This window comes from Streptomyces sp. NPDC091371 (assembly GCF_040684275.1).
GTDB lineage: Bacteria > Actinomycetota > Actinomycetes > Streptomycetales > Streptomycetaceae > Streptomyces.
In genome coordinates this window covers 54,956-110,837 of the sequence record NZ_JBFBFP010000005.1, presented here as the reverse complement: position 1 = coordinate 110,837, position 55,882 = coordinate 54,956, and the positions used below count along the sequence as shown (strand labels likewise).

At 72.9% G+C, this 55,882-nt stretch carries 50 protein-coding genes and 1 pseudogene (2 of these 51 cut by a window edge); 32 read left to right on the top strand and 19 right to left on the bottom strand.

Annotated elements, in window-relative coordinates:
* Positions 1-495: the 3' portion of a helix-turn-helix domain-containing protein gene (locus AB0O21_RS08805; protein ID WP_365168006.1), read on the top strand. It extends 393 nt beyond the left edge of the window; only the last 495 of its 888 coding nucleotides appear in the window; its start codon lies beyond the left edge, outside the window; it ends in the stop codon at positions 493-495.
* Between the two features lie 77 nt (positions 496-572).
* Positions 573-762: pseudogene (locus AB0O21_RS08800) on the top strand (transposase); the annotation flags it as partial.
* A gap of 8 nt (positions 763-770) precedes the next feature.
* Here the strand turns inward: AB0O21_RS08800 and AB0O21_RS08795 are convergent.
* Positions 771-3,041 carry an MMPL family transporter gene (locus AB0O21_RS08795; RefSeq protein WP_365168003.1) on the bottom strand — a complete coding sequence of 757 codons (2,271 nt, stop codon included), beginning with the start codon at positions 3,039-3,041 and terminating at the stop codon, positions 771-773.
* 175 nt (positions 3,042-3,216) lie between these two features.
* Here AB0O21_RS08795 and AB0O21_RS08790 point away from each other — a divergent pair, with 175 nt between their 5' ends.
* Both AB0O21_RS08790 and AB0O21_RS08785 read left to right on the top strand, forming a co-directional pair.
* Positions 3,217-4,389, top strand: a complete 1,173-nt coding sequence (locus AB0O21_RS08790) for a histidine kinase (RefSeq protein WP_365168000.1) — start codon at positions 3,217-3,219, stop codon at positions 4,387-4,389.
* The gene (locus AB0O21_RS08785; RefSeq protein ID WP_189935713.1) at positions 4,364-5,026 is read left to right on the top strand and encodes a response regulator transcription factor; all 663 of its coding nucleotides are present in this window, start codon (positions 4,364-4,366) and stop codon (positions 5,024-5,026) included. The genes AB0O21_RS08790 and AB0O21_RS08785 overlap by 26 nt, the downstream gene beginning before the upstream one ends.
* Before the next feature lie 143 nt (positions 5,027-5,169).
* Here the strand turns inward: AB0O21_RS08785 and AB0O21_RS08780 are convergent, their stop codons facing one another.
* Positions 5,170-5,703 carry a DinB family protein gene (locus AB0O21_RS08780; RefSeq protein WP_365167997.1) on the bottom strand — a complete coding sequence of 178 codons (534 nt, stop codon included), beginning with the start codon at positions 5,701-5,703 and terminating at the stop codon, positions 5,170-5,172.
* A 209-nt stretch (positions 5,704-5,912) separates the two neighbouring features.
* Between AB0O21_RS08780 and AB0O21_RS08775 the strand changes: the two genes are divergently transcribed.
* Positions 5,913-6,461, top strand: a complete 549-nt coding sequence (locus AB0O21_RS08775; protein WP_365167995.1) for a DUF1062 domain-containing protein — start codon at positions 5,913-5,915, stop codon at positions 6,459-6,461.
* A 433-nt stretch (positions 6,462-6,894) separates the two neighbouring features.
* Entirely contained in the window at positions 6,895-7,650 is a 756-nt protein-coding gene (locus AB0O21_RS08770; RefSeq protein ID WP_365167993.1) for a CAP domain-containing protein, read from the top strand.
* Positions 7,651-7,653: 3 nt separating this feature from the next.
* Here the strand turns inward: AB0O21_RS08770 and AB0O21_RS08765 are convergent, their stop codons facing one another.
* Both AB0O21_RS08765 and AB0O21_RS08760 read right to left on the bottom strand, forming a co-directional pair.
* Positions 7,654-9,228: an amidohydrolase gene (locus tag AB0O21_RS08765; protein WP_365167991.1), complete on the bottom strand. Its 1,575-nt coding sequence runs from the start codon at positions 9,226-9,228 to the stop codon at positions 7,654-7,656.
* Positions 9,150-10,649, bottom strand: a complete 1,500-nt coding sequence (locus AB0O21_RS08760; protein WP_365168307.1) for an APC family permease — start codon at positions 10,647-10,649, stop codon at positions 9,150-9,152. The genes AB0O21_RS08765 and AB0O21_RS08760 overlap by 79 nt, the downstream gene beginning before the upstream one ends.
* 166 nt (positions 10,650-10,815) lie before the next feature.
* On the opposite strand from AB0O21_RS08760, the gene AB0O21_RS08755 reads away from it, so the two are divergent.
* From AB0O21_RS08755 to AB0O21_RS08745, 3 genes are read left to right on the top strand one after another with little or no spacing between them, the layout of a single operon-like run.
* Positions 10,816-11,433 (top strand): TetR/AcrR family transcriptional regulator C-terminal domain-containing protein, encoded by a 618-nt coding sequence (locus tag AB0O21_RS08755; protein ID WP_365167989.1) that lies wholly within the window; start codon positions 10,816-10,818, stop codon positions 11,431-11,433.
* A 36-nt stretch (positions 11,434-11,469) separates the two neighbouring features.
* Entirely contained in the window at positions 11,470-12,075 is a 606-nt protein-coding gene (locus AB0O21_RS08750; protein ID WP_365167986.1) for a 1,4-alpha-glucan branching protein, read from the top strand.
* Between the two features lie 43 nt (positions 12,076-12,118).
* Positions 12,119-12,673, top strand: a complete 555-nt coding sequence (locus AB0O21_RS08745; protein ID WP_365167984.1) for a DinB family protein — start codon at positions 12,119-12,121, stop codon at positions 12,671-12,673.
* A gap of 43 nt (positions 12,674-12,716) precedes the next feature.
* On the opposite strand, the gene AB0O21_RS08740 is transcribed toward AB0O21_RS08745, so the two are convergent.
* A complete protein-coding gene (locus AB0O21_RS08740; RefSeq protein WP_365167981.1) occupies positions 12,717-13,931 on the bottom strand; it encodes a glycosyltransferase in 1,215 nt (404 codons plus the stop codon).
* Positions 13,932-14,158: 227 nt separating this feature from the next.
* On the opposite strand from AB0O21_RS08740, the gene AB0O21_RS08735 reads away from it, so the two are divergent.
* Entirely contained in the window at positions 14,159-14,836 is a 678-nt protein-coding gene (locus AB0O21_RS08735; RefSeq protein ID WP_365167979.1) for a DUF998 domain-containing protein, read from the top strand.
* 145 nt (positions 14,837-14,981) lie between these two features.
* On the opposite strand, the gene AB0O21_RS08730 is transcribed toward AB0O21_RS08735, so the two are convergent.
* Together AB0O21_RS08730 and AB0O21_RS08725 are read right to left on the bottom strand one after the other, a co-directional pair.
* Positions 14,982-15,713 carry a sporulation protein gene (locus AB0O21_RS08730; protein ID WP_365167977.1) on the bottom strand — a complete coding sequence of 244 codons (732 nt, stop codon included), beginning with the start codon at positions 15,711-15,713 and terminating at the stop codon, positions 14,982-14,984.
* Between the two features lie 50 nt (positions 15,714-15,763).
* Positions 15,764-16,579 carry a hypothetical protein gene (locus AB0O21_RS08725; protein WP_365167975.1) on the bottom strand — a complete coding sequence of 272 codons (816 nt, stop codon included), beginning with the start codon at positions 16,577-16,579 and terminating at the stop codon, positions 15,764-15,766.
* Positions 16,580-16,726: 147 nt separating this feature from the next.
* Between AB0O21_RS08725 and AB0O21_RS08720 the strand changes: the two genes are divergently transcribed.
* The gene (locus AB0O21_RS08720) at positions 16,727-17,275 is read left to right on the top strand and encodes a SigE family RNA polymerase sigma factor (RefSeq protein ID WP_365167972.1); all 549 of its coding nucleotides are present in this window, start codon (positions 16,727-16,729) and stop codon (positions 17,273-17,275) included.
* Positions 17,272-18,207 (top strand): hypothetical protein, encoded by a 936-nt coding sequence (locus AB0O21_RS08715; RefSeq protein ID WP_365167969.1) that lies wholly within the window; start codon positions 17,272-17,274, stop codon positions 18,205-18,207. The genes AB0O21_RS08720 and AB0O21_RS08715 overlap by 4 nt, the downstream gene beginning before the upstream one ends.
* 86 nt (positions 18,208-18,293) lie before the next feature.
* Here AB0O21_RS08715 and AB0O21_RS08710 read toward each other — a convergent pair whose 3' ends face one another.
* Complete coding sequence (locus AB0O21_RS08710) at positions 18,294-21,290, bottom strand: bifunctional [glutamine synthetase] adenylyltransferase/[glutamine synthetase]-adenylyl-L-tyrosine phosphorylase (protein WP_365167967.1); 2,997 nt, start codon at positions 21,288-21,290, stop codon at positions 18,294-18,296.
* Between the two features lie 221 nt (positions 21,291-21,511).
* On the opposite strand from AB0O21_RS08710, the gene AB0O21_RS08705 reads away from it, so the two are divergent.
* Positions 21,512-24,226, top strand: coding sequence for a PIG-L family deacetylase (locus AB0O21_RS08705; RefSeq protein ID WP_365167964.1), 2,715 nt, complete (start codon positions 21,512-21,514; stop codon positions 24,224-24,226).
* Between the two features lie 283 nt (positions 24,227-24,509).
* A complete protein-coding gene (locus AB0O21_RS08700; protein WP_365167961.1) occupies positions 24,510-26,564 on the top strand; it encodes a PIG-L family deacetylase in 2,055 nt (684 codons plus the stop codon).
* A 72-nt stretch (positions 26,565-26,636) separates the two neighbouring features.
* Here AB0O21_RS08700 and AB0O21_RS08695 read toward each other — a convergent pair whose 3' ends face one another.
* Positions 26,637-27,998, bottom strand: coding sequence for a glutamine synthetase family protein (locus AB0O21_RS08695; protein ID WP_365167959.1), 1,362 nt, complete (start codon positions 27,996-27,998; stop codon positions 26,637-26,639).
* A 172-nt stretch (positions 27,999-28,170) separates the two neighbouring features.
* Here AB0O21_RS08695 and AB0O21_RS08690 point away from each other — a divergent pair, with 172 nt between their 5' ends.
* The 4 genes from AB0O21_RS08690 (at position 28,171) to AB0O21_RS08675 (ending at position 30,545) form a co-directional block, all read left to right on the top strand.
* Positions 28,171-28,545 carry a hypothetical protein gene (locus tag AB0O21_RS08690; protein WP_365167957.1) on the top strand — a complete coding sequence of 125 codons (375 nt, stop codon included), beginning with the start codon at positions 28,171-28,173 and terminating at the stop codon, positions 28,543-28,545.
* Positions 28,546-28,599: 54 nt separating this feature from the next.
* On the top strand, positions 28,600-29,289 hold the full coding sequence (locus tag AB0O21_RS08685) for a DUF3105 domain-containing protein (RefSeq protein ID WP_365167955.1): 690 nt from the start codon (positions 28,600-28,602) through the stop codon (positions 29,287-29,289).
* A gap of 74 nt (positions 29,290-29,363) precedes the next feature.
* A complete protein-coding gene (locus AB0O21_RS08680; protein WP_365168304.1) occupies positions 29,364-29,966 on the top strand; it encodes a DUF305 domain-containing protein in 603 nt (200 codons plus the stop codon).
* Positions 29,967-30,125: 159 nt separating this feature from the next.
* Positions 30,126-30,545 (top strand): CBS domain-containing protein, encoded by a 420-nt coding sequence (locus AB0O21_RS08675; RefSeq protein ID WP_365167953.1) that lies wholly within the window; start codon positions 30,126-30,128, stop codon positions 30,543-30,545.
* Here the strand turns inward: AB0O21_RS08675 and AB0O21_RS08670 are convergent.
* A complete protein-coding gene (locus AB0O21_RS08670) occupies positions 30,530-31,408 on the bottom strand; it encodes an alpha/beta hydrolase (RefSeq protein WP_365167951.1) in 879 nt (292 codons plus the stop codon). The genes AB0O21_RS08675 and AB0O21_RS08670 overlap by 16 nt on opposite strands.
* Complete coding sequence (locus AB0O21_RS08665) at positions 31,405-32,154, bottom strand: DUF998 domain-containing protein (RefSeq protein WP_365167948.1); 750 nt, start codon at positions 32,152-32,154, stop codon at positions 31,405-31,407. The genes AB0O21_RS08670 and AB0O21_RS08665 overlap by 4 nt, the downstream gene beginning before the upstream one ends.
* A 73-nt stretch (positions 32,155-32,227) precedes the next feature.
* Between AB0O21_RS08665 and AB0O21_RS08660 the strand changes: the two genes are divergently transcribed.
* The 4 genes from AB0O21_RS08660 (at position 32,228) to AB0O21_RS08645 (ending at position 37,386) form a co-directional block, all read left to right on the top strand.
* A complete protein-coding gene (locus AB0O21_RS08660; RefSeq protein ID WP_365167946.1) occupies positions 32,228-32,590 on the top strand; it encodes a hypothetical protein in 363 nt (120 codons plus the stop codon).
* Between the two features lie 132 nt (positions 32,591-32,722).
* Positions 32,723-34,315, top strand: a complete 1,593-nt coding sequence (locus AB0O21_RS08655) for a multicopper oxidase family protein (protein WP_365167944.1) — start codon at positions 32,723-32,725, stop codon at positions 34,313-34,315.
* A 96-nt stretch (positions 34,316-34,411) separates the two neighbouring features.
* Positions 34,412-35,581, top strand: coding sequence for a DUF4352 domain-containing protein (locus AB0O21_RS08650; RefSeq protein WP_365167941.1), 1,170 nt, complete (start codon positions 34,412-34,414; stop codon positions 35,579-35,581).
* Between the two features lie 50 nt (positions 35,582-35,631).
* On the top strand, positions 35,632-37,386 hold the full coding sequence (locus AB0O21_RS08645; RefSeq protein ID WP_365167939.1) for an NAD+ synthase: 1,755 nt from the start codon (positions 35,632-35,634) through the stop codon (positions 37,384-37,386).
* Positions 37,387-37,448: 62 nt separating this feature from the next.
* On the opposite strand, the gene AB0O21_RS08640 is transcribed toward AB0O21_RS08645, so the two are convergent.
* The gene (locus tag AB0O21_RS08640) at positions 37,449-38,471 is read right to left on the bottom strand and encodes an endonuclease/exonuclease/phosphatase family protein (RefSeq protein WP_365167936.1); all 1,023 of its coding nucleotides are present in this window, start codon (positions 38,469-38,471) and stop codon (positions 37,449-37,451) included.
* 298 nt (positions 38,472-38,769) lie between these two features.
* On the opposite strand from AB0O21_RS08640, the gene panB reads away from it, so the two are divergent.
* The 3 genes from panB (at position 38,770) to AB0O21_RS08625 (ending at position 41,602) form a co-directional block, all read left to right on the top strand.
* Positions 38,770-39,648, top strand: coding sequence for a 3-methyl-2-oxobutanoate hydroxymethyltransferase (gene panB, locus AB0O21_RS08635; RefSeq protein ID WP_365167933.1), 879 nt, complete (start codon positions 38,770-38,772; stop codon positions 39,646-39,648).
* Positions 39,649-39,746: 98 nt separating this feature from the next.
* Complete coding sequence (locus AB0O21_RS08630; protein WP_365167931.1) at positions 39,747-40,751, top strand: ATP-binding cassette domain-containing protein; 1,005 nt, start codon at positions 39,747-39,749, stop codon at positions 40,749-40,751.
* Positions 40,748-41,602, top strand: a complete 855-nt coding sequence (locus AB0O21_RS08625; RefSeq protein ID WP_365167928.1) for an ABC transporter permease — start codon at positions 40,748-40,750, stop codon at positions 41,600-41,602. Before AB0O21_RS08630 ends, AB0O21_RS08625 begins: the two co-directional genes overlap by 4 nt.
* Positions 41,603-41,661: 59 nt before the next feature.
* Here the strand turns inward: AB0O21_RS08625 and AB0O21_RS08620 are convergent, their stop codons facing one another.
* Positions 41,662-45,144 (bottom strand): BTAD domain-containing putative transcriptional regulator, encoded by a 3,483-nt coding sequence (locus AB0O21_RS08620; RefSeq protein ID WP_365168302.1) that lies wholly within the window; start codon positions 45,142-45,144, stop codon positions 41,662-41,664.
* A gap of 82 nt (positions 45,145-45,226) precedes the next feature.
* Here AB0O21_RS08620 and AB0O21_RS08615 point away from each other — a divergent pair, with 82 nt between their 5' ends.
* On the top strand, positions 45,227-46,030 hold the full coding sequence (locus AB0O21_RS08615) for a site-2 protease family protein (RefSeq protein ID WP_365167926.1): 804 nt from the start codon (positions 45,227-45,229) through the stop codon (positions 46,028-46,030).
* 17 nt (positions 46,031-46,047) lie between these two features.
* Here the strand turns inward: AB0O21_RS08615 and AB0O21_RS08610 are convergent, their stop codons facing one another.
* Positions 46,048-46,233, bottom strand: a complete 186-nt coding sequence (locus AB0O21_RS08610) for a hypothetical protein (RefSeq protein WP_365167924.1) — start codon at positions 46,231-46,233, stop codon at positions 46,048-46,050.
* Between the two features lie 105 nt (positions 46,234-46,338).
* Entirely contained in the window at positions 46,339-47,052 is a 714-nt protein-coding gene (npdG, locus tag AB0O21_RS08605) for an NADPH-dependent F420 reductase (protein WP_365167922.1), read from the bottom strand.
* Between the two features lie 106 nt (positions 47,053-47,158).
* Between npdG and AB0O21_RS08600 the strand changes: the two genes are divergently transcribed.
* Positions 47,159-47,764 (top strand): hypothetical protein, encoded by a 606-nt coding sequence (locus AB0O21_RS08600; RefSeq protein ID WP_365167919.1) that lies wholly within the window; start codon positions 47,159-47,161, stop codon positions 47,762-47,764.
* Between the two features lie 173 nt (positions 47,765-47,937).
* Here AB0O21_RS08600 and AB0O21_RS08595 read toward each other — a convergent pair whose 3' ends face one another.
* A complete protein-coding gene (locus tag AB0O21_RS08595; RefSeq protein ID WP_365167917.1) occupies positions 47,938-48,177 on the bottom strand; it encodes a hypothetical protein in 240 nt (79 codons plus the stop codon).
* Positions 48,178-48,235: 58 nt separating this feature from the next.
* Here AB0O21_RS08595 and map point away from each other — a divergent pair, with 58 nt between their 5' ends.
* Both map and AB0O21_RS08585 read left to right on the top strand, forming a co-directional pair.
* Positions 48,236-49,093 carry a type I methionyl aminopeptidase gene (gene map, locus AB0O21_RS08590; protein ID WP_365167914.1) on the top strand — a complete coding sequence of 286 codons (858 nt, stop codon included), beginning with the start codon at positions 48,236-48,238 and terminating at the stop codon, positions 49,091-49,093.
* A 115-nt stretch (positions 49,094-49,208) separates the two neighbouring features.
* Positions 49,209-49,856: a biliverdin-producing heme oxygenase gene (locus tag AB0O21_RS08585; protein WP_365167912.1), complete on the top strand. Its 648-nt coding sequence runs from the start codon at positions 49,209-49,211 to the stop codon at positions 49,854-49,856.
* Here AB0O21_RS08585 and AB0O21_RS08580 read toward each other — a convergent pair.
* Both AB0O21_RS08580 and AB0O21_RS08575 read right to left on the bottom strand, forming a co-directional pair.
* The gene (locus tag AB0O21_RS08580) at positions 49,846-50,547 is read right to left on the bottom strand and encodes a hypothetical protein (RefSeq protein WP_365167909.1); all 702 of its coding nucleotides are present in this window, start codon (positions 50,545-50,547) and stop codon (positions 49,846-49,848) included. The genes AB0O21_RS08585 and AB0O21_RS08580 overlap by 11 nt on opposite strands.
* Positions 50,548-50,867: 320 nt before the next feature.
* Entirely contained in the window at positions 50,868-51,524 is a 657-nt protein-coding gene (locus tag AB0O21_RS08575) for a PhzF family phenazine biosynthesis protein (protein ID WP_365167906.1), read from the bottom strand.
* 361 nt (positions 51,525-51,885) lie between these two features.
* Here AB0O21_RS08575 and efeO point away from each other — a divergent pair, with 361 nt between their 5' ends.
* Genes efeO through efeU form a run of 3 tightly spaced genes read left to right on the top strand, consistent with a single transcriptional unit; the run spans position 51,886 to position 55,266 of the window.
* Positions 51,886-53,040, top strand: coding sequence for an iron uptake system protein EfeO (gene efeO, locus AB0O21_RS08570; RefSeq protein WP_365167904.1), 1,155 nt, complete (start codon positions 51,886-51,888; stop codon positions 53,038-53,040).
* Between the two features lie 35 nt (positions 53,041-53,075).
* Positions 53,076-54,365, top strand: coding sequence for an iron uptake transporter deferrochelatase/peroxidase subunit (gene efeB, locus AB0O21_RS08565; protein WP_365167901.1), 1,290 nt, complete (start codon positions 53,076-53,078; stop codon positions 54,363-54,365).
* Positions 54,366-54,408: 43 nt separating this feature from the next.
* Complete coding sequence (efeU, locus tag AB0O21_RS08560) at positions 54,409-55,266, top strand: iron uptake transporter permease EfeU (RefSeq protein ID WP_365167898.1); 858 nt, start codon at positions 54,409-54,411, stop codon at positions 55,264-55,266.
* A gap of 17 nt (positions 55,267-55,283) precedes the next feature.
* Here the strand turns inward: efeU and AB0O21_RS08555 are convergent, their stop codons facing one another.
* On the bottom strand, positions 55,284-55,882 hold the 3' portion of the coding sequence (locus AB0O21_RS08555; protein ID WP_365167896.1) for a PhzF family phenazine biosynthesis isomerase. 271 nt of this gene lie beyond the right edge of the window; only the last 599 of its 870 coding nucleotides appear in the window; the start codon falls outside the window, past its right edge; its stop codon occupies positions 55,284-55,286.

The following is a 55,882-nucleotide window of genomic DNA, read 5'->3' as shown; positions in this document are numbered from 1 at the left end:
TCGGCGCCGACCCCGGAAGCGGACCCCGAGGCGGACCCCGACCCGGAGCCCGCACCCGTCCCCGTACTGGAGCAGGAGCAGGCGCAGGAGCCGGACGCGGAGCGGGACGTCGTACCGGAAGTCGAGCTACAGGCACGGGAGTTGCTGGCCCGGCTGCGGTTGCGCGATCCCCGGCTGGTGCTGTCCGAGCGCGACACGGTGCGGCTGGCGCCCGCCGCGGCCGTCTGGCTGGAGCGCGGGCTCGTCCCGAGCGCCGTCGCCGCCGCGCTCACGAACCGGCTGCCGCTGACGCCGATCCACTCCCCGGCGGCGCTGCTCGCCCACCGCCTACGGGAACTCGTACCGCCCCGCCTGCCGGACTCCCGGGCTGGGGCCGCCGCGCCCCCGGACCGCACGATCCTCCCGCTCCGCGCGTGCGAGGGCTGCGGCCGCGGCATCCGCTCCGCCACCCCGGCCCACTGCGCCGACTGCGCCTCCGGGGCCGCCGTCGCTTAGGGCGCGTATCGAGTCGTGATCAATTTGCGGGATGTGCCTTCGTGGCACGGTCCGGTCCGATCCACCGCCCGAGCCCACCAGGCATTCATCCTGACCACAGGCCAGGCAGCGGACAGCCCGCAGTTCATCCCCGTCCTGAAGAAGGTACGGGTACGCGGGCCCATCGGCCGACCCCGCATCCGGCCGGACGCGGTCGCCGGGGACAAGGCGTACTCGTCCCGCGGAAACCGCGCCCACCTGCGCAAACGCCGTATCAAGGCGGTCATCGAGTTGAGTCAGCGGTCAACCAGCCGTGGACGCGGGGCTTCACCCGTGGATTCCGCGTCGGTGTCGTCGGTGCCGACCGGGCCGCGGGGAAGCATCCGGTCCAGCCACTTCGGCAGCCACCAGTTGGTCCGGCCGAGGAGTGTCATGGTCGCCGGTACCAGCACCATGCGTACGACCGTGGCGTCGATGAAGATCGCGGTGGCCAGGCCGAGCCCGAACATCTTGGCGGAGGGGTCGTCGGCGACGGCGAAGGACAGGAAGACCGCCACCATGATGAGGGCGGCCGAGGTGATGATCCGGGCGGTGCGCGAGATGCCCTCAACGATCGCCGTGCCGTTGTCGCCGGTGCGCAGGTACTCCTCGCGCACGCGGGAGAGGAGGAACACCTCGTAGTCCATCGACAGGCCGAACAGGATGGCGAAGAGGAACATCGGGATGAACGACACGATCGGAACCGTCGCTTCCAGCCCGATGAGTGCGCCTCCCCAGCCCCACTGGAAGACCGCGACCATGATGCCGTAGGCCGCGCCGATGCTCAGCAGGTTCAGCAGTACCGCCTTGAGCGGTACGAGTACCGAGCGGAAGACCAGCACCAGCAGCAGGAACGACATCGCCAGCACGGCGGCGACGAACACCGGCAGGCGTTGGCTGGTGCGTTGGCCCACATCGGACAGGCTCGCGGCGGCGCCGCCGACGTGGGCCCTGGCCGGGCCGTGCCCGATCGCCGTGGGCAGCACGTCGGTGCGCAGCCGGGCGATGGTGTCGGCCGTGGCCTTGTCCTGAGGGCTGGTGGTCGGGAACACCACGAGGGTCGCGATGCCGGTGGCCCCATCGATGTGCGTCGGCGCGACGGATGCGATGCCCGGATCCGCCGCGACCGCCCCGACGAGTCGGTCCAGCACTCCCGGATCACCGGTGGGGTCCGCGGCGATGACGACGGGACCGTTGGTGCCCGGGCCGAACCCCTCGGCGACGAGGTCGTAGGCGCGGCGCTCGGTACGGCTGTGGGGCAGTGAGCCGTCGTCGGGCAGGCCGACGCGCAGGCCGAGCACGGGCAGCGTCGCGGTCAGCAGCAGCCCCGCCGCGCCGATCGCGTACGGCACCGGGTGCCGGCTGACGTGCCCGATCCAGCGACGCCACCCGGCGGCGTGGGCGGCGCCTGCCTCCGGGTCCTGCCGCCGTGCGAGTCGGCCCGGCTTCCTGGTCTGCAGAGCCCGGCCGATCCGGCCGGCCCGGGCCAGGCGTGGGCCGGCGGCGCCGAGGAAGGCCGGCAGAAGCGTCACCGACGCGAGCACCATCGTCAGGACGACGATCGAGACGGCAACCCCGCCCACCGTCATGAACGGCACGTTCGCGACCGCCAGGCCGAGGATCGACACGACGACGGTGCCGCCGGCGAAGACCACCGGCCGCCCCGCCGTTGCCACCGCCCGTCCGGCCGCCGCCTGCGGATCGAGCCCGCGCGCGAGGTACTCCCGGTGCCTGGCGAGCACGAACAGCGCGTAGTCGATGCCCACTCCGAGCCCGACCATGCTGCCCAGGACCGGTACGAAGGTGGGGACGTCTGTCACCCCCGCCAGTACCGTCATCGTGGCGACTCCGATGGTCAGCCCGAAGACCGCCATGCCGATCGGCAGCGCGGCGGCGACCAGCGAACCGAACGCCAGGAACAGGATCGCGGCCGCGGCGAGGAGGCCGATCAACTCGCTCGCGCCGCCGTCGGGGTCGGAGAAGGCGTAGAAGAGGCTCCCGCCCATCTCGATGCGCAGCGGCAGTTCGGCGCGCAGCCGGTCGCCGAGATCAACGAGGGCGTCGAGGTCTTCGGCCGACAGCCGGCTCTGGTCGGGGTACTGCACCCGGACGACCGCGATCCGCCCGTCGGCCGAAACGAGGCCGCCGCGCACGGCGGTGTCCCCGCCCGCGTCGAGCGCCGCCGCCGGGTCGCTCGTGCCGAGCACGTGCGGCAGCCGCTGCACCTCGGCCCGCAGCCGCGTGAGAGCGGTGCGCGCGCCGTCGTCGTCGAAGAACGTGGCACCGTCGTCGAGGGGGGTGACGACCACTTGGGCGGTCATCCCCTCCTGGCCGGTGCCGGCCCGCTCGATCAGTTCCGCGGCCCGCTGGGAGTCCAGTCCCGGAGCGGTCATCGAGTCCGCGGTCCGCCCGCCGAAGGCGACGGCGGCGAGGACGGCGAGCGTGGCGGCAATCAGCCATGCCGCGATCACCCGCCAGGGATGGCGGGCGGCGCTTGCGCCCAGGCGCAACAGGGCTTTCGAGAGCATCGGGTCCTCCAACCACCTCGTCGGCCGTCCTTGTACGGCCGACGATGCCGAGGATCGTCGCCACGGTGCTCCGGGGCATCGGCCCGCGGGCCGCGGATCCGTCGGCCCCGGGGCGGAGTGACGACCCGTCCTTTCGGCCGATGCGCGGCACGCCGCGGTCCCTAGGCTGAGAACCGTGCTCCGAGACGACCTGCGAACCCTGTGGACCGAACCCCGGCCGCCCGACGCGCCCGCCCGCGTGTGGCGGGACTGGACGCTGCTCGCCGCGGGCCTTGCCGGTGTGGCGCTGGAGGCCACCCTGCGCGAGAACGTCGTGTGGCGGCCGGTGGCGGTGGTGTTCGCCGTATGGCTGTGCCTGCTGCTCCTGTGGCGCCGGACCCGCCCGCTGGCGATGGTGACGCTGGCGTTCGGCTCGGTGATCCTGCTTCCGGTGGCCTCGCTCGTCGCCGCAGGGCGCGAGCCCGTCGGCCTGGACACCGGCGCGGTCGTGCTCGTGCTGGTGTACGCGCTGCCCCGGTGGGGATCGGGACGCGAGATCGTGCTGGGCGGCGCGGTGATCCTCGCGGCCGGCGCGCTGTGTGTCGTCACGTACGAGACCCCGGTCGTCGAAAAGGTCGGGGGCTTCGTCTTCCTGCTGCTGCCCGGCGTGGTCGGGGCTGCCGTGCGGTTCCGGGTGACCGCTCGCGAGCGGCAGTTGGACCAGGTGCGCTCCCGCGAGCGCGAGCAGCTCGCCCGGGAACTGCACGACACGGTGGCCCACCACGTGTCGGCCATGGTGATCATCGCCCAGGCGGGCCGGGTGCTCGCGGGCACCGACCCGTCCGCCGCCGTCGAGGCGCTGGAGGGGGTCGAGGAGGAAGGGGCGCGCACGCTGGAGGAAATGCGCGCCATGGTCGCCGCGCTGCGCGACCGCGGGGTCGGCGCCGAGCTGGCGCCCCCTGCCGGAGTCGCGGATCTGGAGCGCCTGGTGCGCACCCCGGGTGGTCGCCTCAGGGTCGACCTGGGGCTCGACGGCGAACTGGACGCGCTGCCCCCGGCCGTGGACGCGGCCGTCTACCGGATCGTGCAGGAGTCGGTGACCAATGCGCTGCGCCATGCGGTCGACGCGACCGAGCTCGTCGTCCGGGTCGCCGCGGAACGGCACACGGTACGGGTGAGCGTGCGCGACAACGGCCGGCGCACCGGCCGGGGTCGCGACGGATACGGACTTACCGGACTGCGCGAGCGCGCGACCCTGCTCGGCGGCAGACTACGAGCCGGCCCGGGTACTGACCGGGGCTGGCATGTCGAAGCCGAACTGCCGAGAGCGAGGAGCGAGAGCGGTGTCCATTCGCGTCCTCGTCGCTGACGACCAGACGATCATCCGCACCGGGTTGCGGATCATGCTGAACGCCCAGCCCGGCATCGAGGTGGTCGGCGAGGCCGCCGACGGGCGGGAAGCGGTACGCCTGGCCCGCGAACTACGCCCCGACGTCTGCCTGTTCGACATCCGCATGCCCGTACTCGACGGGCTCGAGGCCACCCGGCTGGTCGCCGGCCCGGGCGTCGCCGACCCGCTGGCCGTGGTCGTCATCACCACGTTCGACCTCGACGAGTACGTCTACGGCTCACTGCGTGCGGGCGCCCGCGGATTCCTCCTCAAGGACACGGGACCGGACCTTCTGGCGCAGGCCGTACGGTCGGCGTCCGACGGTGAGGCGCTCATCGCGCCCAGCGTCACCGTCCGTCTGCTCCAGGCATTCGCGGACCTGCCCGCCGGCCGGCCCGTGGCCCAGCCGGTCTCCCCCGTCACCGCCCGCGAGGAGCAGGTGCTCGTCGCCGTCGCTCGCGGGCTGACCAACACCGAGATCGCCGATGCACTGCACATCAGCCTCAGCACGGTGAAGACGCATCTGGCCAGCCTGATGGCCAAACTCGGCGCCCGCAACCGGGTCGAGATCGCGATGTGGGCCTACGAAACGCGCCGCATCCTCCCCGGAACCTGAGCCGGGTGCCGGGCCATGTCCCATGAGTCCCCGCCCGGACATCAGTGCACCGGTCGGCTCACGTCGGACACCGCACCACTGACCCTCCGGAGCCGACCACTCAGAGGCCGCGCAGACAGGTGGCGTGCGGGGGTGTCCGCCGCTCATTCGCCGCGCGTGCCGTCGGCCATCTCGCGGAGCAGGTCCATGTGGCCGACGTGCCGGGCCGTCTCCTGGATGACGTGGCTGAGCAGCCACCGCACGGTGTACTCATCACCGTCGACGCTCCGCGTCGCGCGATCGTCGGCGGTCTTGTGCGCGAGTGCCCGCTCCGAGCGGGACCACTCTGCCGTGTAGGCGGCGACGATGCCGGACGGGGTGTCGCTCTCGTGCACCTGCCACTCCGCGTTGGCGTCCTGTGCGTCCCACAGCGGCGGCAGGTCGGATCCGCCGCCGACGATCGACAGCCAGAACCGCTCCACCGCCGTGAGGTGTTTGACCACGCCGGCCAGGCTCATGAACGGCGATGTCGGAAGCGGGGTGGCGGCCGCCCGGCCGGTGTCCAGGCCGGCGATCTTGTTGACGACGGTGGTGCGCAGGAAAGAGAGGAACTCCCACTGCAGGCGCAGTTCGTCATCTGCCGACGTGGACGGCCATCGGCGCTCCAGCGAACCAGCGATCGGGCCCGTGCTCGACATGTCGGCAGTCTATTTGCGACGAGGCCGGGTCGAAAACCAGTGGAACGGCGCCGCTTTGCGCCCTAACGTGCTGCCGGACCGAGTCGTCTAGGCAAGGACGTTCCGTTGTACACCGTGTGAGACCCCCCGAGCGCTGATCGGTCGCGCGTCGCACCTGTGCGCCGCGCTGCTTTTTGCTGCGGATTTCTCACTGGAACCGGTGTACTCCTGTGCTCAACAACTGGGTTGTCATACCCACCTGCCTGCCGCTCGTCCGCCGCCGCTGCCACGCGTGCACGTCCGAGCACTTTCGGGCGAACGGCAAATTCCGCGTCAATGCGAACCACAAGCTCCTCGATGCCTGGCTCCTCGTGCTCTGTACCGGGTGCGGGGACACGGCGAAGCTCACGGTCTTCGAGCGGACGAACGTGCGCTCCGTACGACCCGAGCTGCTGGACCGGCTGCACGCCAACGACCTCGGCCTGGCGGCCGAGCTGCTCCAGGATCCGGTCGTGCAGCGTCGCAACCGCGTCGCCCTCGACTGGCGGGACGCCTGGCGCCTCGACACCGGTGGATCTGATCACCTGGACCGCGAGGTCCTCGACGTCTCGGTCCGCTTCACGGCGCGGATTCCCCTCCGGCCGGTGCGGCTGATCGCCGAAGGCTGCGGTCTTCCCCGGGCCGAGGTCGAGAGGCTGATCACGGAGGGGAAGCTCGTGTCGGCGGTCCGGCTGGGCGGCAAGCTCTCCGGCGACTTCACCTTCACGCTCAAGCGCTGAGCCCTCCTGGGGACCGGGGCCCGTCCGGCGAGAACCGCCGGGCGGTTCCCGGCCCTGCGCGTGACATGCGCCACAGTGGACGCGTCGACGCGGCGCACCCGCAGGGGATTTCACGTCGTCGACATTTCGTCGTTTGTCCCGTTTGGAATCGACATTCCCCTCTCCTGCGGGAACGGAATCTGCGATACCGGTGGACTCGCCCCCGACCTGCCTGGTCACGGCTATTTCTGAGAATCCATCAGGCGGTTGCGGCAGTGATCAGATCGTGACCATGCACGATCACCGGTCCGTTTCAAGCCGGGATTCGCATGCCCCGTGTGATGCGGAAACGGAAACTTGCGAGGCCCTCGGCGGCCTTTTAAGAATGGCGGCTCCTCCGGCGACCCGCAGTTCCGGCGCCGGAAGCTTCGCGATCACCGAGTGAGGTCACGGCATGCAGAAGCATCGGAAGAAGAAGCCCTACAGGAAAATAGTCATCGGCGTCGGTGTTCTGGGAATCGTCGCTGTTCCCACGGTGGCCTTCGCCTGCTGGGACACGCAGGACTCCGGTCGGACGCGGGCCGCGAGCTCGGCCGACGAGCGCCCGTGGCAGTACGCGACCCCCTCGTACACCCCCAGCTCCCCGGCCCCTGTGGACCTTCCGACCCCGAGCAGCTCGCCGACCGCCTCCGCCTCCCCCAGCCCCACGGCGTCCGCGCAGCCCGTCGTACAGACGACCCCGCCCGCGCCCCCGAAGCCGCAGCCGACGAAGCCGCCGACCGTGACCCGGCAGCCGGCGCCCGCGCCGCCGAAGCCCTCCGCCCCGGCTCCTTCCGGCTCCGCCGCCCAGGTGCTCGCGCTCGTCAACCAGGAGCGCGCGGCCGCCGGATGCCCGGCCCTCTCCCTCAACGCGAAGCTGACGAAGGCCGCGCAGGACCACAGCGCGGACATGGCCGCTCACAGCAACATGTCCCACACCGGCTCCGACGGATCCGACGCGGGCCAGCGCATCACCCGCGCCGGATACGCGTGGAGCTCGTACGGCGAGAACGTCGCCTACGGCTACAGCACTGCCGAGAAGGTGATGGAGGGCTGGATGAACAGCCCCGGCCACCGGCAGAACATCCTGAACTGCTCCTTCAAGGAGATCGGCATCGGCCTGGCGCAGCCGGGCTATTACTGGACGCAGGACTTCGGGACGGCCGGCTGACGCTCAGCGGTGGGTGATGCGCCCTCCGGACATGGTGAGTTGGACCGGGGCCTCGGCCAGCTCGTCCACCCCCGCCGTGACCGGGTCCAGCCAGAAGGCTGTCAGGTCCGCCCGGAAGCCCGGCGCGATCCGGCCCGCCACCTCCTCCTCCCCCGCCGCGAGCGCCGCGTGCGAGGTCATGCCCTCCAGGGCCATCAGCCCGGTCAGGGCCCGGCCGGCCGAGGCCGCCCCGAGCGGGCTGCGGGCGGTGACCAGCACCTGGCGGGCGTCGAAGTCGGCGATCGGCCAGTCGGAGCCCAGTGCGAGGACGGCTCCCGCGTCGCGCAGGTCCCGGCAGCGCCAGGCCCGTGCGGAGCGGTCCTCCCCCAGCCGCTTCGACCACTCGTCGGTGTGGTCGGCGCGGGTGTACGCGGTGTGGGGCGGCTGCATCGAGGCGATCACCCCGAGCTCCGCGAACCGCTTCAGCTGGTCGTCGGGGACGGTCTCGATGTGCTCGATGCGGTGCCGCATCCGGGCCCGGGCGCCGATCCCCTCCACCGTGTCGAGGACGTGGCGGACGGCGGCGTCGCCGATGGCGTGGGTGGCCGTACGGACCCCGGCCGCGTCCAGGACCCGTACCGCCTGCGCGTAGGCCTCGGGGTCGGGCCAGAAGGCCTCGGTGCCCTGGCCGTGGCAGTCGGCGTGCTCCAGCCAGGCGGTGCCTCCTTCGACGGTGCCGTCCATGAAGAACTTCACCCCGCCGACCTGCCAGTTGCGGCCCATGAGGCGCTGGAGCCCGATCAGCTCGTCGAGCGCGTCGTCGTCGGCGCCCGGCATGCACCAGGGGGCGAGGTTCAGGCGCAGCGGCAGGTGGCCCTCGTACTCGACGGCCGACAGGAGCGCCGGTACGTCTCCGTCGCCGAGGTCCATGACGTGGGCGCCGGTGAGGCCGGTGGCGGCCATGTCGTTCAGCAGTCCGACCAGGCCCGCGCGGCGCTGGGCGGTGGAGGGCTTGGGCACCAGGGCGCCGACCAGGTCCATCGCGGCGTGCTCGATCAGGTGGCCGGTGGGCCGGCCCTCGCCGTCGCAGACGATCTCGGAGCGCTGGGCGAAGGTGCGGGGCCCGGTGATGCCGGCGGCGGCGAGGGCCGCGCCGGAGACGAGGGCCGAGTGGCCGTCGTAGAGGCGCAGGAAGGCGGGGGCGCCGTCCAGGGCGTCCTCGACGAGGGCCCGGTCGATGGGACGCCCGCCGAAGGCGTTGTGGTCGAGGCCGTGGCCGACGACCCAGCCCTTGACGCGCTGCGCGGTGCGCAGGGCGGCGCGGAGCTGGTCGAGGTCCCGTACGGCGGAGAGGTCGGTGCCGGTGGCCATCTCGATGCCCCAGACGGGGTGGCTGTGGGCGTCGGTGAGGCCGGGGGTGAGGGTGGCGCCGCCGAGGTCGATGAGCTCGGTGCCGGGGCCTCGCCAGTCCCGTACGTCGGACTCGTCGCCGACGGCCACGATGTCGCCGCCGAGGACGGCTACCGCGCGGGCTTCGGGACGGCCGGGGTCGAGGGTGCGGACGCGGGCTGCGGTGAGGACGGTGTCGGCAGCGGGCACGGTACTTCTTCTCCTTCGGGGAGGGCGGGCTCTTCGGCGAAGCGGGCGTAGACCTCGGGGCGGCGGGTCTTCAGCCGCTGGGCGAGGGCCAGGCCGGCGAGGAAGACGGCGGGGACGAGGGCGACGAGGACGGTGTTGACGGTGGTCGAGGCCATGGTGAACAGCTCGACCTTGGAGGCGACCAGGAAGATCGCCACGGCGAGGAGGACGGCGGCGGTGACGGGCGCGATCGCCGTACGCCAGGGGCCTTCGGTGTGCGCGGTGCGCCGGAAGTAGACGGGTACGGCGATCGCCGCGAGCAGCATCAGCACCATGAGGGCGATCATGCCCGGGGTGTTCACCCAGAGCAGGAGCTGCTGGTACGGGTCGGCGCCGGCGAGCGCGAAGCCGAGGACGATCACGGCTCCGAGGACGGTCTGCGCGACGCCCGCCAGGTACGGGGAGCGGTGGCGGGGGTGGACGCGGCCGAGGGCGGCGGGCAGGACGCCCTCTTCGGCGAGCGCGAGGGCGTAGCGGTTGATGGCGTTGTGGAAGGCGAGGAGGGAGGCGATGACGCTGGTGACGATGAAGACGTGCATCAGGTCCGCCGCCCAGGGGCCGACGTAGGTGGTGATCGCGGCGAAGAAGAGCCCGCCGGGGTCGGCGGTGGCGGCGGCGATCACTTCTTCGGCGCCGAAGGCCTGGATGACGGTCCAGACGATGAAGGCGTAAAAGAGGCCGAGGAAGGCGACGGCGATGTAGGTGGCGCGCGGGATGGTCCGGTCGGGGTCGCGGGCCTCACGCCGGTAAATGACGGTGGACTCGAAGCCGGTGAAGGCGGCGAACGCGAAGGCCAGGACGGCGGCGGTACCGGGCACGAGGACGGCGCCGGGGGCGAAGGAGCCGAGGGACAGCCCGTGGGCGCCGCCCTCGAGGAGCACTCCGGCGGCGAGCAGGACGAGTATTCCGGTCTCGGCGACGAGCAGGACGCCGAGCAGCTTGGCGCCGAAGTCGATGGAGCGGAAGCCGCCGTACCAGATGAGTGCGAGGCCGGCGAGGGAGACGGGGAGCCAGGGGATGTCGAGGCCGAACAGGGCCCGGCTGGTGTCGGCGGTGGTGGTGCCGAGGAGGCCGTAGACGCCGATCTCCATGCCGTTGTAGCCCACGAGCGCGAGCAGGGCGGCGCCGATGCCGACGCGCTTTCCGAGGCCGCGGGTGATGTAGGCGTAGAAGGCGCCGCCGCTGCGGACGTGGCGGCTCATGGTGGTGAAGCCGACGGCGAAGACGGCGAGGGTGATGCCGGCGAGGAGGTACCCGGCGGGCGCGCCGATGCCGCCGAGGAGGATCGCGACGGGGGCCACGCCCGCCATCACGGTGAGGGGGGCGGCGGCGGAGACGACGAAGAAGGAGATGTCGGCCGTGCCGAGCGCTGCGCGGCGCAGGTCGGGTGGGGTGGCCGGGCGGGTGTTCTCGGGTTCGGGCAAGGCGGGGCCCTTCTGCTGGGGGAGGCAGAATCGGAAACCTAAAGGCTTTCGGTTTGCGGCAATGTAGCCTCCGGTTTCGGAGTACGGGAAGACCTGACGACGACCTCACGGCGGGAGAACACCGATGGCACGGCCGCGCACCCCCCTGCTCGACCGGCAGCGGATCGCCGCGACCGCCCTGCAACTGGTCGCGGAGCAGGGCGAGTTCAGCGTTCCGCAGATCGCCCGGGCGCTCGGGGTGCAGACCGGGTCGGTGTACCACCACGTGGACGGCCGGGCGGGGGTGATCGAGCTGATACGGGAGCTGGTGTGCGACCTGATCGCCGGCGACGCCCTGACCCCGACCGAGGGGACCCCCTGGGACCGCGCCCTGGAGGCGTGGGCGCGCTCCTACCGGGCCGCCTTCGCCGCCTACCCCCGGGCCATCCCGCTGCTGATGACCAACCCGGTGCGGGCCCCGAAGGTCCTCGCCCAGTACGAGCACGCGGTGGCGCTGCTGCGGGAGGCCGGGTTCGCCGAGCCGGACGTGATGCCGCTGCTGACCGCCCTGGAGAACCTGATCCTGGGCTCGGCCCTGGACCTGGCGGCCCCCGAGGCCATGTGGGAGCCGACGGCGCAGACCCCGCTGCTGGCCGGCGCCCTGGCGGCGGTGGGGCCGGGGCGCCGCGCGGACGCGGCCTTCGACCTGGCCCTGGCGGCGTTCCTCGCGTATGCCCGCACGCTGCGGGTCGCGGAGTCGTAGGCTGCGTGGAAACGATCTTTCTGGAGGTTCGTCCGCATGGCTGTCGTCCACCGCACCACCATGACCCCCGGCAAGCTGGAACTCGTGGCGTCGTGGCTGCCGTCGCAGGCCTGGTACGAGGGGCGGCCCGGCCGGGCCCCTGAGCTGATGAAGGCGGGCGGCTTCCGGCTGGACGACCCCGAGGGCGAGGTCGGCATCGAGTTCATGGTGGTCACCGACACGGCGGACGCGGCGGCCCCGGTCACGTACCACGTCCCCCTGACCTACCGGGGCGCCCCGCTGCCCGGCGGAGACGCGGCCCTCGTCGGCACGTCGGAGCACGGCATCCTGGGCACCCGCTGGGTCTACGACGCGGCCCAGGACCCGGTCGCGCTGGCCCAACTCCGCGCGCTGCTGCGGGGCGAGGCGGTCCCGCAGGACCAGAGCGCGAGCGACACCCCGGACCCGACGGTCGTGGTGGTCGCGGGCGAGGAGGGCCCGGAGCTGACGGTCGCCCGCGTCCTGCGCGCGGACGCCCCGGCGGACGCCCCGGCGGACGCCCCGGCGGACGCCCCGGCGGGCCCGGGCACCCATGTCACGGCGACCTGGCAGGACGCGGACGGCAAGCCGGCCCGGGCGGTGTTCGCGGCCCTGCGTACGTGAAATCGACTGGCGGCCCGCTCCCCCACGGACGATCATGCGACGCATGAGCGACCAACCCGCACGCTGGACCCAGGCCACCGTCTACCCCGACATGTGGGCCGACCCGGACGACGACCCCCGTAACAACGAGGCGAGTCCGGAGGGCGAACTGGCAACGCTCCAGGACTTCCTGGTGAACTACCGCCGGACCCTGCTGATGAAGTGCGAGGGCCTGGACCCGGAGCAACTGGCCCTCCGTTCGGTCCCGCCGTCGACGATGTCGCTGCTCGGGCTCCTCCGCCACCTCGCCGAGGTGGAACGGGACTGGCGCACGTGGATCACCGAGGTGCCGCTGCCGAGCCTCTACGGCCATCCCGACGGGGACTTCAACGGCGCCGTCGCCGACCAGGCCGTGGTCGACGCCGCGTACGCGGACCTGGCGCGCGAGCAGGCCGAGACCGACGCCCTGCTCGCCCAGTACCCGGATCTGGGCGTGCGCGTGGGGAAGGACGGAACCTCCATACGCGAGCTGATGGTCCACGGCATCGAGGAGTACGCCCGCCACTGCGGGCACGCCGACCTGCTGCGCGAGTGCGTCGACGGACGGGTGGGGCAGTGACGGGGGCCGGGCGCTAGCCACCGTCGGGTGGGCCGGCCCTTTCTCAGCCGAGGGCGTCGAGCAGCAGCTTCGCGGCCACCGTCGCCCCGTCGGTGCGGACCGTGCCGGCCACGGCGGTCGCCCGCGCGCGGGTCCCGGGGGTCAAAGCGGTCCTGAGCGCGGCCGACAGGGACTCCACCGTCGGGGTCGGGCCGTCGTGCGCCGCGCCGACGCCCAGGCCGGCGACGCGATCGGCCCAGTAGGGCTGGTCCGCGCCCTGGGGGACGACCACCTGGGGCGCTCCGGCCTGCGCGGCCGTGGTCGTCGTGCCCGCGCTGCCGTGGTGCACGACGGCGGCCGCCCGGCGGAAGAGCGCCTGCTGGTTGACCTCGCCGACGGCGAAGCAGTCGTCCTGGTCGTCGACCGGGGCCAGTTCGGCCCAGCCTCGGGCGATGACGGCGCGGCGGCCCTGCGCGCGGACCGCCTCGATCGCCGCCTTGGCGAACTCCTGCGGTGCGCCGAGGGGCTGGCTGCCGAAGCCCACGTAGACCGGTGCCGGGCCGGCGTCCAGGAAGGCCGACAGGCCAGCCGGGAGGGGGCGTTCGTCGGGCAGGGTCCACGCGCCGGTCTGCACCACGTCGAGGCCCGTCGGCTGCCACGGGGAGAGCACCGGGTCCGTGGCGAGCCACGGCTGGTCGCTGAAGGCGTAGTCGCGGACGTTGTCCAGCGGCGGCAGGCCGACCGCCGCCCGGCGGGTGTTGACCGCCTCGCCGAACATCGTGTTCGCGAGCTGCGCGTCCAGGTCCCACAGCGCCCGGTTGTCGGCCACGCCCTCCGGCAGCGGCCGGCCCCGCCGCCCGGGCGGCCTGCGGTGCGGCGACGGGAGGGCGACGGGCTGGTGGCTCGCGTGCACGTAGCGGATGCCCAACTGATCGGCCACCGAACGCGCGCAGGCCGTGACCGGCAGCGGGCCGGTCGCCACCAGCGCGTCACACCCCTCGGCGGCCTCGGCGACCGTGCCGAACTGTACGTCCATCAACGCGGCGGCCCGCTCGGCCAGTCCGGCCGCGGACCCCGGCGTCACGGTGGTCACGAGCGGGCGGACCGGAGCACCGGCCGGCACCGTCTCCACGCCCACCCCGGCGAACCGCTCCACGAACTCCTCGTCCGGCGGCGCGCACACCCGCACCTCCGCGCCGAGCTCCCGCAACCGCACCGCGAGCCCGACCATCGGCTCGACGCTTCCCCGCGACCCGTACGTCGACAACACCACACGCATTGCGCAACTCCCCGTTCGTTCACAGGCTCTGACTGGCCTGGAGCAGCGATTGTGCCGTGCGAAGTGGATCTTGCCGCAAGGCCGGAGCACCCCTCTCCTCGCGATGTGCCCCAGGTCACATTCACCGAGCCGATGAGTTCGCCCGGCCCCCTCGGTCATACAGGCAAACGAGATTCCAGCGCCGTGACCCGGCCCCCGGGCGATGCGGCGAACGAGGAAGGCATGCCATGAGCCACGCGATCAGCGCCTCCACCGCCCCCGCCACCACCTCCGGCCTCCCCGCCGCGGCCGCGACCCGGCCGGCGGCGCGGACGCTGCTGAACTGCGCCGCCGCGGCGGGCCCGGTGTTCCTGGGCGTGGGGATCACCCAGGGCCTCACGCGCGAGGGGTTCGACTTCACCCGCAACGCCATCAGCCAGCTGAGCCTCGGCGGCCTGGGCTGGATCCAGGTGACCGGCTTCTTCGTCGCGGGCGCACTGATGATCGCGGGCGCGGTCGGGTTGCGGCGGGCGATGACCGAGGGGCCCGGCCGCCGCGCGGCGCCGTGGCTGGTCGGGGTGTTCGGCGCCTCGTTCCTGGTCAGCGGGGTGTTCGCCGCCGATCCAGGTGCCGGGTTCCCCGTCGGCACCCCCGAATCCTCGACCCCCGCGCTGAGCGCGCACGGCGCGGTCCACATGGCCGCCGGCATGGTCGGCTACCTCGCGCTGTGCGCCGCGTTCCTCTTCCTGGCCCGCCACTTCGCCGCGCGGCGGCAGCGGGGCTGGGCGATCGCCTGCCGCCTGCTCCCGGTGGGCGTCCTCGCCGGATTCGCCGGATCCGCGGCCTCCGTACTGGCCTTCACGGCCGGAGCGGCCCTCGGCCTCGCGGGGCTCAGCGCCGTGGCCCTGCGCCTGGCGCGCCGGTAGCCGAGCGCCAACGCCCTCGTCGCCCACTCCCTGGCCGAGGACAAGGCGAAGCAGGCCGCACCGGCCACCACCGCGGGGCGGTCCGCAGCTGTGCACCTACCGGCCGAAGGCGGAGGCGGAGGCCCAGGAGATCCGGCGAGTCCGCTCAGCGACGGGGGAAGGACTCCCGGAGGTAGGCGTCGATGCGGGCGGTGAGCGCCGCCTGGTCCTCGGTCTCCTCGTACTTGAGGGCGAGCGGGGCCACCTGGCTGCCCGGGCAGACGTCGAGTTCGGACTCCAGGGCGACCAGCATCAGCTCGACCGTGCCCAGCCGGTAGTCGGCGGGGGCCTGCATCTCGATCTCCTGCCACCAGCCCACTTCCTGGCGCGCGCTGGCGCGACCGGCCTTCACCTCCGCCTGACGGTGCCGGAAACCGAGGTCCTCGAAGGCCTGGAAGACGGCGGCCTGCGCGGGCAGGGCATGGACTTCGAGCAGGTCCTCGTCGCTCCGGTCCACCGCACGCTCGATGGCGAGTTCGGTGACCACAGCGCAGTGTGCACCCTTGAGGCCGCGTCCGCCGATGTGGGTGAGGGGCATGCCCAGCGGGATGTCGAACACGGCCTGTTCCGTGCGGACCTCACCGGCACGCAAGATGAAGAACCCCACCGGGACCTGCCGGGCCACGGAATGCATGTACCGGACCTCGGCCTCGCCCTGCGTCTCGAACCGCACCGCCAGCGTCACGGCGAGCCGGTCCACCTCCACGTCGACGTCCCCGCCCCGGACGGTGACCGTCGCCGTCACCCGGCCTCCCGGGCTGACCCGGTCCTGGTCGAGTACCGTCTCGACCTCCGGCGCCCCCACCCCGAGTGCACTGAGGAACTTGCGGAACGCCATGGTGAACCCCCTGCTACCGATGCCGATTTCAGAGCAGGGTACCGGCCTGGTCAGCGGGCGTACGAGCCGATGCCGACCAGGCAGTAGACGTACTGGTTGATCACGCTGCCGTTCAGCGTGTAGCGGTAGGAGAACGCGTACTCCGTCTTGGGGTTGTCGTTGCACTGGTCGAGGTCCGAGGTCATGGGAATGCTCTCGATCACCCGGTAGTGCGCGTCGGACGCCGAGCAGGGGACCTCCTCCACGCCGCTGACGCGCTGGGCCGTCGTCGAGTCCGGGAGGTCCCCGTTGAGGCAGGTGCCCTTGTCGAAGGGGCTGGGGGCCGCCTCGGGAGTGGAGGAGTAGGAGGGGGCCGCGGGCTCGGTGGACGCCGAATAGGTCGGGGTGGCGGCGTACGTGGGGGTGGCGGCGTAGGTGGGGTAGGGGTCGGCCGAGTACGAGGAAGTCGCAGTGGGTTCAGCGGCCTTGTTGTCGCCCCCGCCCCCGTCGTCACCGTTGCTCAGTACGACGAAGCCGAGGATCAGGGCCGCGGCGACTCCGACCGCCACCAGACAGCCGCGGGCACCCGACGCGGGCGCCTGGCCGGGCGGCCGGGCCGGTCCGGGCACCGCCGGGCCGAACGCCGTGGGCGTGGGCGTGGGCGTGGGCATCGTCGGCGGGGCCTGGGCCGCCGCCCCGGCCACCCGGATCCGGAGCGACACCTCCTCGGCCCCGACCCGGGTCCGGACGAGCTCGCCGTCCCGGCAGGGCGGGATGCGCAGGCGCGCCGGGCCGGTCGGCAGGGTGTGTTTGAGGATCACCCCGAAGGCGGCCTGTTGCGGGGTGAGCGTTATCTCGATCTCCTGCGACGACACCAACTGCTCCATGGGGTGAGGGTGGTGCGGAGGCGGTCTGACGGTCCGCAGGAATTGTGCCCGTTACACGCAGGCTGACGCAGAGGTTCCGCAAGACGTCTCCCCCACCGGGCAACCGAATCCGAACGGACGGTGGTCAAGAAGGCGAAGGGGGTGGCGATGCACGCCGAGCAAGAAGCTCATTTCCAGTCGTTCGTGGCCGCACGCTGGAGTCACCTGGTGCGGACCGCGTACCTGCTCACCGGCGATCCGCACGACGCGGAGGACGTGACCCAGACCGCGCTGGCGAAGGCGTACCGGTCCTGGCGGCGGGTGTCGCGCATGGACAGCCCGGAGGCGTACGTGCGCCGGATGCTGGTCAGCTGCAACAGCGACCGGTTCCGCAAGCGCCGGGTCGCCGAGCGGCTGACGGACGCCGTGCCGGACACGTCGGTGCGCGACAACGCCGTGGTGTGGGCCGACGAGCGCAGCGTCCTGATGGACGCACTGGCGGGGCTGCCGCCCCGGCAGCGGGCGGTCGTGGTCATGCGGTACTGGGAGGACCTCTCCGAGGCCGAGACCGCCGACGTACTGGGGTGCTCCCCCGGCACGGTCAAGAGCCAGGCCGCCAAGGCCCTGGCCAAACTGCGCACTTGTCCCGGGCTGGACCAGTTCGCGACGAGCACGACGAGCACGACGAGCACGACGAACGAGAGGGCGGTCCTGTGAACGGGCGGGATGACTTCGAGCTGAACCTGCGCGGGCGGATGGCCCGGGACGCGGCGGCCATGCGGCCCGCGACCGCCCCGTACCCGGAGATCGTCCGGCAGGGCCGCGTGGAGCAGCGCCGGCGCAGGCTGGCGGTCGCCGGGGCGGCGCTGGTCGTGCTGGCCCTCGTACCGGCCACGGCCATCGCCCTCACCCTCGGCAACGGGCCCGCCGACCGGGTGTCCGTGGCGGGCGGCGGCCCCGACCCGAGCGCATCGAGCTCGACCCCGCAGTCCCCGCAGTCCCCGCCGCCGCCCACCGGGCCGGCCGGCCCCGCGACTCCCGGGCAGCTCGCCGACGGGATCACGCTCGGGGATGCGGCCGCCGGCCTGGAGAAGTGCCTTGCGTTCAACGCGAAGCACCTCAACACGTCGGCGGGTTCGGCACCGCGGCAGGAGTTGGGCAAGGCCTCCGACTACCGGATCCTGCTCGCGCAGCGCAGCACGGGCAACGACAACAGCCCGGGCGACGGGCAGTACGTCGTCGCCGTCAAGGACTCGTCCCCATCGATCCGGCTCATCTGCAACATCAAGGGCGGCCAGGCGAGCGGCCTGAACACGTCCGGCGGCGGCGACGGGCCCCCCGGGGACCGGGCCGTCCAGCCGGACATCAACGGCGGCAAGCTCTACCTCCAGCGCCTGTCCTCGGAAGGCCCGTGGAAGCTGCCCTACCGCTGGGGCAGCATCGGCACCGTCGACTCCCGCGTGGCCCGGGTCACCGTGACCTACGGCGGCGCCACCGTCGAAGCCGCCCTCGACCACGGCTGGTTCGCCGCGACCGGAATCCTGGAGAAGCGGGTCACGCAGGCCCCGCGGATCAAGGGCTACGACGCCCAGGGCAAGGAGATCTACGACTCCGACCAGGACAAGTACTACGACAAGCCCATCCCGTAGCCCCACCCCCGGCACCCGGGCCTTCGCCGCCGTACAGGGGTCGGCGGCGAGGGCCCGGTAAAGCGAGAGCCCGCCACGGGCGGGGGCTACGCCCCGTAGAACAGCTCGTCCACCACCGCGCGGGCGCGGCGCGTGATGCGGCGGTAGTCGTCCAGCATCTCGCCGACCGTGCCCTCCGCGTAGCCGAGGTAGCGGCCCACCGCCGCCAGTTCCCGGGCTTCGGAGGGGAACGTGTCCCCGGCGCGGCCGCGGACCAGCATGACCGCGTTGCGGACGCGGGTGGCCAGGACCCAGGCCTCGTCGAGGATCTGGGCCTCCTCGGTCGGGATCAGGCCGGCCGCGTGGGCGGCGGCCAGGGCCTGGCGGGTGCGGGTGGTGCGCAGGCCCGGTTCGGCCCAGGCGTGCCGCATCTGGAGGAGCTGGACGGTCCACTCGACGTCGCTGAGGCCGCCGCGGCCGAGTTTGGTGTGGAGCGTCGGGTCGGCGCCGCGCGGCAGGCGTTCGGATTCCATGCGGGCCTTGAGGCGGCGGATCTCGCGGACCGCGTCCTCGCCGAGGCCCTCCATCGGGTAGCGCAGCGGGTCGATGAGGTCGATGAAGCGGCTGCCCAGGTCGGCGTCGCCGGCCACCGGTTCGGCGCGCAGCAGGGCCTGGCTCTCCCAGGTGAGGGACCAGCGGCGGTAGTAGGCGGCGTAGGAGGAGAGCGTGCGGACCAGGGGGCCGGAGCGGCCCTCGGGGCGCAGGTCGGCGTCGATGAGCAGCGGCGGGTCGGCGGTGGGGAGCTGGAGGAGCCTGCGCATTTCGGCGATGACGGTCTGGGCGGCCTTGGCGGCCTCCTGTTCGTCGACGCCCTCGCGGGGCTCGTGGACGAAGAGGACGTCGGCGTCGGAGCCGTAGCCCAGTTCGTGCCCGCCGAAGCGGCCGACGCCGATGACCGCGAAGCGGGTGGGCAGGGTGTCGCCCCAGTGGTCCTGGACGGCGGCGCGCAGGGCGCCGGCGATGGTGGCGGCGGTGAGGTCGGAGACGGCTCCGCCGACCCGGTCGACGAGGGCTCCGTGGTCCTCTTCCGCCGGGCTGTCCTCCGTACCGTACGAGCCGATGATGTCGGCGGCGGCGGTGCGGAAGAGCTCGCGGCGGCGGACCCCGCGCACGGCGGTGACGCCGGCCTCGGCGCTGTCCGCGCGGCCCACGGCGGCCATGACCTCCTGTTCGAGGGCCTCGCGGGTACGGGGCAGGAGGCCTTCGGGGTCGCCGAGCAGGGCGACGGCTTCGGGGGCGCGCATCAGCAGGTCGGGGGCGAGGCGTCCGGCGGACAGCACGCGGGCGAGGTTCTCGGCGGCGGCGCCCTCGTCGCGCAGGAGCCGCAGGTACCAGGGGGTCTTGCCGAGGGCGTCGGAGACCTTGCGGAAGCCGAGCAGTCCGGCGTCCGGGTCGGCGGAGTCGGCGAACCAGCCGAGGAGGACGGGCAGCAGGGTGCGCTGGATGGCGGCCTTGCGGGTGACGCCGGAGGCGAGGGCTTCGAGGTGGCGCAGGGCGGCGGCCGGGTCGGCGTATCCGAGGGCTTCGAGGCGCTGGCCGGCGGCGCGCGGGGAGAGCCGGGTCTCGCCGGGGGCGAGCTGGGCGACGGCGTCGAGCAGCGGCCGGTAGAAGAGCTTCTCGTGCAGGCGCCGGACCACGGAGGCGTGCCGTCGCCAGGCCTTGTTGAGCTCGGCGACGGGTTCGGTGCGCAGGCCGAGCGAGCGGCCGAGGCGGCGCAGGTCGTTCTCGTCCTCGGGGACGAGGTGCGTGCGGCGCAGCCGGTAGAGCTGGATGTGGTGCTCCATGGCGCGCAGGAAGCGGTACGCGTCGTGCAGCTGGGCGGCGTCGGTGCGGCCGACGTAGCCGCCGGCGGCGAGGGCGTGGAGGGCGTCGAGGGTGGTGCCGGAGTGCAGGGTGGCGTCGTGGCGGCCGTGCACGAGCTGGAGGAGCTGGACGGCGAACTCGACGTCGCGCAGGCCGCCGGGGCCGAGTTTGAGTTCGCGGTCGACCTGGGCGGCGGGGATGTTGTCGACGACGCGGCGGCGCATCTTCTGCACGTCGGCGACGAAGTTCTCGCGTTCGGCGGCCTGCCACACGAGCGGGCTTATGGCCTCGATGTACTGGGCGCCGAGGTCGGGGTCGCCGGCGACGGCACGGGCCTTGAGGAGGGCCTGGAACTCCCAGGTCTTGGCCCAGCGCTGGTAGTAGGCCAGGTGGGAGGCGAGGGTGCGGACGAGGGGGCCGTTGCGGCCCTCGGGGCGGAGGTTGGCGTCGACGGGCCAGATGGTGCCCTCGACGGTGGTCTCGGAGCAGATCCGCATGAGGTGGGAGGCGAGGCGGGTGGCGGCCTGGAGGGCCTTGGCCTCGTCGGCTCCGTTGGTGGCGTTGGGGGCGTCCCCGACGAAGATGACGTCGACGTCGGAGACGTAGTTGAGCTCGTTGCCGCCGCACTTGCCCATCGCGATGACGGCGAGGCGGCACTGGGCGGCGTCGTCGGGCGCGGCGGCGCTCGCGATGCGCAGGGCCGCGCGGAGGGTGGCGGTGGCGAGGTCGGCGAGCTCGGCGGCGGTCTGGGCGACGTCGATGGTGCCGCAGACGTCGCGGGCGGCGATGGAGAGCAGGCAGCGGCGGTAGGCGACGCGCAGGGCGACGGGGTCGTGGGCGTCGGCCAGCCCGCGTTCGAAGTCGGCGAGCCCGGGGTGCAGGTCGGCCGCCTCGTAGGTGACCAGGGCCTGCCAGTCCCGGGGGTGGCGGGCGAGGTGGTCGCCGAGCGCCTCGGAGGCGCCGAGTACGCCGAGGAGGCGGTCGCGCAGGGGTTTCGCGGCGACGAGGGTGTCGAGGAGCAGGGGCCGCTCGTCCGGGGTCTGCGCCTCGGCGAGCCGTACGAGCCCGAGGAGCGCGAGGTCGGGGTCCGCGGTCGCGCCGAGGGCGTCGAGGAGCACCGGATCGGTGCGTACGGAGGCCAGCGCGTCGTTCTCCAGCAGCCGGGCGGCGGTCTGGGGGTCGGTGAACCCGCTGCGGAGCAGTTGGATGAAGGTGCTGCTCCTGCGTCCCGGGACCGTCATCCCGCCGCCTCCTGGATCGTCGCTGCCGGTCGGCTGGCGCCGCCTGCTGTCGCGGTCTACTGCCGGTCGGCCGGCCGCCGTCTGCCTGGGGCGAGCCTAGCCGGAGCTGCGTTCGAGGCACGGGATGATCGAGGACGTATCATGGGTCGACTTATCGGATTATCCGAATGTTTATGGCTACATGGGGCCAGCTCCCCGCCATCCGGCCAGGAGGAGCCCCCATGCCCGACGCCGCCCGGCAGGACGCCACGGGCCCGGCGCGCCCCGACGGCGCCCGGACCACCCGTCGGCGTGGCGGACCTCTCACCCAGCCCGGCACCGGGCGCCGGCGCCGCCGCTCCGGCGGAGCCGGGGAACCGGACGCCACGGGCCCGGAGCGGGCCGGGGCCGTGGAGCGGGCCGGGGCCCGGGAACGGGCCGGGGACGCGCGCCCGGCCGCCGGGCGCGGCCGCCGCAGGCGGGCCAAGGGCTCCGCGGGCGCCGGGCCCGCCGCGCCGGGTGGGCGTCGCGGCGCCGGGGCGGCCGGGCGCGAGGGCGAGTCCTCGTACGACCAGGCTCAGGCCGGCGGGCGCGGCAGGCGTCGGCGTGGGAGCGCGGGCGGGGCCGGGGTCGGGGTGGTTCCGCCGGGGCCGGGCGCACGCCGGGGCACCTCCTCGGACGCCGGACGTTTCCAGGGGTCGGAGGGCCGGGCAGGGGTTGCGTCCGGCGCCCTGCGGGGGCGCCCCGGCACACACCCGACCCCGTCGGAACCGGCTGGCTCCCACGGGGGCCGGGACGGCGGCGGTCACGGGCGCGGCGGTTCCCGTGGGGGCCGCGGGAACGGTGACGGCAACCGCGGGCGGCGGCAGCCGCGTCACCACTGGTCCGGGCTCGTCAAGGGGGTCGCGTTCCTCGCCGCCACCGTCGCCGGGAGCATGCTCGTGCTGCGCGGCAACGACGCCCTCGACCGGCTCGACCACCCCGTCGGCCCCGACAGCCAGGCCTCCGCCCCCGCGGCCGCGGCCGACGCGCCCGACCCCGGGCGGGTGCTGCAGATCGTCGCGCATCCCGATGACGACCTCTACTTCATGAACCCGGACCTGCGCTATTCCATAGCCGCCGGCCACCCTGTGACCACGGTCTACCTCACCTCCGGCGAAGCCGACGGCATCAACGCCGGCGCCGCCAACGAGAAGAGCACCCGGCCCGACAAGCCCGCCTACGCCGAGGCCCGCCAGAACGGCATACGCGCCGCCTACGCCCGGATGGCCACCGGCGACCGCTCCAGCGCCTGGAAGCGCACCGTCGTGCCCACCAAGGGCGGCGGGCACGCCGAGGTCGACGTCCTCGTCGCCAAGCCCGAGGTCAACCTCGTCTGGCTGCAGATGCGCGAGGCCGGGAACGTCTACATGGACGTCCCCGACAGCCTCCACGGCCTGTGGGACGGCAGGGTCCCCCGCCTGGAGTCGATGCTCGCCTCCGGCACCCCGGTCAAGCAGCGGTTCACGTACACGAAGGAGCAGGTCGTCCAGGCCCTTGTCGGGGTACTGGAGCAGTACAAGCCGACGACGATACGGATGCAGGACCCGACCCCCGGCCGCTACCCCGACACCAAGCGGTACACCGACCACCAGGACCACTTCTACGGCGCCCGCTTCGTGCAGCTGGCCACCGCCGCGTACGCGAAGGACGTCAAGGACCGCCCGCACTTCGCGCTGCAGAACTACATCGGCTACTTCAACGGCTCCCTCCCCAGCGCCCTGGACCCCGACGAGGCCAAGGCGAAACTGGACATCCTGGACACGTACGCCTGGCTCGACCGGCAGAACCACTGCGGCAGCGCCGCCGGCTGCGGCGACCTCAAGGTCGCCGACCACCCCGGGGGCAACCGGTGGACGGAGACCGTCAACTACGCCCGCGGCAACAGCACCTCCTGGCTGGCCTCCGACGAGGACCACGGGCTGTGGGCCTTCAAGGTGCTCGACGGCCAGGTCGCCGTCTGGCACCGCGCGGGTCTCGTCGGCCGCTGGACCGGGCCCACCCTGCTGCCGGGCACCGGGATGGACCCGGGCGTGTCCACCGTCACCCTCCGGGACGGCCGGATAGCCGCCTTCGGCACCCGCACCTCCTTCGGGGCGAAGCCCGCGGACTACACGCGCGAGGTCGTGTACGCCGTCCAGAAGCAGCCCGGCTCGGAGGAGTTCGGGGCGTGGCAGTCGCTGGGCACGCCGGAGACCGCCGACGAGACGTGGACCTCCGACATCAGCGCCCCCGCCGTCTCGGTCGACGGCACCGGGCAGCTGGCCGCGTACGTCCGCGACGGCTCGTACACGCTGCGCGGCAGGGTGCAGCGCGCGGACGGCGGCTGGGGCCCGTGGGAGAGGTACGGCGGCACCGACCTGCACGGCACCCCGGCGACCGCGACCGACGGCGCCGGGCGGCGCATGGTGTTCTCCGCGACCTCCAAGACGGTGCTGGGCTGGGTGCAGCCGGAGCCGGGCGCCCCGCTGGGCCCGGCGACCGCCACCGGGCTGCCGGACACCACGCTCCCGCTGACGGCGGCGGGCCGCGAGGGCGGGGTGCGGCTGTGGTTCCGCAAGCCCGGATCGGGCAATGTCCGCACCGCCCTCGTCACCGGCGACGGCGGGCTGAAAGTGAACAACCTCACGGACCTCGGCGGCCTCCAGGGCTTCGGCTCGGTGACGGCGAGCGGGCACGTGCTGGCGGGCCGCTCGGCGGGCGGGCAGCTGGGCTCGGACGTCGGGTGGGGCCGGCCGTGGGAGCGTTCGCCGCTGATGTTCGTGGGCGCCCCGTCCTCCACGATGACCGGGAAGGGCATGGTCAACCTGGCCGTGGTCGGGCTCGACGCGCGCCTGTACGTGACCTCCTCGCCGGACGCTCCGGGCGCGCGGCTGGCGCCGTGGCTGCCGGTGGGCCCGCGCAACGCGGCGCCGTGAGGACCCCCTCGTAAAACCGCCCTTTAGGGGCATAAGCCGCATTCTCTACGATAAGTCACCCAACACCCCATTCCAGGCGGCTGATTGGTCCATGGGGCGGAACAACTCCGTCCACATCTCGGGCACATATAGGTACCAAAAACTCCACAGGGCACAATCACTTCCGGTCTCTTTCGGAAAGTGGCAGTCATCGGCGAAACCGGTGAACCAAGTTCCCCGATTTGGCCTCTCTCTGACTGCTCAGCGGTTTTTCCCGCCCGGAACGACCCCCAAGGCGTGACCGATGCCCATCACCCGCCGCCGCTTCGCGGCCCTGCTCACGGTGCTCACCGCGGGCACCACCGGCGTGCTCGCCGTGGCCTCCGCCCAGCAGACCTCCGCCGAGGTCACCCGGACCGAGGGTCCGGCCGCCGTGCTGCCCGCGAGCGTCACCGCCGGATCGGTCGTCCAGGTCGTCGCCCACCCCGACGACGACCTCTTCTTCATGAACCCCGACCTCAGCCGCTCGCTGATGTCCGGCACCCCGGTCACCACCGCCTACCTGACCTCCGGCGAGGCCGACGGCGTGAACCGCGCCAACGGCGGCGCCGCCAAGGACCCGGACCAGCCCTCGGACCGCGCCCACTACGCGGAGGCCCGGCAGAACGGCATACGCTCCGCCTACGCGCAGATGGCCACCGGCGACCGCACCAGCGCGTGGCGCCGTACGGTCATACCCACGGCCGGCGGCGGACAGGCCGAGCTCGACGTCCTCATCGCGAAGCCCCACGTCAACCTGGTCTGGCTGCAGCTGCGCGAGGCCCGCAGCACCGGCGGGGACAACCCCGACAGCCTGCGCGGCCTGTGGAACGGGCGGATACCGGCGCTGGCGTCCCAGCTGACCTCCGCAACCCCGGTCAAGCAGCAGTTCACGTACACCAAGGACCAGCTGATACAGACGATATCCGGGGTCCTGGAGCGGTACCGGCCGACGACGATACGCATGCAGGACCCGACGCCCGGCCGGTACGGGGACACCGGCAGGTACACCGACCACCAGGACCACATGTACGCCGCCCGCTTCGCGCAGGCCGGCGCCGCCGCCTACGCCGAGCGCGTCACGGACCGTCCGCACTTCTCCGTGCAGAACTACCTCGGCTACCACAACGGCACCCTCCCGCACGCGCTGGACCCGCAGACCGCCGAGACCAAGACCGGCTTCCTGAAGACCTACGCCTGGCACGACGGCGAGAACTACTGCGGCAGCCCCTCCGGCTGCGGCGACCGGAAGGTCGCGGGCAATCCGACCGGCAAGAACTGGGCGCAGTCGCTGCGCTACAGCCGCGGCGACCTCACCTCCTGGATGACGGAGGGCACGCCCGGGCGGCTCTGGGCGTTCGCCACCCTCGACGGGCAGACCGCGTACTGGACCCGGGCCCCCGGCGGCACCTGGGCCGGCCCGGCACTCCTCCCCGGCACGGGCATCGACCCGGGCGCGAGCACCGCCCGCCTCCCCGACGGCCGCGTCGCCGTCCTGGCCACCCGCACCACCCTCGGCCCCGTACCCGTCGAGTACCGGCGCGAGGTCGTGTACGCCGTCCAGTCCGCGCCCGACGGCCCGTTCGGGCCCTGGCAGTCGCTCGGCACCCCCGAGGGGGCCGACGAGGAGGGCACCTCGGCGATCAGCTCCCCCTCGGCCGGCGTGGACGCGGACGGCCGCGTCACCGTCTACCTCCGCGACTCCCGCCGCACCCTGCGCGCCACCACCCAGCAGCCGGACGGCGGCTTCTCGGCCTGGCACCGGCTGGGCGGCGAGGACCTGCAGAGCGACCCGGTGACGGCCGTCGACTCCGCCGGGCGGCGCCACGTGTACGCCACCACCACGAAGTCGGTCCTGGCCTGGACCCAGCCCACCCCGGGCGCCCCGCTGCAGGGCCCCTTCGAGACGGCCCTGCCCGCCACGACGGTCCCCCTGACGGCGACCCCGGACGGCGCGGGCGTCCGCCTGTACTTCCGCCGCCCCGACTCGGGGGTCGTCCGCACGGCCCTGGTCACGGCGGGCCCCGGCAAGCCCCAGGTCTCCAGCGTCACGGAGGCCGGCGGCCGGGCCGGCTACGGCGCGGTCGGCGTCGCGGGCCGCCTCGTCTCGGGCCGCGCGGACACCGGCACGATCAGCACCACGGGCCTCGGCGGCCCGCCGGCCTGGACGGAATCCGCGATGCTCTATGCGGGCGCCCCGGGCGCGGTCCTCGAACTCTCGGGCACCACGACGGCGGTCCTGGGCCTCGACGCCCAACTCCACATCACCACCACCCCCCGCCCCCCGGCCACCCCCGTCTGGCACCGCGCGGTCCGCTGAGACCCGCACGACGCGAAGGGGCCGACGGTCGATGACCGCCGGCCCCTTCGCGTTCGCACCGCCGAACCGCGGCTACAGCACCGGGAGGTTCTTGCGCAGCTCGAAGGCGGTGACCTCCGAGCGGTATTCCTCCCACTCCTGCTTCTTGTTGCGCAGGAAGAAGTCGAAGACGTGCTCGCCGAGGGTTTCGGCGACCAGTTCGCTGCGTTCCATCAGGGCGATGGCCTCGCCCAGGTTCTGCGGGAGGGGCTCGATGCCCATCGCGCGGCGTTCCGCGTCGGAGAGGGCCCAGACGTCGTCGTCGGCGCCCGCCGGGAGTTCGTAGCCCTCCTCGATGCCCTTGAGGCCGGCCGCCAGGAGGACGGCGTACGTGAGGTAGGGGTTGGCGCCCGAGTCGATCGAGCGGACCTCGACGCGGGAGGAGCCCGTCTTGCCCGGCTTGTACATCGGGACGCGGATCAGGGCCGAGCGGTTGTTGTGGCCCCAGCAGATGTACGAGGGGGCCTCGCCGCCGGAGCCGGCGGTGCGGGAGGAGCCGCCCCAGATGCGCTTGTAGGAGTTGACCCACTGGTTGGTGACCGCCGCGGTTTCGGCGGCGTGCTTGAGGAGGCCCGCGATGAAGGAGCGGCCGACCTTCGAGAGCTGGTACTCGGCGCCCGACTCGTAGAAGGCGTTGCGGTCGCCCTCGAAGAGGGAGAGGTGGGTGTGCATGCCCGAGCCGGGGTACTCGGAGAACGGCTTCGGCATGAAGGTGGCCTGGACGCCCTGTTCGAGGGCGACCTGCTTCATGACCAGGCGGAAGGTCATGATGTTGTCGGCCGTGGACAGCGCGTCGGCGTAGCGGAGGTCGATCTCCTGCTGGCCGGGGGCGCCCTCGTGGTGGCTGAACTCCACCGAGATGCCCATGGATTCGAGCATCGTGATCGCCTGGCGGCGGAAGTCCATGCCCACGTTCTGCGGAGTGTGGTCGAAATAGCCCGAGTTGTCCGCCGGGACCGGGCGGGTGCCGTCCAGCGGCTTGTCCTTCAGCAGGAAGAACTCGATCTCCGGGTGGGTGTAGAAGGTGAAGCCCAGGTCGGAGGTCTTGGCCAGGATGCGCTTGAGGACGAAGCGCGGGTCCGCGAAGGACGGGGAGCCGTCCGGCATCAGGATGTCGCAGAACATCCGGGCGGTCCCGGGGGCCTCCGCGCGCCACGGCAGTATCTGGAAGGTGCTCGGGTCCGGCTTGGCGATCATGTCGGACTCGTAGACCCGCGCGAAGCCCTCGATCGCGGAGCCGTCGAAGCCGATCCCCTCGTCGAAGGCCTGCTCCAGCTCGGCGGGGGCGACCGCGACGGACTTGAGGAAGCCCAGTACGTCGGTGAACCACAGGCGCACGAAGCGGATGTCGCGCTCCTCAAGCGTCCGGAGGACGAATTCCTGCTGCTTGTCCATGCCTTCATCCTCGCAGTTCAGACGGCCTGTGCACCACCTCCCCGAGGGGCGGGCCACAGTCTGGCCGGCCCAGTATCGCCAGCGGTGGTTTCCGCCACATTACGCACCCCGGAAAGCTCATGGCACCCCCGCACTGACCTCCGGCCCGTCATGAGCATTACCATCTGCGCCCATGGGGGGCCGGCAGTACACGCAGCGGGGGCGGCAAGGACGTCCGCCGCTCCGGCGTGCCGTCCGTCTGACGGCTTTCTGGGGTCTGGTCGGGGCGCTGCTGGCGGTGCTGTTCCTCTGTGCGCGGCCCGGTGGGACCGACCGCGTGGTCGAGGCGCGGGCGCACGCCGTCTGCGTGTCGCCGTACGACCTGCCCGGCTGCTCCCCCCTCGCGCACGCGATGCCGGGCGTGCTCCCCGCGCCGCCGCCCACCGCGGTACCGGCCGGCGGTGAGCCGCCGGCTCCCGCCCGGGCCTGCGGGGCGGGGTCGACGCGGCCGCCCGAGCCGCTCGCACGGGCTCCCGACCTGCATGTGCTCCAGGTGCTGCGGACCTGACGGGTCCGGTTTCGCCGCTCCATCCACCCCCCTCAGCCAAAGGAACCAGGGCACATGTCCAGCAGGACCACCAACAGCACCGACCCGCAGTCCCGCCAGGCGCGGATAGCCGAGATGCGCAGGGCCGAGAAGGCGCGCGAGCGGCGCGTGAAGGCCATCACGATCACCCTCTCCACGGCCATCGTCGCCGGCCTCGTCGGCTTCGGCGCCTGGGTGCTGATCGACCAGAAGCAGACCGAGAAGCGCAAGCAGCAGGCCGCGGAGAAGCTCCTCAAGGAGCAGCAGGAGCTCCGCAAGCAGCCCATCGAGGGCGAGACGGTCGCCGACGCGAAGACGCTGGGCCGCAACCACGTCGAGACCCCGGTGAAGTACGAGACGAACCCGCCGGTCGGCGGTGACCACCACCCCCGCTGGATGAACTGCAACGGCGACGTCTACAAGAGCGCGGTCCCCGAGGTGAACGCCGTGCACTCGCTGGAGCACGGCGCGGTCTGGGTGACGTACAACGAGAAGGCCGCCCCGGCCGATCTCGAGAAGCTGACCGCGCGGGTGGAGAAGACCCCGTACACGCTGATGAGCCCGGTCAAGGAGCAGGCCGGGGCGATCACGCTCAGCGCCTGGGGCAAGCAGCTGACGGTGCAGTCGGCGGACGACCCCCGGGTCGCGCAGTTCTTCACCAAGTACGTGCAGGGCGAGCAGACCCCCGAGCCCGGCGCCGCCTGCACGAACGGCCTGACCAAGTGAGCCGTACGCCCCGTACGTACTGGGTCTCGGGCACGGCCGTCCTGCTGGCGCTGCTGTTCGCGGCCGTGGCCACGATGGCCGCCGCCGCGAACGGCGACGACGGCGACCGGGCCGGCGCTCCGGCCGTGCCCGGGCCGCGGTCCGCCGACGCGGGCTTCGCCCGGGACATGGCGGTGCATCACCAGCAGGCGGTGGAGATGTCCTTCATCGTGCGCGACCGCACCCAGGACGAGGCCGTACGCAGCCTCGCGTACGACATCGCCAACACCCAGGCGAACCAGCGGGGCATGCTGCACGGCTGGCTGGACCTGTGGGGGCTGCCGAAGGTCATGGCCGACGAGCCCCCCATGGCCTGGATGGGACACGGCGACGGGCACGGCGGCGGGCACGCCGGGCACGGGGCCGCCCAGCCCGGCGGGGCCCTCATGCCCGGCATGGCCACCAAGGAGGAGGTCCTGCGGCTCGGCGCCGCCGAGGGCCGGGACGCCGAGGTGCTCTACCTCCAGCTGATGACCGACCACCACAAGGGCGGCGTCGCGATGGCCGAGGGCTGCGCCAAGCTGTGCACGACTCCCGTGGAGCGGGCACTCGCCCAGGGCATGGTCGACGCGCAGCAGTCGGAGATCACCCTCATGGCGGACATGCTGGCCAAGCGCGGGGCCGCGCCGCGCGGGTGACGGGACACGCCCGTACGGTGGTGGGAGGCGTCCCGTCACCCGTATGGGCGTGTGCTCCCCCCTGTCGGGTCGCGTGGGCCGAACGGCCGAATGACGATGGGGACGCCGCGGCGGGAGCATCCGCGCCCCGCCGCACTCGGCGCTTTGGAGGTTTACGCGATGACCACCGCCGGAGAGATCATGCACGCCGGGGCCCAGTGGATCCCCGCCACCGCGACCCTGGACCAGGCCGCTCAGCTGATGGCCCGCCTCAATGTGGGCGCGCTGCCCATCAGCGACAAGACGGAACGGCTCTGCGGCATCCTGACCGACCGCGACATCGTGGTCGGCTGTGTGGCCAAGGGGCACAACCCCGCGAAGGTCACGGCCGGCGACATGGCCCAGGGCACCCCGCGCTGGATCGACGCGAACGCGGACGTCTCCGAGGTGCTCGAGGAGATGCAGAGCCACCAGATCCGCCGGCTCCCGGTGATCAGGAACAAGAAGCTGGTCGGCATGATCAGCGAGGCGGACCTGGCCAAGCACCTCTCGGAGGAGCAGATAGCCGGCTGGGCGGAGGCGGTCTACACCCGCAGCTGATCCGCGTCGAGGACCGCCCGGGCCACCTGGTCCGGGCGGTCCAGCATGACCAGGTGGCCCGCGGGCCCGGCCACCTCGAAGCGGGCCCCGAGCCGGTCGGCCAGCTCCGCCTGGCGGGCGAGCCAGCGCAGGTCCGAGCCGCAGTGGCCCGCCAGGACGGTCGCGGACGCGGTGAGCGGCCGGACATCGCGCAGGGCCAGCACCTCACCAGCCACATCCACATAACGGGCGTTCTCCAGCAGCGCCCCCCGCCAGACGCGGCCAGTGCGATATACGCGGCGTACGAGATCACGCGCGGCCGGATCGGACCCGCCGGTCCGCGACGCCCGCACGGTGACCCGCCGCGCGAGCGGCCCGAACGCGGCGGGCAGCCCGACAGCACTCACGGCCCGCCCGACCCCCCGCGCGAGCCCCGTCCGCACCCCGACGGGCAGCAGCGCCCGCGGAGCCTCCTCGACACTCGAGTCGACCAGCACCACGCCCGCCGTCCGCTCGGGGTACAACCGGGCAAACGCCTCGGCGTGAAACCCGGCGATGGAATGCCCGACGACCGTGACGCGGCCCGCCTCGTCCCGCCCCCCGGGCAGGTCCCCGGGCAGCCCCAGCGCATCCAGCAGCCCCGCGATCCGCCGGGCCTCCCCCGCGGCCGTCGGCGGCTCGGCGGCCGGCCCGCTGAGCCCGTGCCCCGGGCGGTCGAAGCGCACGACGGTACGGCCCGCCGCGACGAGCAGCGCGGCCACCGCGTCCCAGTCGAACCAGGCCATGGCCAGCCCGGCGCTGAGCACGCACACCGGCCCCCGCCCCTCGACCACCACGTGCAGCGGGACCCCGTCCACCCGAACGAACCGGCCCGCGCCCCTCACGTACGGCGCTCCTTGTACACGGAGTACGCGAGCAGCCCCAGCCAGAGCGCCACGAGCAGCACCTGCAGCCGCTGCCCGGCACCCAGCGCCCAGGTACCGCGCCCCGCGGTGAACAGCGCTATGGCCGTCAGGGTCCACGCGGTGGCGAGCAGTTCCAGGACGACGAGCACCGGTCCGCAGCGGGCCAGCGGGGCGAGCCTCCCGTACCGCCGGGCGGCGACCGTGAGGGCCACGATCCCGACGAGGGCGCCGGTCATCGCGAGGCTGCTGCTGACGGCGTGCGCCTGATGGGTGGCGGGGACGAGGCCGGCGGTCTCCCGGGCGGCGCACACCGGGTCCACGGTGGGCGTACAGCTCAGCGGCAGCCAGGCGTCGGCGGCGGTGGCCGCCCCGAAGAGGGTGACCCCGGCCCAGCCGGCGACGGCCCACGGGCGCCGGGACTCGGCGTGGCGCAGCAGCCCGCACAGTGCGAGCAGCCCGCCCGCGAAGGCGAGCAGGCCGGCGCAGAAGTCGGTGGCCCGGAAGAGGCCGCCGAGCGGCTGGTCCTGGGCGGCGAGCTCGCTCACGTACGTCTCGATGGGGTTGAGGCCCGTGGAGAGGACGACTTCGAGCACCCACGCGGTGTAGGCGGCGGCGCCGAGCCCGATCAGCACGGCGACCGGCAGGGCCGCGCGGGATGCGGGGCGCGACGAGGAGTGCGGCGCAGCGCGCCGGGAGGGACGCAGGGAGGGGCCATTAGGGGACATAGTGTGACTAATCCTATGCAGACCCGGCGGTTGATCCGACGATCGGATACCCGCCCGGGGTAGGGTCCCGCACATGACGAGCAGAGCCCAGCGAGCCGCCCCGTGGCCCCGGCCGCTGCCGCTGCTCGCCGCGCTCCTGCTGGGCCGTCCGACTGAGTCCCATGCCTCGGAAGACGCACCCGCCGTCCACACCGTTGCCCCGGCCGCCCCGCTGCCGGGCACCGGCACAGGCACAGGCACCGGCACGGACCCCTGGTCCCTCTGCCTCGCCGTGCTGACCGGGCTCGTCGTGCTGCCCCCCGGGGCCGGACCGGCCGGCTCCCGCGGTACCGCGCCGCTCGGGGGCGCGGGCCGCATACCGGGCCGGTCCGGCGGCGGCCCCGCCCCGCCCGCGCCCCGCGCACTCCCCCACCGGCCGGGCGTCCTGCACGTATAGGACCGGGCCCCGCCGCCGCCCCGGCATGCCCGCACGCGCGCACACCCGCACGCCCACACACGCGCGCCCGCCCAGGGGCGGCGGCCGACGGCGTCCGCCCTTCCCCCCCTCACGACACCACGAGGTACTTCCGTGCGCTCCCTCCCCTCCCGCCGCGCCGTCCTCGGAGCCTCCGCGGCCCTCGCCGGCTCGGGTCTGCTCGCCGCCTGCGCCCACACCGCCGCGGGCCCCGGCGCCGCAGGCCCCGGCGCCGCCGCCCAGGCCGCCGCCCCCGGCGACTACGTGGACCCGGCCGGGCCCGAAGTGCAGGCCGCCGAGGCCGCCCGCAAGGCCACCGGACCGCTCACCGAGGTCAAGGTCACCGCCACCGCCACCCCGCTGGACCTCGGCGGCGGCCGCGTCTTCCGCTCCTGGGCGTACGGGGACAGGCTCCCGGGGCAGGAGGTACGGGCCACCGCGGGCGGCACGCTCTCCCTGACCCTGGCCAACAACCTCCCCGAGGCCACCTCCCTGCACTGGCACGGCCTGGCTCTGCGCAACGACATGGACGGGGTCCCCGGGCTGACCCAGCGGGACATCGCCCCGGGCGGCTCCTTCCAGTACGAGTTCGCCGTCACGCACCCGGGGACGTACTGGTTCCACCCGCACACCGGGGTCCAGCAGGACCGCGGGCTGTACGCGCCGCTGATCATCGAGGACCCGAAGGAGCCCCTCTCGTACGACAAGGAGTGGGTGGTGGTCCTCGACGACTGGCTCGACGGAGTGGACGGCTCCACCCCGGACGCCGTGCTCGCCGAACTGCGCGGCACCAACGGCCAGGCCGCCGCGGGCCACGCCGGCCACGGCACGGCGCCCACCGCCCGGCCCACCGCCTCACCGAGCGGCACCGGCCCCTCCCGCGTCCGGATGGCCGGGGAGAGCGACGTCCTCGGCAAGGACGTCGGCGACGTCGCGTACCCCTACTACCTGATCAACGGCAGGGCGGCGGACGCCCCGTCGGTCTTCGAGGCCAAGCCCGGCGACCGGATCCGGCTGCGCATCATCAACGCGGGCGGGGACACCCCGTTCCGCATCGCCCTCGGCGGCCACGAACTGACGGTCACCCACACCGACGGCTTCCCCGTGGAGCAGGCCAGGACCGGCTGCCTGCTCCTCGGCATGGGCGAGCGGTACGACGTCCTGGTCACCGCGCAGGACGGGGTGTTCCCGCTCACCGCGCTGGCCGAAGGCAAGGGCCAGTCGGCGCTCGCCGTGCTGCGCACGGGCTCGGGGACGGCGCCCACCGCGGCGACCAGGCCGGCCGAACTGGACACCCGCCCGCTGATGGCGGACCAGCTCAAGGCAGCCGAGTCGGCGGCCCTGCCGGCGCGCACGCCGGACCGTACGCTCTCGCTCCGGCTGACCGGCACGATGGCCCGCTACAACTGGGCGTTCGACGGCGCCCCGTACACGCCCGACCAGCGGCATCCGGTGAAGGCGGGCGAGCGGGTCCGGCTGGAGTTCAGGAACTCGACGCCGATGTGGCACCCGGTCCACCTGCACGGGCACACCTTCGCGCTGAACGGCGGCACGGGCGCCCGCAAGGACACGTCGGTCGTTCTGCCGGGCGGGCGGCTCTCGGTGGACTTCGACGCCGACAACCCCGGCCTGTGGATGCTGCACTGCCACAACGTGTACCACTCGGAGTCCGGGATGATGACGGTGCTCGGCTACGAGCGACCGTAAATCGCCGCGTGGGTCGGGGCGGCGGCATGGCAGGCTTGGGGCGATCACCGCAGCGCACGAACAGCGCGACGACCCAGAAGGACGCGTCTCCCCCGTATGAGCACCCCGCCGAACCCGTCCCACACGCCGACCGAGCCGGCCGGTACGCCCATACCCGAGGGGACCCCGACCCCGGCCTCGGCCCCGGCCCCGGCCCCGGCGCCCCAGCAGCCGCCGTCGCTGGAGAAGACCCCGACCCCACCGGCCTCGGACCCGGCCGCGCCGGCCCCGGCCCCGGAAGCCCCGGCACCCGCCCCCGCCGCCTCGTCGTTCGCCCCGGTCACCCCGCCCGCGCCGCCGGCCCCCGCAACTCACCACACCGGTCCCGGATTCGGCGCCCCCACGAACCCCGTGAACCCCACGGCCCCCGGCGCCCCCGGCACCCCCTTCCCCGGCAACCCCTGGGCCCAGCCGCACCCCGGCGCCGCCTACCCCATGTACGCGCCGCCCGCCCCGACCACCAACGGCCTCGCCGTCGCCGCGGCGGTCGTCGGCGGCATCGGCATCCTGATCGGCCTCGTCCCCTTCTTCTTCTGGATCGGCGGCGTCCTCGCCCTGACCGCGATCGGCCTCGGCATCGGCGCCATCGTCCGCTCCTCCAACGGCGCCCCGAACAAGACGCTTTCCATCGTCGGGACCGTCCTCGGCGGGCTCGCGCTCGCCGCCTCCGTGGGCGGCGTGTTCATCACCACCGTCGTCGCCGAGGGCGTCGAACAACGCAGGAAGGAGCGGCTGTTCGGCGAGATCGAGCCGTCGCCCTCGAAGCCGCCCTCGAAGTGGCCGTCGACGCCGCCGTCGAAGTCGCCCACCCCGTCCCAGGTCCCCGGCCTGACCAGCGCGCTGCCCTTCGGCGAGACCTTCACGTACCCCAACGGCCTGAAGGTGAGCCTCTCGGCGCCGACGGAGTACAAGCCGAAGGGCGTCATCGCCCGCGAGCGGATCAAGAACGCGATCCAGGTCACCGTCACCATCACCAACGGCTCGAGCACCCCTCACGAGGTCATCTACGCCATGCCCAACGTCCGTGACGACAAGGGCATGACCGCGGAAACGGTCTTCGACAGCGCCGGCGGCGTACCGAAGATGATCAGGGGTTCCATCATGCCGGGCGAGTCCGCCAGCGGGATCGTGGCCTTCGAGGTGCCCGAGGGCACCAAGAGCATCACCGCGGACATCTCTGCCGGCGTCCTCCTCGACGACGTGAAGTACGCCGGTCCGATCGGCTGAACGAGCGGGATCCAGGACATCGCGTCAGAAAGACGATTAGACTGGCTCCCGTGCCTCAACTTCGTCTCGCTCTGAATCAGATCGACTCGCACGTCGGCAACATCACCGCCAACGCCGACTCGGTCGTCCACTGGACCCGGCACTCCGCCGAGCAGGGCGCCCACCTGGTGGCGTTCCCGGAGATGGTGCTGACCGGGTACCCCGTCGAGGACCTCGCCCTGCGCGGGTCCTTCGTCGAGGCCTCCCGCGCCGCCCTGCGCGACCTGGCGGGGCGGCTCGCGGACGAGGGCCTCGGCGAGCTCCCCGTCGTCGTCGGCTACCTCGACCGCACCGAGCAGGCCGCGCCCCGGCTCGGCCGGCCCGCCGGTTCCCCGGAGAACGCGGCCGCGGTGCTGCACCGCGGGGAGGTCGTCCTCCGCTTCGCCAAGCACCACCTCCCCAACTACGGCGTGTTCGACGAGTTCCGGTACTTCGTGCCGGGCGACACCCAGCCGGTGATCCGGGTGCACGGCGTCGACGTGGCCCTGGCCATCTGCGAGGACCTCTGGCAGGAGGGCGGCCGGGTCCCCGCCACCCGCTCCGCCGGGGCCGGACTGCTGATCTCGATCAACGCCTCCCCGTACGAGCGCAACAAGGACGACGTCCGCCTCGAACTGGTCCGCAAGCGCGCCCAGGAGGCCGGCTGCACCCTCGCCTACCTCGCCATGATCGGCGGTCAGGACGAGCTGGTCTTCGACGGCGACTCGATCGTCGTCGGGGCCGACGGCGAGGTCATCGCCCGTGCCCCGCAGTTCTCCGAGGGCTGCGTCCTGATCGACCTCGACCTGCCCGCGGCGCGGGCCGACGCCCCCGAGGGCGTGGTGGACGACGGGCTGCGCATCGACCGGGTGGTGCTCTCCGAGGAGCCCGTGGAACCGTACGAGGCGGTCGTCACCGGCGGTTACGCCGACCGGCTCGACGACGACGAGGAGGTCTACGACGCGCTGGTCGTGGGCCTGCGCGCGTACGTGAAGAAGAACGGCTTCCGCTCCGTCCTGATCGGGCTCTCCGGAGGCATCGACTCCGCACTGGTCGCCGCCATCGCCTGCGACGCGATCGGCGCGCAGAACGTGTACGGCGTCTCGATGCCCTCGAAATACTCCTCGGACCACTCCAAGGGCGACGCCGCGGACCTGGCCGAGCGGACCGGCCTGAACTTCCGGACCGTGCCGATCGAGCCGATGTTCGACGCGTACATGGGCTCGCTGGGCCTGACCGGTCTGGCGGAGGAGAACCTCCAGTCCCGGCTGCGCGGCACCATGCTGATGGCCGTCTCCAACCAGGAGGGCCACATCGTGCTGGCCCCGGGCAACAAGTCCGAGCTGGCCGTGGGCTACTCCACCCTCTACGGGGACTCCGTGGGCGCGTACGGCCCGATCAAGGACGTCTACAAGACGGACGTCTTCCGCCTCGCGCAGTACCGCAACCGGGCCGCCGCCGAGCGCGGCGAGACCCCGCCGATCCCCGAGAACTCGATCGTGAAGCCGCCGAGCGCCGAGCTGCGCCCCGGCCAGGTGGACACGGACTCGCTGCCGGACTACCCGGTGCTCGACGCGATCCTGGCCCTGTACGTGGACCGCGACCAGGGCCTGGAGGCGATCGTGGAGGCCGGCTTCGACCGCGAGCTGGTCGCGAAGACCGTACGCATGGTGGACATGGCCGAGTACAAGCGCCGCCAGTACCCGCCGGGCACGAAGATCTCCGCGAAGGGCTTCGGCAAGGACCGCCGGCTGCCCATCACGAACGGCTGGCGCGAGCACGCGTAGCCGCCGCGCCCGGCTCGTGCGAAAAGGGGCCCCGCCGCCGATGCGGCGGGGCCCCCTCGTGCCTAGACCGTCACCCGGGCCGCGATCGGGAGGTGGTCGCTGCCCGTGCGCGGCAGGGTCCACGAGGCTTCCGGTTCGATCCCGCGGACCATGATCTGGTCGATCCGGGCCATCGGGAACTGGGCCGGCCAGCTGAAGCCGAAGCCGTCGCCCACCGCGCCCTGCGTGGAGCGCATCTGCGAGGTGACCTCGGACAGCGCGCGGTCGTTCATGGTGCCGTTGAGGTCGCCGAGCAGGATGACCTTCTTCAGCGGTTCCGCGGCGAGCGCGGCGCCCAGCGCGTCGGCGCTGTTGTCGCGCTGGTTGGCGGTGAAGCCGGCCTTCAGCTTGACCCGGACCGAGGGCAGGTGGGCGACGAACACGGCCACCTGGCCCTGGGCGGTGTCCACGGTGGTGCGCATGGCCCGGGTCCAGCCCATCTTGATGTCCACGGGTCGGCTCGAGGACAGCGGGAACTTGCTCCACACGCCGACGGTGCCCTCGACGGAGTGGTACTTGTACGTGCCCTCCAGCGCCTGCTCGTAGACGGGGACGACGCTCCCCTTGAGCTCGGTCAGGGCCAGGACGTCGGCCCCGGACCTCGCGATCGACGCGGCGGTGCCGCGCGGGTCGGCGTTGTCGGCGTCGACGTTGTGGGTGGCGACGACGAGGTTGCCGCCGGGGCCGGACTTGTCGGTGACCAGGCCCCCGAAGAGGTTCGCCCAGACCGCGGCCGTCAGCAGTATCGCGATCAGCGCGGTCGCCGACTTCCGCAGCACGGCGCCGACCAGCAGCAGCGGGACGGCCAGGCCCAGCCAGGGCAGGAAGGTCTCGGTGAGGCTGCCGAGGTTGCCCACGTCATTGGGCAGCTCCGCGTGGAAGACCATGACCAGGCAGACCAGCACGGCGAGCGCCGCCAGCACCAGCCCGCGCCGCCAGATTCCCGGGTCTCTGCGCAGTTCGGCCAGCCGGCGCCGGAAGCGGGACGCGGAGGGCTCGGGCTCCGAGCCGCCGTTCCCCGACTCCGTCATGTACGCCTGTGCCATGCCACTGCCCTCGCTGCCGTGCTCGCGCTCCGTCCCCGCCCCTTGACCCTAGGCGATGACCGGAGCCTTCCGTGCCGTACGTCACGACCGCCCGGTGCGGTCGTACGTCCGGGAGGACGAACGGCCGTGCGCCAGGGGTTCCGCTTGCTTCGGCTTGTCACGAAACGCGCACATTGCATCCTCCGGGCCCGGCGCGCTCCCCGCAGCACTTCCGCCTTTGGCCACGCGGATGCCACCATGGTGGGTGAGTCCGGGGACGCCGTAAGGGCGCCTCGAGATGACACAAGGAGCAGTTGCAATGACGCATGCCGTTTCGCCTGCCCGCGAACCCGCAGCAGCATCTCCGTCAGCCACCCACACCCTGTACGGAGGCACGGGCACCCGGCGCATCACCGTCCGCGACCTGACCCTCGCCAAGGAACGCGGCGAGAAGTGGCCCATGCTCACCGCCTACGACGCGATGACCGCGTCCGTCTTCGACGAGGCCGGGATCCCGGTGATCCTCGTCGGCGACTCCATGGGCAACTGCCACCTCGGCTACGACACCACCGTTCCGGTGACGATGGACCAGATGACCATGCTGTCGGCGGCCGTCGTACGCGGCACGAGCCGGGCACTGGTCATCGGCGACATGCCGTTCGGTTCCTACCAGGAGGGCCCCGTCCAGGCGCTGCGCAGCGCCACCCGCCTCGTGAAGGAGGCCGGGGTGGGCGCGGTGAAGCTGGAGGGCGGCGAGCGCTCGCTGGCCCAGACCGAGCTGATCGTGCAGGCCGGCATCCCCGTCATGTCCCACCTGGGCCTGACCCCGCAGTCCGTCAACGCCATGGGCTACCGGGTCCAGGGCCGCGGCGACGAGGCCGCGCACCGGCTGCTGCGCGACGCGAAGGCGGCGCAGGACGCGGGAGCGTTCGCGGTGGTGCTGGAGCTGGTTCCGGCCGAGCTGGCCGCCGAGGTCACCCGGTCCCTGCACATCCCGACGGTCGGCATCGGCGCGGGCGCGGAGTGCGACGCGCAGGTGCTGGTGTGGACCGACATGATGGGCCTGACCGGCGGAAAGATGCCGAAGTTCGTCAAGCAGTACGCGAACCTCCGCCAGACCATGAACGACGCGGCGAAGGCCTTCGCCGAGGACGTGGTCGGAGGAACGTTCCCGCAGGCCGAGCACGCCTTCCACTGATGCAGTGAGCGATACCGACAGCCCGCCGACAGGACGTCGGCGGGCTGTCGGCTTCCTGTCGGTCGTCTGTCGGTCGTCTGTCAGTGGGGCCTGGTCCCATGGTGGACATGACGCGAAACGACAAGAACCGCAACGCCGTCGAAGTGCGGGGGCTGGTCAAGCACTACGGCGACACCAAGGCGCTGGACGGGGTCGACCTGGATGTCCGCGAGGGCACCGTCCTCGGGGTCCTCGGGCCGAACGGCGCCGGCAAGACCACCCTGGTCCGCTGCCTGTCCACCCTGATCACCCCGGACGCCGGGACGGCGACGGTCGCCGGCTTCGACGTGGTCCGCCAGCCGCGCCAGCTGCGCCGCACCATAGGCCTCACCGGCCAGTACGCCTCGGTCGACGAGAAGCTCTCCGGCTGGGAGAACCTCTACATGATCGGCCGGCTGCTGGACCTGTCCCGCAAGGACGCCCGGGCCCGCGCCGACGAGATGCTGGAGCGGTTCTCGCTCACCGAGGCCGCCAAGAAGGCCGCGATGACCTACTCCGGCGGCATGCGCCGCCGGCTCGACCTGGCCGCCTCGCTGATCGGCAACCCGGCCGTCCTCTACCTGGACGAGCCGACCACCGGTCTCGACCCGCGCACCCGCAACGAGGTGTGGGACGAGGTGCAGCGGCTCGTCGCCGAGGGCGCCACGGTGCTGCTCACCACCCAGTACATGGAGGAGGCCGAGCAGCTGGCGAGCGAGCTGACGGTCATCGACCGCGGCAAGGTCATCGCCAACGGAAAGGTCGACGAGCTGAAGGCCCGGGTCGGCGGCCGCACCCTGCGGGTCCGTCCCGTGGACCCGTCGGACCTGCCGGGCATGGCCCGTTCGCTGGCCGAGGCCGGGCTCGACGGGGTGGCTGGCTCGCAGGCCGTCCCGGACGAGGGCGCCCTGCTGGTCCCGATCCTGAGCGACGAGCAGCTGACCGCGGTGGTCGGCCTGCTGGCCGCCCGCGGGTACGCGGTCTCCGACATCAGCACCTACCTGCCCAGCCTGGACGAGGTGTTCCTGTCCATCACGGGCCAGAAGCCCACCATCACCGACGTTCCCGAGGAGGTCGCGGCATGAGCACGGCAACCACGACGAAGCCCACCGGCACCGCGGCCGCCCCGGCGGCCGGCGCGGCGGCCCTGCCCGGCGAGGGCCGGATCGGCCTGCGGGCCAACCTGCGCCACATCGGCGCGCTGGTGCGCCGCAACGCGCTGCAGATCAAGCAGGACCCCGAGTCGATGTTCGACGTCCTGTTCATGCCGATCATCTTCACGCTGCTGTTCGTGTTCGTCTTCGGCGGCGCGATCTCCGGCAAGGGCAACCAGGGCGAGTACGTCAACTACGTGGTCCCCGGCCTGATGGCCATGATGGGCATGAACATCGCGATGGGCGTCGGCACCGGCGTCAACGACGACTTCAAGAAGGGCGTGATGGACCGCTTCCGGTCCATGCCCATCGCCCGCTCCTCGGTACTGATCGCCAAGATCGTGGTCGAGCTCGGCCGGATGATGGTCGCCATCGCGATCCTGCTCGGCATGGGCTTCATCCTCGGCCTGTCGATCAAGGGCTCCGTGCTGGACCTGTTCCTGTCCATCGGCCTGTCGGCCATCTTCGGCGCCTCGCTGATGTGGATCTTCATCCTGCTCGGTCTCACCCTGAGCACCGCCCAGGCGGTGCAGGGCATGGCGATGATCGTCCTCATGCCGCTGCAGTTCGGCAGCTCGATCTTCGCCCCGCCGACGACGATGCCCGGCTGGCTGCAGAGCTTCACGGACTACAACCCGCTGTCGAACCTGGCCGATGCCGCCCGCGCCCTGATCAACGGCACCCCGCTCGGCAACTCGGTGTGGATCACCCTGGCCTGGTCGGTCGCCATCACGGCGGTCAGCATGCCGATCGCGGTCCGCAAGTTCCGCCAGAAGACCTGATCCGGGTCGGCCGGTCCGTTCGGATCGCGTCCCGGACGGGCCCCTGACCGGGGGCCGGGTCAGATGAGGGCGGTGGCCTCCTCCAGGGTGAGGCCGCCGCCTTCGGCGTACGCGGCCTCGTAGGCGGCGTCGCCGAGCGCCGCCCGGGCCAGCTCCTCGGCATGGGCGGCGTCCTCGCGTTCCGTGGTCACGGTGAAGTGCCCCGGCGGCAGGTGCGCCCGGTAGGCGCCGAGCAGCCGCGCGGCGTCCCAGGTGCGCTGCGGACCGCCGAGCGAGGCGAGGGAGACGGCGGCCGTCAGCAGGTAGACGGCCGACAACTGCGGGGCGACCATCTTGGCGAGCGGGTCCTGTACGGCGGTCGACGACTCGCGGACCAGGGCCAGCGCCGCTTCGAACTCGCCTTCCTGGTTGTCGAGCCAGGCCATCGTGGCGCGGAGGAACACGTCGAAGACGGCGTAGGCCCCGAAGGCGAACTCCTCGCGCAGCGCCCGGATCTGGGCACGGGCCTCGGGGAACCGGCCGGTGCGGCCGAGGAGGCCCGCGAGGAACATCCGGGCGGCGGGCATGGCCTCGTTGCCGAACCGCTGGACGGTGGCGACGGTGCTGCGGAGGATCTCCTCGGCCTCCTCCACCTCCCCGAGCTCGGCGAGGTTCCCCGCCATCCGTACGCGCAACACCGTCACCTGGGCCTTGGCCCCGAGGCGTTCGGCGTGCTCGATGGCGGCGCGGTAGTCCTCGGTGGCCGGCCCGTACTGCCCGCGCTTCTCACGGGACTCGGCGCGGGCGGAGAGCGCTTCGGCACAGCCCCAGTCGTCGCCGAGCTCCCGGAAGATCGCCAGGCTCTCCTCGGCGTCGCGCGAGGCGTCCCCGGCCCAGTCGGCGCGGTTGGCGAGGACGTTGGCGCGCAGCTGGAGGGCGGAGGCGAGCTCCCAGCGGTAGCCGAGCTCGCGGGCGGTGACGACGGTCTCGTCGATGACGTGCTTGAGCAGCCCCGGGTCGCCCGCGATCATGACGGCGTAGATCCAGAGGGAGGCGGGGGTCCGGCAGGTCTGCGGGAGCCCCGGCCGGTAGGTGGCGATCACCCCGTCGACCAGTGCCCGTACCTCGGGGGTGTCCCAGGTGTCGTTGGTCTGGTCGCGGGCCGCCAGCCGGACCAGGTGGACCGCCCGCCAGGCCTCGGTGCGCAGCTCCCCGCTGTAGGGCGGCGGGGTGTCCACGAGCCGCTCGTACACGGGCTCGGCGGGCACGAAGGGCGGGGCGAAGGGGTCGGGGCCGAGCGTCGCGGCCGCTTCGGACCAGTGCCGGGACTCGGTGCGCAGGTCGTGCATGTGCCAGTACCAGCCGAGGGAGTGGACGAGGCACAGCACCTCGTCGGCGTCGCGGGTGGCGACGGCCCGGCGCAGGGCGGTGCGGAGGTTCTCGTACTCGGTGGCGAGCCGGTCGGCGGCGGCGCGCTGGCCGTGGCCGCGCAGCAGGGGCTCGGTGGTGCGGGCGAGTTCGCGGTAGTGGACGAGGTGGCGGCGCTCGGTGGCCTCGCGGTCGCCGCCGGCCGCGGTGAGCTGCTCGGCGGCGTACTCGCCGACGGTCTCCAGCAGCCGGTAGCGCATGGCCGAGCCGTCCGCTCCGGGGGCGGCGACGACCAGGGACTTGTCGACGAGGGAGCCGAGCACGTCGGCGACGTCGTACGAGGGGTCCGCGCACACGTCCTCGGCGGCGCCGAGGTCGCACCCGCCGGCGAAGACGGAGAGCCGGCGCAGCACGGCCCGCTCGGGCTCGTCGAGCAGCTCCCAGGACCAGTCGACGACGGCCCGCAGGGTCTGCTGCCGGGGCAGCACGGTCCGGGCGCCGCTCGTGAGCAGCCGGAAGCGGTCGTCGAGCCGGTCGGCGATCTGGCGCGGGGTGAGCAGCCGCAGCCGGGCGGCGGCGAGCTCGATGGCGAGCGGCAGCCCGTCGAGGCGGCGGCAGATCTCGGCGGCGGCGTCCGGGTCCTCGTCGGTACGGAACCCGGGCCGCGCGGCGGCGCCGCGGTCTCCGAGGAGCTCCAGCGCGACGGGGTCGGGCAGCGGCTCGACGGGCCGCAGGGACTCGCCCGGTACGCCGAGGGGTTCGCGGCTGGTGGCGAGGATCTGTACGCCGGGGCAGCGCGCGAGGAGTTCCTCGGCTAGCCGGGCGGCGGCGTCGACGACGTGCTCGCAGTTGTCGAGGAGCAGCAGCAGCCGGCGCCGCGCGCAGTGCTCGGCGAGCCGGTCGAGTGGGTCGTCGCCGTGGCGGTCGGTCAGCGCCCGCAGCTCCTCGGCGGCGGCGCCGCGCAGCTTGGTCTCGCGGGCCCCGAGCGCGGCGAGCGCGGCTTCGGCGACGTCGTCGGGGTCGTCCACCGGAGCCAGTTCGACGAGCCACACCCCGTCGGGCCAGTCCCCGCGTACGGCGTGCGCCTCGGCGGCCTCCTGCGAGAGCCGGGTCTTCCCGGCCCCGCCGGGCCCGAGCAGGGTGACGAGCCGGGCCCGCGCGAGGTCCTCCCCGATGACCACGATGTCGTCCTCGCGGCCGACGAAGGTGGTCAGCCGGGCGCGCAGATTGCCTCCGGCGGGGGTGGACGCGTACGGGCGGCCCTGCCCGGGCCCCTGCACCGGCTGCGCCGGATACCCGGGTGCGCCGGGGCCGGGGTACGGGGCCTGCGGTGCGGGCCCGCCGGGAGCCCCGGACTGCCCCCCGGGCCGGGCGGAGTCCGCGCCGGGGGCCCCACCGGGGCCGGGGTACGTGACGTGCGCCCCCGGCCCGGCCGCGTCGCCCGCGCGGCCGGTCGTCACCGGGGCGGCCCCCGGCCAGGGCTCCGGCGGGGACAGCAGGTCGGCGTGCAGGGCGCGCAGGGCCGGGCCGGGGTCGGTGCCCAGGCGGTCGGCCAGGTCGCGGCGTACGGACTCGTACGCGGCCAGCGCCTCGGCCGGGCGGCCGGCGTCGCGCAGGGCGCGGATGCGCAGGGCCTGGAGGGGTTCGTCGAGCGGCTGCTGCGCGCACAGGGCGGTCAGCTCGGGCAGGGCCTGCTCGGCCCGGCCCAGGGCGAGGGCCGCGGCGAGGCGGCCCCGGTGCGCGTCGGACCGTACGGCCTCCCAGCGCGCGGCCTCCCCGGCCGGGTCGGGCAGGTCGGCCAGCGCGGGCCCGCGCCACAGGGCGAGGGCGTCGTCGTACAGGGCGGTGGCCTTGGCGGGGTCCCCCTCGGTGAGCGCCGCCTCCGCCGCGAGGGCGAGGCGCTCGAAGCGGTACAGGTCGACGTCCTCGCGCTCGGCGGCCAGCCGGTAGCCGCCGTCCGCGGACCGCACGGCCTCGTGCCCGAGCGTCCGGCGCAGCCGCGCGACCAGGGCCTGCAGGGCGGCCACGGCGTCGGCCGGCTGGTCGCCGTCCCACACCTCCTCGACCAGGAGGTGCGCCGGCACCGTGCGGCCCGGCCGCAGCGCGAGCGCGGTCAGCAGCGCCCGCAGGCGTGCTCCGCCGACGGCGACGGGGGTCCCGTCGTCGCGGATGGCCTGGGCGGTGCCGAGGATCATGTAACGCACCGGCCCATTGTCCCCGTACCGGCACCCGGCCCCGCCCCCATTTTCGCCGCGGCCCCGGGATAGGTTTCGCCGCATGGGTCATCAGGGCAGCCGCGGTGAGCGGCGCATCAGTTCCGTGTTCCTCGGGATCGTCGCCGTCATGGCGGTCACCGGCTGGGCGGTGTGGACGCAGTACGCGACGAGCACCGGCCTCGCCGTCTTCCTCTTCGTGACGTCGGCGTGGATCGTCTCCCTCTGCCTGCACGAGTACGCGCACGCCCGCACGGCCCTGCACGGCGGCGACCTGTCGGTGGGCGCCAAGGGCTACCTGACGCTGAATCCGCTCAAGTACACGCACGCGCTGCTGAGCATCGTCCTGCCGGTGCTGTTCGTGATCATGGGCGGGCTGGGCCTGCCCGGCGGCGCCGTGTACATCGAGCGGGGCCGGATCCGGGGCCGCTGGAGGCACAGCATGATCTCGGCGGCGGGCCCGCTGACGAACGTGGCCTTCGCGATCGTCTGCACGGCCCCGTTCTGGCTGGACGCCCTCGACGGCGTCCCGCATCCGTTCCGCCTCGCGCTGGCCTTCCTCGCCCTGCTCCAGGTCTCGGCGGCGATCCTGAACTTCCTGCCGGTCCCGGGCCTGGACGGCTACGGGGTCATCGAGCCCTGGCTGTCGTACGGGGTGCGCCGCCAGGTGGAGCCGCTGGCTCCGTTCGGCCTGATCGCGGTCTTCGCGCTGCTGTGGATCCCCGAGGTGAACCGGTTCTTCTTCGACGTGGTCTACGGCGTGCTGGGCCCCCTCGGGGTGACCGAGCCGGAGGCCTACTGCGGCCGCGAGCTGTACACCTTCTGGCGTGACGAGGGCGCCTTCTTCTGCACGACCCCGCTGGACTGAGCGGACATCAGCGCAGGTCAGACGGAGGGCCGCGCGGCCTTCTCGGCCTTCGCCTTGCGGATGTAGTACCAGGCCATGTTGGACGTGAGACCGGCGAGCAGCACCCACACGATCCCGATGAAGCTGCCCTCGACGAAGGCGACGACGGCCGCGGCCACGGCGAGGACGCAGACGACAACGGCGAAGACGGCAAGGCGGGGCATGGGGAGAGCTCCTCGAAAACACTGAACGGGGCCGAGCCCTCCCAGTGTCCCCCATGCCCCGCAGTGCTCCCGTAAGGACGGCCGCGGCCGGCACGGCTCCCGGGGTCAGACGTCCGTGATGCGCAGGCCCGCGTGGGCCTTGTAGCGGCGGTTCGTGGAGATCAGGTTCGCCACCAGGGATTCGACCTGGTGGGCGTTGCGCAGGCGGCCCGCGAAGACTCCGCGCATGCCCGGGATGCGGGCGGCGAGGGCCTGCACGAGGTCCGTGTCGGCGCGGGATTCGCCGAGGACCATCACGTCGGTGTCGATCTCGTCGATCGACTCGTCCTGGAGCAGGACCGCCGAGAGGTGGTGGAAGGCGGCGGTGACGCGGGAGTCCGGGAGCAGCGCGGCGGCCTGCTGGGCGGCGCTGCCTTCCTCGACCTGGAGGGCGTAGGCACCCTGCTTGTCGAAGCCGAGCGGGTTGACGCAGTCCACGACGAGCTTGCCCGCGAGGTCCTCGCGCAGGGCTTCGAGGGTCTTGGCGTGGCCCTCCCACGGCACGGCGATGATGACGACGTCACTGCGGCGCGCGCATTCGGCGTTGTCGGCGCCCTCCACGCCGAGCCCCAGTTCCTCGGCCGCGGTCCGCGCGCGGTCCGCGGCGCGGGAGCCGATGATCACCTTCTGGCCGGCCCGGGCGAGCCGGTAGGCGAGGCCGCGGCCCTGGTCGCCGGTGCCGCCGAGGACGCCGACGACCAGGCCGGAGACGTCCGGGAGCTCCCAGGGGTCCTTGGCCGGCGGCTTCTGCGTGTTGTCAGAGGAAGTCGAGGAAGTCATGGGGGCGAGGGTACTGCCGAGTAGGCGACAGTCGAAGGGCCGGGAAGGGGGAGGAAGCGGCGGGAAGCGGTCACATTCACGCCATTCATGGGGCAGGATGCCGCCCATGGATGCCGTGAGGGTCGCCCTGCTGCGTGAGGTGCTCGCCGGTACGCAGTGGCCGGGCGACGCGCGCCGCTTCGCCGGGGCGCTGCGCCGTTCCGTGGTACCGGCGGGCGGGAACCTGCTGCTGGTGGGTACCGAGAGCTACGAGCCCTGGCACCTGGCGGCGCACCTGGTCGACGAGGCCGCCTGGTCGGGTCTGCCGGAGCTGGCGCCCACGCTCGTGCGCCACCGCGTACTGCCCGGGGAGCCGCCGCACCTGTCGGTGGGGCTGGGCAGGCTGGAGGCGGCCCGGCGCGGGCACACGCTGCTGGTGGTGGCTCCGCAGGAGCCGGACGAGGGGCTGCTGGAGCGGGTCCACGACGCCCGGCGCGCGGGGGCGACCGTACTGTCCCTGGACGGCGGGGACCCGGATCTGGGCATGCTGGCGCACGATGTGCTGTCGGTGCCGGACGGCGCGGCCGAGCTGGACCTGGACACGGTGCAGCACCTGGTCAGCGCGGCGGCCGGGGAGAACAGCCTGCCGGTGCAGCGCGGGCCGCGCCGCTTCCGGGACCGGCTGGCGCGGCTGGCCGACCAGCTGACCGCCCCGCCGCCGAGCCGCTGGTAGCGGCCGCTTCCCTGCTGACCGCACCCCGGCCGGGCACCTCGCCGGCGGCCGCATGCCGGCCGGTCCGTCCCCGGAGCGGGAGCGCCGTCCGGCCGGCCGGCCGCGGAACCGGCGGGCACGCCCCGGTCGGTGCGGCCCGCGCCCCCTGCCGGTCTCCGCCCGGAGCGGGAGCGCTACGGCGTCGCCGTACCCTCGTCTTCCTCGCGGGACTTGTCGTTCCACTTGGGGTCCGTCTGCCATTCGAGGTTGCGTTCCTCGGCCGTCTCCATGGCGCGGGACGCCTCCTCGGGGGTGCCGTACGGACCGAAGCGGTCCTTGGCGGGGCACTCGGGGCCCTCCTCGACCTTCTTGTGGACCAGGCAGTAGTACCACTCGCCCGGTTTGCCCACCTGACGCTTCTTGAACAGGGCCATCGTCGGCTCCTTCCTCTGCCGCCATGCTGCCCCATCCCCGCTGGATACACTCGCTTGCATGTCTGGCCAGTCGCTGCTCGTACCAGGCGAGCTCTCTCCCGCCCGTTCCGTTCCCGGAAACATCCGCCGGCCCGAGTACGTGGGCAAGCCGATGCCCACGCCGTACACCGGACCGGAGGTGCAGTCGGCCGAGACCATCGAGGCCATGCGCACCGCCGGCCGGATCGCCGCCCAGGCGATGGAAGAGGCCGCCAAGCTGATCGCGCCGGGGGTGACCACCGACGAGCTGGACCGGGTCGCGCACGAGTACATGTGCGACCACGGCGCCTACCCCTCCACGCTCGGCTACCGGGGCTTCCCGAAGTCCCTGTGCTCCTCGGTCAACGAGGTCATCTGCCACGGCATCCCCGACTCCACCGTCCTGCGCGACGGCGACATCGTGAACCTCGACGTGACCGCGTACATCGGCGGCGTGCACGGCGACAACAACGCCACCTACCTGTGCGGCGAGGTGGACGAGGAGTCGCGGCTGCTGGTGGAGCGGACGCGCGAGGCGCTGAACCGGGCCATCAAGGCCGTCAAGCCGGGCCGCCAGATCAACATCATCGGCCGGGTCATCGAGTCGTACGCGAAGCGCTTCGGCTACGGAGTGGTCCGGGACTTCACCGGCCACGGCATCAACTCCTCCTTCCACTCCGGCCTGATCATCCCGCACTACGACAGCCCGCACGCCACCACCGTCATCGAGCCCGGGATGACCTTCACCATCGAGCCGATGCTGACGCTGGGCACCCACGAGTACGACATGTGGGCGGACGGCTGGACGGTCGTGACGAAGGACCGCAAGCGGACCGCGCAGTTCGAGCACACGCTGGTCGTGACGGACAGCGGGGCGGAGATCCTGACCCTCCCGTAGCCGCCTTTTTTACCGACAAGGCGTCGGGAACCCATTGACTTAGGCATGCCTAAGTAGGAGGATCGGGCGTGGCGGACGTGCCGTCACGCCCTTTTCCTCTTCCTGGAGGTCCGTCTTGGACGCCTTCTCTACGGTCATCCGCGTCGCCTCGCACGAGCAGCACACCGAAGCAGAGACGTCGACCTTCATGAGCGACCTGCTCGGCGGCAGGCTCGGGGTGGACGCCTACACGCGCTACACCGAGCAGCTCTGGTTCGTGTACCGGGCGCTCGAGGACGCGGCCGAGTCGCTGAAGGACGACCCGGTCGCCGGCCCGTTCATCCAGCCCGAGCTGATGCGCGTCACCGAGATCGAACGCGACCTCGCGCACCTGCTGGGCCCCGACTGGCGCGCCGCGGTTTCGGCCCTCCCGGCGACCGAGGCCTACGCCGCCCGGGTGGCCGAATGCGCGGCCGAGTGGCCGGGCGGCTACGTCGCCCACCACTACACGCGCTACCTGGGCGACCTCTCCGGCGGCCAGATCATCCGCGACAAGGCCGAGCGCACCTGGGGCTTCGAGCGCAAGGGCGACGGCGTCCGCTTCTACGTCTTCGCGGACATCTCCAACCCGGCGGCCTTCAAGCGCACCTACCGGGAACTGCTGGACGCGATAGCCGCGGACGACCTGGAGAAGCAGCGCATCATCGACGAGTGCAAGCGCGCCTTCGACTTCAACGGCGCGGTCTTCCGCGAGCTGGGCGAGCAGTTCCCGCTCAGCGCGTGAGCCCGCGGCGCACGGCCTGCGCCTCGGCCCGTTCGACCGAGGCCCTGCCGTGCACGTGCACCAGTGCCAGGTGGAACAGCGACGGGGCCACCGGCGCCCAGCGGTGGATCCGGTCGGGACGCAGCAGGTAGCGGATCACCTCGGTGGAGCGGAAGGGGACGTATTCGATGCTCTGGTGTTCCCAGCGGTCGGGTACTCCCCTGCTCATGCGCGCCTGGAGCTGCTCACCGCTCAGCTCGTTCAGCCGGGCGTAGTAGTGGGCGCTCCAGGCGCGCTTGTCCACGTCCAGGACGAAGGCCAGCAGGGAGATTGAGTATTCGTGGGGCTCCAGTGACAGCTCCTCGCGCATGCCCCGGCGGGCCGCGGCGTGCAGGTCGGGTGCGTTCCGGCCGGCCGAGTCGATGTGCCGGGAGAGCCCTTCGTTGACCGAGGAGTTCCACAGGCCGGGCGCCAGGCGTACGCGGTCGCTGCGCCGGCTCACCACGAGCAGGTGGTCTGCGGTGACCACGGCCACGTTGATGCCGAAGCTGCACTGCAGGAAGGCCGGGGCGTCCAGCGGCCGTTCGGGGTCGAGGTGGAGCGCCCGGGGCGTGCTCCCGTCGGGCAGCCGGCGGTCCAGCTGCTGGGCGGCGAGGAAGGTGTAGTAGTCCGTCGGCCGCAGCCGCAGGTGGATCTCCGCCTGCTCGTCCATGGCCGTCCGGGAGACTTCGAGGGATTCGAGGGGGCGATCACCGTGTGGCCGTCCCCGTCGAGGATCAGGGCCGAGGTGTGCAGGGGGCCGATGGAGAACGTCGACCAGGCCTGGTCGGCCCGCTCCCGGAAGGTGATGCTGCGCACCACGCCCGCCGAGCGGCGCCTCACCTTGAACCACGCGTCCTGCAGCTACTGATGGAACAGGGTCGCGAACACGACCCCCAGGACCGCGCCCACCACTCCGTTGCCCACGTCTATTCCGCCCACTCACGGAAGACTAGGCCAAATGATCAGCAGCCGACGGCAGTTGGGGCGCGCTCAGACCGTCCGGGCGAAGCGGACGCGGCCGCCGATCTCCACGGTGCCGTCCGGGCCGGGGGCGGTGAGGATCTGGGATCCCGCGCCCTGGGTGATGTTCAGGGCCCGGTTCAGCTCGGCGGTCAGCAGGATCGCGGCCGAACCGGTGGCCTCGTCCTCGGTGATGACGCCGTCGGCGCGGCGCGGGAAGCCGCGGGCGCGTACCCGGCCCGCGGTCTCGTCCTCCCAGGCCCACGCGTACAGCCAGCCCTCGCCCGGCGGCGGGGCCGGCAGCGCCTCCACCTCGGCGACGGACCCGTACTGCTCGGTGCGCTTGCCCTCGACCCACTCGGGGCGGGCCGTGATCCAGGTGAACTCCCCGTCGTCACGGGCCCATACGGACCCGGCGGGCGGCTGGAGCTCCTCGATGTCGAGCAGCCACGCGACCCCGACCAGCGGATGCCCGGCGAAGGACATCCGCGTGCCGGGGGTGCGGATGTCGACGATCCCGCGCTCGGGGTCGTCGACGAACACCGTCTCGCTGTAGCCCAATTCGGCGGCCAGCGCCTGCCGAGACGCGTCGTCGGGGCAGGTCCGGCCGTCGCGTACGACACCGAGCAGGTTGCCGAAGCGGCCGTCACCCGCGCAGAAGACCTTCAACACGTCGAGATCGTTCACGCGGGCATTCAAGCACGGCGCAGGCGGGGTTCGGCGTCGCTGAGCCGGGTCTGCCGGCAGCCGGTGGAAGTGCTCGCGCACGCGCCGCCGGGGGCCCCGCCCGTGGTTCCGGTTAGGGGAGGCGATCCCTCCGGATCCCGTTCCGCAGTACGGAACGGTCATCTCGGCTTGACCTCCGCTTGACCCATGCATGGGCTCGCCGTGAATCGGCCGTGACGGCGCCGTGTCCGGGGCGGAAAGGTGAGAGCTGAATCACTGCTCGGGTGGGTATGGCTCAGGTAAGCCTCGGCTAAGTTAGGTCCGCCTCACCGGCCTCTCCCCCTTGGGACGGCCCGATTCGCCCGACGCCCAGGAGCCCCCTATGCGCCCCGCCCGCCTCACCGTCATCGCCGCCGCCTCCGTGGCGGCCGCCCTGACCGCCGTCACCGGCTGCTCCCAGAAGAGCGACGGGGGCGGCGACGGCGCGATCAAGGTGGCGGCCTCCGACACCGCCTGCGAGGTGTCGAAGAAGGAGTTCCCGGCCGGCAAGATCCAGCTCGACGTCGAGAACAAGGGCTCCAAGGTCACCGAGGTCTACGTCCTCTTCCCGGACGCCCGCATCGTGACCGAGCGCGAGAACATCGGTCCCGGCACCAAGGCCTCCATCACCGCCGAGATCAAGGCGGGCGACTACGAGATCGTCTGCAAGCCCGGCATGAAGGGCGACGGCATCGCCCAGAAGGTCAAGGCCACCGGCAAGGGCGCCGCCGAGGAGAAGCGCAGCCCCGAGGCCGACGCCGCCGTCGCCGCGTACCGCGCGTACGTGGTCACCCAGGCCGAGGAGACCCTCCCCAAGGCGCAGGCCTTCGCCGACGCCGTCAAGGCCGGCGACATCGAGACCGCGAAGAAGCTGTACGCGCCCTCCCGCATCGGCTGGGAGCGCACCGAGCCGGTCGCCGAGTCCTTCGGCGACATCGACCCGAAGGTCGACGTCCGCGAGGACGGCCTGGAGGCCGGCCAGGACCCGGCGAAGGACTGGACGGGCTGGCACCGCCTGGAGAAGTCCCTGTGGGCCGACAACAAGATCGACGACGCCGACAAGAAGCTCGCCGACACCCTGATCGCCGACCTGACCGACTGGCAGAAGAAGGTCGGCACGGCGGAGATCACCCCCAGCTCCATCGCGAACGGCGCCAAGGAGCTCCTCGACGAGGTCGCCACCGGCAAGGTCACCGGCGAGGAGGAGCGTTACTCCCACACCGACCTGGTCGACTTCAAGGCCAACGTCGAGGGCGCGGAGAAGGCGTTCGAGGTCCTGAAGCCGATCGTCTCGAAGACCGACCCGGCGCTCACCAAGCAGCTGGAGACCCAGTTCGCGGCGATGACCGTCCTGCTGGACAAGTACCGCGCCGACAAGGCCTCCTACGACTTCACCTCCTACGACAAGGTCTCCGAGGCCGAGCGCAAGGAGCTCTCCGACGCCGTCTCCGCCCTCGGTGAGCCGCTGTCCAAGCTCGCCGCCGCGGTCACCAAGTAAGTCGCGAGCAGAGTCGAAGGAGGCGGGAGAACACGATGAGTGAGTCGGCGGCGGCGCAGCCACAGCAGCCCGAACAGCAGGACACCAACGAGTCCGGGACCGCGCCCTCGCGGCGTGCCGTCCTGGGCTGGGGCGGGGCCGGGCTCGCGCTCGGCGCGGCCGCGGCCGGCGGTGCGGCGGCCGCGTTCGGCAGCGGGCCGGACATGGTCTCGGCGGCCGCCGCCGGTGCGGCCGTGCCGTTCCACGGCGACCACCAGGCCGGTATCGCCAGCGCCGTGCAGGACCGTCTGCACTTCGCGGCCTTCGACGTGAAGGCGAAGAGCCGCGAGGAGCTGATCGAGCTCCTGAAGGAGTGGACCGAGGCGGCCCGCCGCATGACGGCCGGCCTGCCGGTCGGCGAAGGCGGCTTCGGCGGCCTCCCGGAGGCCCCGCCGGACGACACGGGCGAGGCGCTCGGCCTGAAGGCCTCCCGCCTCACCCTGACCATCGGTTTCGGTCCGGGCCTGTTCGCCAAGGACCGGTTCGGGCTGGAGGGCAAGCGCCCCGAGGCGCTGGTCGACCTGGAGCTGTTCCCCGGCGACAACCTGGACCCGGCCCGCTCCGGCGGCGACATCTGCGTCCAGGCCTGCGCCGACGACCCGCAGGTCGCCGTGCACGCGATCCGCCAGCTGGCCCGCATCGGCTTCGGCAAGACCGTGGTGCGCTGGTCGCAGTTGGGCTTCGGCAAGACCTCCTCGACCACGCCCGAGGCGCAGACCCCGCGCAACATGATGGGCTTCAAGGACGGCACCCGGAACATCGCGGGCACCGACAAGGCCGCCCTGGACAAGCACGTGTGGGTCGGCGCCGGCGACGGCAGCGACTGGATGACCGGCGGCTCGTACCTGGTGGCGCGGCGGATCCGGATGAACATCGAGATCTGGGACCGCACCCCCCTGCAGGAGCAGGAGGACATCTTCGGCCGCGACAAGGGCGAGGGCGCCCCGGTCGGCAAGTCGAAGGAGCGCGACGAGCCGTTCCTGAAGGCGATGAAGCCGGAGGCGCACGTCCGCCTCGCGCACCCGGACACCAACAACGGCGCGATGATGCTGCGCCGCGGCTACTCCTTCACCGACGGTACGGACGGCCTGGGCCGGCTCGACGCGGGCCTGTTCTTCCTCGCCTACCAGCGGGACGTGCGCAAGGGCTTCATCCCCGTGCAGCGCAGCCTGGCGAAGGCGGACGTCCTCAACGAGTACATCCAGCACGTGGGCTCGGCGATCTTCGCCGTCCCGCCGGGCGTCCGCGACAAGGACGACTGGTGGGGCCGGACGCTGTTCGCGTAGTCCCCGTCGTACCGCTCGTAGAGCCTGGAGAGGAACAACCGCCGTGTTCGGCAACTATCTGATCGGCCTGCGCGAGGGGCTGGAGGCCAGCCTGGTCGTCTGCATCCTCGTCGCGTACCTGGTGAAGACCGAGCGCCGGGACGCCCTGCGTCCCGTGTGGCTCGGCATCGGGATCGCCTGCGCGATCTCGCTCGCCTTCGGCGCGATGCTCGAATTCGGCACCCAGGAGCTGACGTTCGAGGCGCAGGAGCTGCTGGGCGGCACCCTCTCCATCATCTCGGTGGGTCTGGTGACGTGGATGGTCTTCTGGATGAAGCGCACCGCGCGGCACCTGAAGGCCGAGCTGCACGGCAAGCTCGACTCGGCGCTCGCCATGGGCACCGGCGCGCTGGTCGCCACGGCCTTCCTGGCCGTGGGCCGCGAGGGCCTGGAGACCGCGCTGTTCGTGTGGGCCTCCGTCCGCGCGAGCGGCGAGGGCTCCTCGGCCCCGCTGGCCGGAGTACTCCTCGGCATCGCGACCGCCATACTCCTCGGCTGGCTGTTCTACCGGGGCGCGCTGAAGATCAACCTGGCGAAGTTCTTCAAGTGGACCGGCGCCATGCTGGTGGTCGTCGCCGCGGGCGTGCTCGCGTACGGGATCCACGACCTCCAGGAGGCCCGCTTCCTGGGCGGCCTGGGCGACAAGGCCTTCGACATCAGCGCCACCATCCCGCCGGACAGCTGGTACGGGACCCTCCTCAAGGGCGTCTTCAACTTCCAGCCGGACCCCACCGTCATCCAGCTCTCGGTGTGGGCGCTCTACCTGGTGCCGGTGCTGGCGCTGTTCCTGTACGACTCGGCCCGCCCGGCGGCCGCGAAGCCGCAGCCGGCGCAGGCCGAGGAGGCCACGCAGACCGGCTGACGGACCCGAACGGCCGCTCAGGCGATCCGCACGCCCTCGCCGCCGACCCTGACCCGGGGGTCGCCGGCGCGCAGCTCCACCGTGAGCTCGCCCGGCCGGCCCATGTCCTCCCCCTGGTGGAGGGTGAGCACGGCGTCCGCCGGGACCAGGCCGAGCTCGCGGGCGTACGCGCCGAACGCGGCCGCGGCGGCGCCCGTGGCGGGGTCCTCCACGGCGCCGCCGACCGGGAAGGGGTCCCGTACGTGGAAGACCGTCGGGGCCTCCCGGTACACCAGCTGGACCGTGGTGAGGTCCAGGCGCCGCATCAGGGCCTCCAGCCGCGCGAAGTCGTACGCGAGGTCCGCGAGCCGGGCCCGGGTGGCGGCGCCGAGCACCAGGTGCCGGGCTCCGGCGTAGGCGATGCGCGGCGGGAACGCCGGGTCCAGGTCCGCCTCCGGCCAGGCCAGCGCGGCCAGCGCCTCCGCGAGATCGGCCGGGCCGACCTCCTCCACGTGCGGCTCGACGCTGGTCAGCACGGCCCGGAACCCGCCGCCCCCGCCCTCCGCGGTCACCGACACCGGGACGGTCCCCGCCCGCGTGGCGAACAGCAGCTCGCCCGCGCCGATCCGCTCCCCCA

What these genes read in the sequence shown, in the direction of transcription:
- AB0O21_RS08795 (WP_365168003.1), bottom strand. Translation starts at nt 3,041, where the DNA reads ATGCTCTCGAAAGCCCTGTTGCGCCTGGGCGCAAGCGCCGCCCGCCAT.
- panB (WP_365167933.1), top strand. Translation starts at nt 38,770, where the DNA reads ATGACGCATGCCGTTTCGCCTGCCCGCGAACCCGCAGCAGCATCTCCG.
- AB0O21_RS08660 (WP_365167946.1), top strand. Translation starts at nt 32,228, where the DNA reads ATGACGAGCAGAGCCCAGCGAGCCGCCCCGTGGCCCCGGCCGCTGCCG.
- map (WP_365167914.1), top strand. Translation starts at nt 48,236, where the DNA reads ATGTCTGGCCAGTCGCTGCTCGTACCAGGCGAGCTCTCTCCCGCCCGT.
- AB0O21_RS08665 (WP_365167948.1), bottom strand. Translation starts at nt 32,154, where the DNA reads ATGTCCCCTAATGGCCCCTCCCTGCGTCCCTCCCGGCGCGCTGCGCCG.
- AB0O21_RS08735 (WP_365167979.1), top strand. Translation starts at nt 14,159, where the DNA reads ATGAGCCACGCGATCAGCGCCTCCACCGCCCCCGCCACCACCTCCGGC.
- AB0O21_RS08705 (WP_365167964.1), top strand. Translation starts at nt 21,512, where the DNA reads ATGCCCGACGCCGCCCGGCAGGACGCCACGGGCCCGGCGCGCCCCGAC.
- AB0O21_RS08610 (WP_365167924.1), bottom strand. Translation starts at nt 46,233, where the DNA reads ATGCCCCGCCTTGCCGTCTTCGCCGTTGTCGTCTGCGTCCTCGCCGTG.
- AB0O21_RS08640 (WP_365167936.1), bottom strand. Translation starts at nt 38,471, where the DNA reads ATGGCACAGGCGTACATGACGGAGTCGGGGAACGGCGGCTCGGAGCCC.
- AB0O21_RS08595 (WP_365167917.1), bottom strand. Translation starts at nt 48,177, where the DNA reads ATGGCCCTGTTCAAGAAGCGTCAGGTGGGCAAACCGGGCGAGTGGTAC.
- efeO (WP_365167904.1), top strand. Translation starts at nt 51,886, where the DNA reads ATGCGCCCCGCCCGCCTCACCGTCATCGCCGCCGCCTCCGTGGCGGCC.
- AB0O21_RS08690 (WP_365167957.1), top strand. Translation starts at nt 28,171, where the DNA reads ATGGGGGGCCGGCAGTACACGCAGCGGGGGCGGCAAGGACGTCCGCCG.
- AB0O21_RS08755 (WP_365167989.1), top strand. Translation starts at nt 10,816, where the DNA reads ATGGCACGGCCGCGCACCCCCCTGCTCGACCGGCAGCGGATCGCCGCG.
- AB0O21_RS08580 (WP_365167909.1), bottom strand. Translation starts at nt 50,547, where the DNA reads ATGGACGAGCAGGCGGAGATCCACCTGCGGCTGCGGCCGACGGACTAC.
- AB0O21_RS08720 (WP_365167972.1), top strand. Translation starts at nt 16,727, where the DNA reads ATGCACGCCGAGCAAGAAGCTCATTTCCAGTCGTTCGTGGCCGCACGC.
- AB0O21_RS08745 (WP_365167984.1), top strand. Translation starts at nt 12,119, where the DNA reads ATGAGCGACCAACCCGCACGCTGGACCCAGGCCACCGTCTACCCCGAC.
- AB0O21_RS08730 (WP_365167977.1), bottom strand. Translation starts at nt 15,713, where the DNA reads ATGGCGTTCCGCAAGTTCCTCAGTGCACTCGGGGTGGGGGCGCCGGAG.
- AB0O21_RS08680 (WP_365168304.1), top strand. Translation starts at nt 29,364, where the DNA reads ATGGCCGCCGCCGCGAACGGCGACGACGGCGACCGGGCCGGCGCTCCG.
- AB0O21_RS08675 (WP_365167953.1), top strand. Translation starts at nt 30,126, where the DNA reads ATGACCACCGCCGGAGAGATCATGCACGCCGGGGCCCAGTGGATCCCC.
- efeB (WP_365167901.1), top strand. Translation starts at nt 53,076, where the DNA reads ATGAGTGAGTCGGCGGCGGCGCAGCCACAGCAGCCCGAACAGCAGGAC.
- AB0O21_RS08740 (WP_365167981.1), bottom strand. Translation starts at nt 13,931, where the DNA reads ATGCGTGTGGTGTTGTCGACGTACGGGTCGCGGGGAAGCGTCGAGCCG.
- AB0O21_RS08750 (WP_365167986.1), top strand. Translation starts at nt 11,470, where the DNA reads ATGGCTGTCGTCCACCGCACCACCATGACCCCCGGCAAGCTGGAACTC.
- AB0O21_RS08650 (WP_365167941.1), top strand. Translation starts at nt 34,412, where the DNA reads ATGAGCACCCCGCCGAACCCGTCCCACACGCCGACCGAGCCGGCCGGT.
- AB0O21_RS08630 (WP_365167931.1), top strand. Translation starts at nt 39,747, where the DNA reads ATGGTGGACATGACGCGAAACGACAAGAACCGCAACGCCGTCGAAGTG.
- AB0O21_RS08600 (WP_365167919.1), top strand. Translation starts at nt 47,159, where the DNA reads ATGGATGCCGTGAGGGTCGCCCTGCTGCGTGAGGTGCTCGCCGGTACG.
- AB0O21_RS08620 (WP_365168302.1), bottom strand. Translation starts at nt 45,144, where the DNA reads ATGATCCTCGGCACCGCCCAGGCCATCCGCGACGACGGGACCCCCGTC.
- AB0O21_RS08725 (WP_365167975.1), bottom strand. Translation starts at nt 16,579, where the DNA reads ATGGAGCAGTTGGTGTCGTCGCAGGAGATCGAGATAACGCTCACCCCG.
- AB0O21_RS08695 (WP_365167959.1), bottom strand. Translation starts at nt 27,998, where the DNA reads ATGGACAAGCAGCAGGAATTCGTCCTCCGGACGCTTGAGGAGCGCGAC.
- npdG (WP_365167922.1), bottom strand. Translation starts at nt 47,052, where the DNA reads ATGACTTCCTCGACTTCCTCTGACAACACGCAGAAGCCGCCGGCCAAG.
- AB0O21_RS08625 (WP_365167928.1), top strand. Translation starts at nt 40,748, where the DNA reads ATGAGCACGGCAACCACGACGAAGCCCACCGGCACCGCGGCCGCCCCG.
- AB0O21_RS08685 (WP_365167955.1), top strand. Translation starts at nt 28,600, where the DNA reads ATGTCCAGCAGGACCACCAACAGCACCGACCCGCAGTCCCGCCAGGCG.
- AB0O21_RS08710 (WP_365167967.1), bottom strand. Translation starts at nt 21,290, where the DNA reads ATGACGGTCCCGGGACGCAGGAGCAGCACCTTCATCCAACTGCTCCGC.
- AB0O21_RS08780 (WP_365167997.1), bottom strand. Translation starts at nt 5,703, where the DNA reads ATGTCGAGCACGGGCCCGATCGCTGGTTCGCTGGAGCGCCGATGGCCG.
- AB0O21_RS08700 (WP_365167961.1), top strand. Translation starts at nt 24,510, where the DNA reads ATGCCCATCACCCGCCGCCGCTTCGCGGCCCTGCTCACGGTGCTCACC.
- AB0O21_RS08770 (WP_365167993.1), top strand. Translation starts at nt 6,895, where the DNA reads ATGCAGAAGCATCGGAAGAAGAAGCCCTACAGGAAAATAGTCATCGGC.
- AB0O21_RS08615 (WP_365167926.1), top strand. Translation starts at nt 45,227, where the DNA reads ATGGGTCATCAGGGCAGCCGCGGTGAGCGGCGCATCAGTTCCGTGTTC.